We start from the raw sequence: 57,671 nt of genomic DNA on the forward strand, positions 1-57,671 counted from the left end.
TTGCCGCCCGAGAAGCTCAATCGAACTTCCAGGCTCTCGTGAACCAGAATCTCCCCCGACTGGGGGAAGTACTCCACGGGAGAAACTTCCAGAAGACCGAGATCCAGGGAACGAAGGCGACCCTGCTTGCGAACCCGTGCGCGCTCGTAGCTCACACGATCCAGCGAGTAGGAATCCCGCTCATGGGAAAAGGGCCAGTCTTCTGGGCTGACATTCTTCGGCAGGGAAGCCTGGGCAGGGAAAACCATCGGCTCGAGGCCAAGATCAGCGAGCGAAAAACGGCGGCTGGAGAGACTCTCCACTTCCACACGGACATCCGCGCCATAGGGAATCTCGAAGAGGCGGTTCATCGAAGGAAGCTCCGGATGACCGACCTCATGGGAGCGGGAAAAGCCGGGTACACTCAGACGCGTAAACAGGCCCCGGGGAGTGAGAACTTCCTCGGCCTGCAATTCTCCAAGGTCCACGCGAAAAAGCAGGGAGTGATCATTCTGGTCGACAAGCTCGACCCTTGTACCACTCGGGGTGAGTGAAATGACATTCGTTTCCGCAATCGCGCTTCCCAGGGAAAATGCAAGAAGAAGCGCACCCAACTTCAAACCCTTCAGGAGTCTCATTTCAGTCCTTTCGATGTGCAGGATTACGGGTCGGAAGCCCGAGCAGCCGACCAGACCGTACAATTATAGCAGATTCAGGATCGGGAGGGAATCCCACAAAAAAAAACCGCCCTGAGGCGGGAAAATGGGCGGGAGCGACGAGATTCGAACTCGCGACCTCCTGCTCGACAGGCAGGCGTTCTAACCAGGCTGAACTACGCCCCCATTTTGTGAAGGCGGAAAGTAACAAGGCACTGCGGGAAAGTCAAGAGAGCTCAAGGCCAGAAGCGGCGAAGCCCGGTTCCCGGATAATAGGCCTCCAGAATCTCGCGATAGGACTGCCCGGCCTTGCTCCGATTGATGGCTCCTACCTGGCAAAGGCCAATCCCATGGCCCCATCCAGCGCCAAAGGCGGTGACCCTCAGTAGTTGACCTTCCTGATTTCTCTCCTTCTTCAGGCGAAACATCGTACTGCGAAGAGGGGTCCCCCGGAGATTCCTTTTGAGAACCGAACGGATCCGGTCTCCTTTCACCGGAAATGAACCCCGGTCGGTGCTCACTTCGAGAAGGCGAATACGACCGTCCTGACTGTATTCGAGAATTCGCACATCCCGAAGATGGCCAATGTCGCTGCCTTCCCGCAGATCCGAATACCGGGGCAGGTAGGCTCGCAGAATCTCTCCCAGTTCCTTTGCACTCCAGCTGTGAGTCCAGCGAAAGTAGCGGCTGCTGCTGCACCAGCTTCGACCCTTTTCATCCTCATCGCGAACTGCGCCCAGATGGGGAACGGGCGCGTGATTCCAGGCATCATCAATGGCCACCGTGTGACCACCGCAGGTGGAAGAGTAGTAGATTTCGGCGGGATTGGATCCAAGGGCGAGCAACTCCCCGCGGGTCTGTCGAACCGCGCGGGTGGCAAGACGACTTCCTCCCCCCGCTCCGCGATAGACCTGATCGCTCACGGTGTCGACCATGTCCCAGTCCGCCTTCTTCCTCTCCTGCAACCTCTGCACCGCATAAGTCCGGCTGGCAACGGCCTGGGCCTTCATGGCCGCCATGCCTTTTCTGCCCAGATGTCCGATCTCATGGGGAACCACCCCTTCCAGATACTCCTCGACCGGAATGTAATTGATGCAGTGGAAGTGTTTCCCCCGACGCAGGAGAACAATCCTGCCACGATAACGCTTGCCATTGAGTTGCAATTCGCTGCCGGGGCGTGTCTCCAGAATCAGCTTGCTGCGAAAGGGGATCTCCAGAAGGGATTTGCGAAGCTTCTTCCTGCTGGGCTTTTCCTCATACACTCTCAACTTCCTGGGACTTTTCGGGTTCTGAAAGAAGTGGAAGGACTTGCGCCCTTTCAGGCGGCCCAGAATCTGCCCCTTCGCATTGCGAATCACCAGCCCCCGGCTTGCCCGAAGCTCCAGAGCATTCACGCTCTGCACGAGAAGGACTCTCATCTCCGGTTCACGATCCAGATTCTCCCTTGAGATCTCCCCCGGTGGAAGAGGCGGTTTCGAAGAACAGGCCAGAAGAAGCGGCAGGGCAATCAAAACAAGTCTGCGAATCATGAGCCTCCAGGAAAATCTCTTCCCCGCGGGCTTGAGAAACAGCCGGCAGGAGCAGATCGAAGAGCACCGGTTACCGATGAAAGCGAAACCGGGTAGTCAAGACGGGAACAATAGGCAAGCACGGCAAAGTCCATGGCCTCCTTGGCCGATGACGCTACGCCGAGAAGCTCCACTCCGTGTACCGGGAGCGGGGAAAGGCGTTCCCGCAATCTTCGGGCATAGTACGGGTTCTCTGCGCCGCCCCCACAGAGGTAGAGGGCATCAAGTCCTTCTGTTTCCAGGGCCCGGGACGAGGACTCCACACTCAGCTCGAGAAGGGTCGCAAGAAGGTCCTCCAGCCCGATGCGTTCAGCAAGAAGTTTCCGTTCTTCCCCCCCCAGGAAGTCCTCCCCGAAAAGTTCCCGCCCTGTGGACTTGGGCGGCTTGCGGGAGAAATAGGGATGGGAAAGCCACTCGTCCAGAAGCTCTTTGTGTACTATTCCAGACGCGGCCATCGCACCGTCCCGGTCGCAGGGGAGATTCTGTAACTGCCGGCAAGTCTGGTCCATGAGCGAATTGCCCGGGCCCGTGTCCCAGGCGCGAACTCCCTCGATTCCCCGGCCCGGGGGCAAGAGTGTCAGGTTGGCAATTCCCCCCAGATTCAGAATCCCACGAAATTCCGATTCGTCTCTTCGAAGAAGGGCATCGGCCAGCGGAACCAGCGGGGCGCCCTCTCCTCCGAGGGCAAGGTCGGGAGAGCGAAAGTCCCCCACGGTCTCGATCCCCGTAAGTGCGGCAAAGACCGAGGGGTTTCCCAGTTGAAGCCCGAAACCGGACTGGGGTTCATGATGGAGAGTCTGTCCGGGAAATGCGGCCAGTTCGGCGGCGGGATCCTCATCGGGGAAGGACTCCCGAACGAAACGGGCAAACTCGCGGGCGACCTCAAAATGCAGTCGGGCGAACTCGCTTGCGGGGAATGACACTCCCCGAGCCATGGAGTCCAGCGTCACGCGCAAATCTTCGGGCCAGGCGGTCTCCCGAAACTCCAGATCCGTGCAGCGAAGGTTCTCCAGATCGCCCTCGATGCGAAGGCGCAGGAGATCCATCCCGTCCAGACTGGTTCCACTCATCGTGCCGATGACCCGCAAAAGGACTCCTTTGCCGCTTCCCGGGAGTCTAGTTCCGGGAAGCTCCATCGTCACGGCTTTTCGATTGCAAAAGCAGGGTGAAGGAAAAACGGAACTCCGTGTCCAGGGCAAGAGCGGAGCGAAGCTGCCAGCGGCGAAGAGAGTGTTGGGTTTTCAGGCTCAGCCTTGCACCTCGTCCCCGAAGCATAATGGGGCGAGGAAGAAGGGGAGCCCCCTCCAGACTGCGAAAATCGGGAACTCCCTCCGCATTGCTATAGAAGATCAAACCATAGTCCAGTCCTGCGACAGACTCCTTTCCATCAAAAGACAAGAGAACCGAGGGACTTTCAAAGCCTCTCCGCCCTCGAAGGCGCAGACCCCGTGACTGAGTCCGACACTGGAACTCCCAGTCCAGTGATTCCAGAATCTCTACCCTGGGAAAAGCGGCCAGACCGCTCTGATCTTCCTCTTCCCTTTCCCGAAGAAGCCGCAATGAAAAACGGGTCGCCTGAATTCTGGTGCCGGCACAAGCTTCCAGACGCCGCTTCCCCAAACCGAGCCCGGCCCCCTCCCGATAGCGAAGAGCCAGAGTGCCCTTGATGAAGGCAGTCCGGATTCGCAGGTGAACCTTGCTCTCCAATCCGCTCCCCAGAGAAAGCAGACCCATCCCCGTGCTTTCTTCCGGCAGTGTCCCCCGAAGCAAGAGACTGGAGTAGGAAAGACGGGAATCGCCCAATGGCAGGATGCCCCGAATCTCCAGAGCCTCTGCCCATTCCTTCCGAAGCCCTGCTCGCACAAACTCGAGAGACAGCTCTCTGCCTTCTTCCTGAAATCGCTTTGACAGGGAGAAGAGCGGACAGTCCGGGCGTCCGGTTTTCCGATAATGCAACAAGGTGGATTTTGCCCCGAGATAGACCTCGGGGCTTCCCTCCACAAGAAGGAGAAGTGCCCGGGAATGCCCCAGTGCGAGACTGATCTCTCCGGCCCGGGACGCAGGAACAGGGAAAAGTCGAGGCAAGGAGGAAGCGGGACTCACGGAAGAATCCAGCGAGGGCCGCGAGCGGCGATTTTCCTCCAGAAGCCCTCCCCGTCGGGCCTCATATTGTCCCGCTGCGATCGTCCAGTCCCCGGGCTCCCAGATCCCTCCCCCTCTCAGTTCCCCCCGCTCGCCTCGCCAGTCCAGAAGGCCGGAGTACGACCCCCATGTGCCTGTCCATCGAATGCGGGATGCCGCCCCGGGGCTGCGAAAGGAAGTCTGAAACCGGGAAGTCGAGGAATGAATCTCCTCTGGGATCTCATCCCCGAGAGAAAGCAGTTCCGCGCTGGCGGAAAGACCGAGAAGCAGAAGCAGTGGAACACACCTCATCGTCTCCACTCCAGAGAGAGCCCCCTGCTGGCTCCCAGCCAGGGGTGAAGTCGAAGCAGGAAGGCAACACGCAATCGCCGGCCCCGCCAGGCAAGTTCCAGACCCTGCCAGGGAGCCTGCCCGAGGAGGATCCTGCTCTCGAGACCTTCGTACTGTGCCGACAGAGCCATCCAGAGCTTCAGGCCCTGACGCTTCTCCAGGAGAAGATCCAGTGTTCCGCTCTTCCCCTTCAGGGTCAGGAGAAAGAGATCAGGAGAAGAGCGGGCGGGCACATTCTCGTATAGACGAAAGCGAAGGCCCGGCGAGATCTTTCCCGCACTGCGCAGCAGGACCGAAAAGCTCCCGGCTTCCCGGTTCTCGTTTCGGTAATGAAGGCCACATTGCAGATTCCCCCCGGTTTTCACCAAAAGGCTGAGATCTACAGCGGGGATGCTCCAGTCTCCCCAGCGATGAAGCTCCAGGGATGATACGAAGACCAGGGAAGACCAGTGGCGCTCTCCCTTGATCTGCAAAACCGAGGCATCGGAGAGACCCCAGGGATTCCAGCTTCGGCTCTGCCAGTATTGCGAGCCGAAGCTCAACTCCTCGACAGGATCCTCGGCGGGAAAAAGGGAAAGCAGTTCTCCTTTTGCTCCCAGAGACAACAGCAGAATCAAGACGAAGGCCTTCATCGAACTGCACTCCGGATCAAGCAAAGACCTTTCTTCTCGGCACCTTCTCCGACGAGAAGCCAGGGGTAGGCTCCATCGGGCAGCACACGCCCCTCCCGGTCTTTCCCGTCCCAGAGCAGGCAGAGAAGGCCGCTGGACTGGCTGCCCCGGAGTTGTTGTACGGGTCGTCCGGCGGCATCAAAGAGGAGAAGTTGCCGGTCTCCAGCCACGCCGTGAAAGCGGAACTCCGCTCTTTCCACCAGAGGATTGAAAGCCAGGGGAGTGACTTCGTCGAAGTCCTGATCATCCAGCAGGGGAAAGGAAGGATCCAGTGGGCTGGCAAGCAGGGGCGAAGCGGCCCAGGCGGACAGCCCTGCCGGCGGATAGAGGTGCCTTCTCTCCAGACTCTGCCCCTTCTCGAGAATCCAGTCTCCCCGATACAGAAGGCCGTCAATCAGTCGGCCCCTTGCATCCCGGATCCTCAGACCTTCGGTCCAGGGAGGCATCTCCGGGCTTTCCCCCTCATTGCGAAGCGAAGGCCAGGGACGCACTTCCACGATCCTGGAAGCATCCAGTTCCGGTCTCTGCCAAAGAAGCGCCGTCCTGTCTTCACAAAGCAGGAAGCTCCCGTTTTCAAGAGGAAGCGGAATGTAAAACTCCGCTCCGCTTCCCGAGAGATCTTCCAGGCGATACTCCTCCAGCGGGTCGGCCTCTTCCAGAATCACGCACTCCAGCCACTCCCCCTCGTCACTATCGGGAGCAAAGAGAAGTTCACTCATCAGAAGCGGACCGACGCCCACCTTGTATGGGAGAAGCAAGCTGTCCTCCAGCTCTTCACCCGGCAACACTGCTCTGAGAAGAACTTCCCCATAGCCTTCCTCCATGGCGGGAAAGAGAAGACTGGCACTGAAGAGCGACCCCGAGGCAAGGGGGGGAAGCAGCGATTCCGTAAGATTCTCCGCAGAAAGCAGAAGCCCTTCTGTCCAGTCGAGGCGCCCGCTGTTCTCCACTTCCAGAGAAAGGGACCAGGGATGTCCCGGCTCCGGCACAATCCAGAGGGGATCCGGCTCTCCCAGACGAAACTGCAGATCAGGCCAGTTCGCTCTGCCCGGGCTTGCCTCGCAGGAGAACCAGTCGAGAATATTCTGATCCGTATCCACTCCATCCGGGCGACGACCCAGACTTTTTCCCGAAGAGGCTTCCTTCGCCGGCAGGGTTTCCGAAAGCCCGGAATCCAGACCGGTTCCATAGCCCAGAAGATCCAGGACTTCGCCATTGCGAGAAAGGCGAAGGGCATCGGGACCGTTTTGAAGAGAACAGAGGAGCCTCTCGCTGCGAATCAGGGCAAATCCGCTGAAGGGAATGCTGTCACCTTCTTCTCCCTGCCAGAGAGGCTGCCATTGGCCGGGAGTGCTTCCATTGCAGAACTCCAGCTGAAAGTCCTGAAGACCGAGTCCAGGCTCCCCGATGAGTTCGACGAACTCCTTCCCCGAGTCCGTGCCTTCCGGATCATAGAGGACTTCATTCAGGAGTGGCTCTGCAGAAACGGAGATTGCGTATGTCAGGATAAGAAACAGGTAACTTCGCATTGGACCTCGCCTGTCCCGGCGGGGTCGGGACTCAGATCATTCCGTGTCGCTTCCTCAGGCCCCATTCCAGCCCCAGAAGGCCGAGGAAAAGGAGGAAAAGTGAGGGATGCTTCCAGAGGGAGATCCGGGTCTGCTTCCGGGAGAAGGAAGGCTTCAGGGAAATCCTTTTCAGCAGGCTGTCCGCATCAAAAGTAGCCAGTAACTCTCCACCACTTCTGCGGGACAGATAGCGAAGCGTCGCGGGTGAGGATTCCGTGCGCTGCCACTCTGCAAGGTTGGGAAGAACTCTGAGAGACAGGGTGCGGTGGAACTTCCCTCCCTCTTTGTCGCTCGCCTCGAGGCGCAGTTCCAGAGGGCCTTCCGCCTGCCCGGGAATCGACGCTTCATAGTCCTGTCCCGCTCGCCCGGGCCTGCGGAACTCGCCCATCGACAGAAGGCTGTCCCCACGAAACAGGGACCAGCGAAGGCTCGCATCATGCAGCGCCCGATAGTCTTCATCATAGACTCTCGCCTGCACGGTTCTCAAAAGGCCTGCTTCCCAGGAACCCGCTGTCTCCGGAAAGTGAATCCTTTCCGGCGGGTTCTCCCGGGCCAGCCATCGGAGAACCCCCGACACCAACTGTCCCACGAGCTCGCGAGATTCCTTGTCCTGCAAGCTCCAGCGCCAGAGACCTTCCCCGGAGAGAAATGCCTGGCTCCGCCCGCTCCAGTTCCTTGCAATGAGCAGCCCCCCCGAGCCCTCGTGAAGCAGAATCCCGCGCTCATCCCCGGGGAAACGGTCGCGGCCCTCCAGGGGGGGTAGGGACACCTTCTCCAGCCCCAGGCGAGCGATCCCTGCCAGAGCGGGGTGCGCAAGCGAAGGGGAGTGCCAGCGAAGAGCGGGAGACTCCTCAAGTCTCTTCTCCCTTCGAGGCAGGGGGCCCCAGGAAGCAGGCCAGCTCAGAGAATGCCTGTCTTCCATTGCCGGAGCCATCATGAGAAAACCACCGCGAAGATCAATCTGCTCCAGTAAATCCCGTGGCCAGGAAGCGTTCAAGGAATGAAGAATCAGGGCATGCCAGTGCTGATCGCCGGCATCGAAAGGCTCCGCTCCAAGAGAACTTCGGATTCCTCCCGAAGCATCCGCCCTGATGACTTCCACTTTCAGACTTTCTTCCCCCCGAAGGGCGGCCAGAAGAAAGGGAAGATCCCAGTCCGGCTTCCCGGCCAGTACCAGAACTTTCAGTTCTTCCTCGATGACCTCCACTTTCAGAAGTCGAAGGTTGTTTTCCTTTCGGGCATCGGGTCCGGAGGCTTGGATTCGCAATTCGAGAAAACGGCTTCCCGTCTTCTCGAAAAGAAGGGGAATCTCCAGTGATGCCTGATCCTTGTCTGCACCAATTTGCCAGAACCCGGAATCCAGAACCTGTCCGTCCTCAAGAAGTTCATAGCGGCCGCTTCGGGCAGCTTCCCCCCGCCGAAGTATCTTTGCCTGCAGCCAGGCTCGCTGCCCCCTGTGAAGAACTCCCGGGGACTTTACTTCTTCCAGCCGAAGATCCGCAGGCGGGGTGCTGTCGCCAAAAGCCAGAGAGTAGATCGGACGACGCGGCGCATAGGACCACAGTTCCCCCGATGTCGTTTGCCCGTCCGAGAAGAGCAGCAAGGCTTCTTCTCCCCGGTTTCTTGGAAGGTCCTGCAGGGCGCGAAGCAGGTCGCTGTTATTCCCCTCCGGCTGCTCCGGGATCCCTCCTCTGAGAAGCCCCTCGGCAAAAGCAGAGACTTGCAGATCCAGATCCCCGGACTTTCTCTCCATCGCCGATACCAGTTCCCGGGCCACTTCATAGCGGCTCTTCCCCTCTTTCGAATCGGGAAGGGACATACTGGCGGAAGCATCAAGAAGAAGATGGAGGCGCGGAGGAAGTTCCTCCACCCTTGACCACTCCAGACTTAATCCCCCGAGCATCAGGCAAAGCAAGAGCAATGCCGAGGCCCGCAGAAGAAAAAGCAGCCGGAGTGATGAGACCGGCGGACGGGGACGACTCTCCCGATAGATCCACCAGGCCAGCCCCGACAGGAGAGTGCAGAGCAGAGCAAGGAAAAGAGGATGCTCAAGATAGAGACTCAGAAGACTCCTTCAGGGCGACGAAATGGTCAGTCGAAGACCCGGGTGGAAAGCAGGTTTACAGTGAATCCGTCGGGCGATCTCCGTGAAGATGAAGCGTCAGCATATTCCAGCCCAGAAGAAGCAACTGAAAGCTGACCAGAATCTGCAGCAGCGAAAGCGCCTGATGGATACGATCCGGAGAGAGTTGCCCGTCGCTCAAGAGATAGATAAACAGCAGGGAGTATTGAAGGAAGTAAAACATTCTCCCTGAGAAAGTGGCTCGAACGGGAAGTTCTCCGAGAGTGGCTCTTACAGCAATCGCCCCTGCCAGAAGAAGCCCATAGCGAATCCCCGCCAGAAAGAGAAGAAGCAGGGGAATCCGCCCCCCCATTCCCAGAGCGAGGAAGGTGGCCGAGCAGAAAACGGCATCGATGCTCGGGTCCACCATTCTCCCGAGCTGGGTTACCTCTCCCATTCTCCGGGCCAGAAAGCCATCCAGCCAGTCGGTCAGGGCTGCCAGAAGGAAAAGGATGCCTGCGACCTTCAGTCGCCCCTGATAAATCAGAAGGAAGATCAATGGCACAGATAGAACCCGGATCAAGGTAACCTGGGTTGCGAGATTCAGCTTTTCCAGCAGCGTTCCGTCTTCGGTATACAAAAGGTCGGCACGGTAGGCCAAAATGGCGGCAACCAGAAGAAGCCAGGGGAGCATCAGGGCCACATAAAGGGAGTAGGAGGTGACTTCAGGGAAGAAAAAGAAGCCGAGAAGCAGATAGGCCAAACCCGTTCTGGCAATGTAGTCCCAGACAGAACGGCGCACCGAAGCAAGCTCCGATGCGCTGCGCTGATCGTCCTTGCGGACTCTTGTCATGTTCCTCCGCTAGTTCTTCTCCAATGCAGCATGGGCTGCGGCCAAACGCGCAACGGGGACGCGATAAGGAGAACAACTCACATAATCTAGTCCGATGTCATGGCAGAAGCGGACACTCTCCGGATCTCCCCCGTGCTCTCCACAGATGCCAACCTTCAGACTGGAGCGTGTGCTGCGACCCTTCTCCACGCCCATAGCCACCAGTTGACCCACCCCGGACTGATCGAGTCCGGCAAAGGGGTCGCGGGAATAGATCCCCTGCTCCACATAGAAAGGCAGGAAGCGGCCTGAATCATCCCGACTCAATCCCAAAGCAGTCTGTGTCAGATCATTGGTGCCGAAGGAGAAGAAGTCCGCCTCTTCCGCGATTTCATCCGCAGTCAGAGCCGCACGGGGCAGTTCAATCATCGTACCCACAAGGTAGTCGACTTTCCTGCCCAAAGCTTCAAACACCTCTGCAGCCACATCCTCCACCACCTTGCGCTGCAGGGCAAGTTCTTTCACATGTCCCACCAGAGGGATCATGATCTCCGGGAAGACCTTCACACCCTCGGAGGCCACGGTTACCGCTGCTTGCAAAATGGCGCGAGCCTGCATGGCAGTCACCTCAGGATAACTGATTCCCAAGCGACATCCACGGTGACCCAGCATGGGGTTGGATTCCGTGAGAAGCTCCACCTTGCTCTTCAGAAGAGTGGCGTCCACTCCCATCTTGCCTGCGAGATCCTCGATATCCGCATCACTGTGGGGAAGGAACTCGTGAAGGGGCGGATCCAGGGCACGGATCGTAACCGGCAGGCCGTCCATCGCCCGAAAGATTCCCTCGAAGTCCGACTGCTGCATGGGAAGGATCTTGTCGAGTGCTTTTCTCCTGCCTTCCACATCTGCCGAAAGGATCATCTCCCGCACGGCATCAATGCGCTCTTCTTCGAAGAACATATGCTCAGTACGACAAAGCCCGATGCCACTGGCTCCAAAGTTCCTGGCCACTCCGGAATCCATCGGAGAATCTGCATTGGTGCGCACCTTCATCCGGGAGAACCCGTCGGCCAAAGCCAGAATCCGGTCGAAGTCCTGATAGAGCTTGCTATCCTCGGCAGGCATTTCCCGTTCGACTAGAACCTGAACGATTTCGCTCGGGCGCACCTCGATGCTTCCGGCGAAAACTTCTCCGGTCATGCCGTCGATGCTGATCGCATCGCCTTCACGAAGAGTCTGGCCCGCAACCATGACCTCTGCCTTTGCATAGTCGATGTCCAGAGCGCCGCAGCCGGCCACGCAACTCTTGCCCATTCCGCGAGCCACCACCGCTGCGTGGCTGGTCATGCCCCCGCGGCTGGTAAGAATCCCCTGGGAGACGAACATTCCCTGAATGTCCTCCGGGCTGGTCTCAATGCGAACCAAAACCACTTTCTCGCCCTTTTCGCTTCGGGCAACGGCCTCTTCGGCGGAAAGAACCAGCGCTCCGGTGGCCGCCCCGGGGCCTGCATTCAGCCCGCGAGCAAGGAAGTGACCTTCGGAAACTGCTCGCTCCTTGTCCTTGAGATCAAAAACTGGAAGAAGCAGTTGGGTCAACTGATCGGGATCGACACGAAGAACCGCCGTCTCCTCATCAATCAGGCCCTCCTCGAGCATTTCCGCCGCAATGCGAACTGCAGCGAAACCGGTTCGTTTGCCGGAACGGGTCTGCAGCATCCAGAGGCGATTGTCCTGCACGGTGAACTCAATGTCCTGCATATCCCGGTAATGATCCTCCAGCTTCTCGTAGATTTCTACCAACTGCTGATAGGCTTCGGGAAACTCCTCTTCCATGCTGGGAAGGGGGTTCTCGGGATCCTTGCCGACAATGTTGATGGGCTGCGGTGTCCGGATTCCGGCAACCACGTCCTCACCCTGGGCATTCACGAGGAACTCCCCGTAGAAACGTTTCTCGCCCGTGGAAGGATCCCGGGTAAAGGCCACTCCCGTGGCACAGGTTTCGCCCATGTTCCCAAAGACCATGGCCTGCACGTTCACCGCAGTTCCCCAATTATGAGGGATGCCATTGATTTTGCGATAGTGCATCGCCCGGGGGTTTCCCCAGCTCTGGAAGACTGCGTTGACACTGCCCCAGAGTTGTTCCCAGGGATCATCCGGGAAAGGCTCTCCCTTGCGTTCCTGCACAAGAGCCTTGTACTGGGCCACCAGCTCCTTCAGATCTTCCGTGCTAAGATCCGTATCGAGAGAAACATTCCGGGATTCCTTCATCGACTCGAGAAGCTGCTCGAAGGGATCGTGGTTTTCGCCCCGAATCTGAAGAACCACATCGCCATACATCTGGATGAAACGGCGATAGGAATCGTAGGCGAAACGCTCATTTCCGGAACGCTCAATGAGTCCCTTCAGGGTGTCCTCATTCAGGCCAAGGTTCAGGACGGTGTCCATCATCCCAGGCATACTGACTCTCGCACCACTGCGAACGGAGAGGAGCAGGGGATTGGAAGCATCCCCGAACTGGCCACCCATGATCTTCTCAACCGCGGCTACCGACTGCCTTACCTCGTCCTGGAGTCCCTCGGGGTGCTGCATTTTGTTTTCCACAACACGATTGCAGACCTCTGTAGTGATCGTAAAACCGGCGGGAACCGGAATCCCGAGCGAACTCATTTCCGCCAGGTTTGCACCCTTGCCCCCGAGGAGGTTCTTCATGCTCTGGTTTCCCTCGCTTGTATCGCCACCGAACACGTATGTCATCTTCTTCATTGCTGTACTCGCTTCCATCGGTCTTTCTTCCCTCATCACTGGGATCCCGCCATGGTTTCTGCGCCCCTGAATTCCAGTGTTGCTGTAAAATGCCGCAGGAAAGGAGGTTCGTGAAGTAATCTCATTCCCTTTAGGCTGTCTCTCTTCTCATGGAGCGAAATCAGGGAGTTCGCTACGTAGTTCATGTGCATGTTCGTGTAGACGCGGCGCGGGATTGCAAGCCGCACAAGCTCCAGCGGCGCTTGCCTCGTTTCTCCCGACTCCGGGTCCTTTCCACCAAACATGAAAGTTCCGATCTCCACTCCCCGGATTCCCGATTCAATGTAGAGATTCACCGCAAGGGACTGCCCCGGGAATTCCTCGGCCGGAATGTGGGGAAGAAACTCCCCTGCGTTGACATAGATTGCATGTCCCCCGGGCGGCTCCAGAAAAGGAACCCCGGCTTCCTGCAGTTGCTCGCCAAGGGAAGCAACCTGCCCGATCCTGAATTCCAGATAGCGTTCATCCATTACTTCCTGCAATCCTCGGGAGATGGCTTCAAGATCCCTCCCCGAAAGACCTCCATAAGTAGGAAATCCCTCGACCAGGATCAGCAGGTTCCGGATCTTCTCGGAAAGCACTCTGTCGTTGAGGGCAAGAAAGCCCCCCATGTTGACCAAGCCGTCCTTCTTTGCACTCATGGTGCAACCGTCAGCGTAGGAGAACATTTCCTGAACGATGGCCGGGATCGACTGCTCCCGATAGCCATCCTCACGCTGCTGGATGAACCAGGCGTTTTCGGCAAAGCGACAGGCGTCAAAGAGAAGGGGCAGTCCCTCCCTGCGGCAGATGGCACTCACCGTACGGATGTTCTCCATGGAAACCGGCTGTCCCCCGCCGCTGTTGTTCGTAATCGTAAGCATGACCAGAGGAATGTTCTCGACGCCACAGTCACGAATGGCCGTTTCCAGTTTCTCCGGATCCATGTTGCCCTTGAAGGGTGCGATGCGGTGGGGATCCTTTCCCTCTTCACAGAGAAGGTCGAGGGCGCGACCTCCGTTCTGTTCCACATTTGCACGCGTTGTATCAAAGTGGCTGTTATTGGGAACCACCATTCCCTTCTCCACCACTGTGGAGAAGAGCAGATTCTCGGCCACACGCCCCTGATGAACCGGAATCACATTCTGGAATCCGAAGATCTCGCGAACCGTGTTTTCAAAATTGAAATAGTTGCGGCTGCCCGCATAAGACTCATCCCCCTGCATGATGCCCGCCCACTGCCTGTCGCTCATGGCACTGGTACCGGAATCGGTCAGGAGATCGATGTAGATGTCGTCGGAGCGCAGTCGAAAGAGATTGAAACCCGCAGCCCGAATGGCCTCCGCACGTTCTTCCCGGCTGATCACCCGAATAGGTTCCACAACCTTGATCTTGAAGGGCTCCACGTATTTATCCATGAGTTGCTCCCTTCCTGAGATGCGAACAGGAGTTTCGTGGTTTGAACTCTATGAAATTACAAAGAGAACCCCGGCGGGTCAATCCACCGGGGGACAAGAAAGAAAGCCGACTTAGCGGATAATCGTGAGAAGCCCGTAGAACTCCTGCCCTGTCTCGGAATCTTCCGCCCGATAGACATAAACACCGGAGGCCACCAGTTCTCGAGAGAGATTCCGGGTATCCCAAACCAGGTTCCGAGTGTCAGAATTCCGGTTTTCCCCTTCAAAGAGAAGATCTCCTGCCTGAGTGTAGACTCTCAGTGTGGAAGTATCCGTCAGGCCCACAAAGCGCACCACATTTCCGGGGTAGTTATGGTAATTCGGATTCTCGGTAGCACTCTTTCCTGTGCGGAGAGGATTGGGAACCGCGTAAATGGCGGCCCAGCGATCCAGATCTTCGGCTGCAGGAAGATCGAATTCGATCCTGTTCAGGACTGTGGCAAGGTCTTCCTGGAGAGTGCTCTCGATCATGGTGTGATCGTGCTCCCCGGTCATGGGTCGAAATCCACGATCATAAGTCGTCAAGGCGTATTCGTAATAGAAACCGTTGTGCACATCGAAATCGAGGAAGAGACGCTCCTCAGTATCTCCAAAAACAGGGGTCAGGGTATCCCAGTCAAAGGTGATCAAAAAGCCATTGGAAGGATCCCGGTAATAGTCAATCCACCACCAGTAGAACTTGTCCGTTTCCGCAGTTTTCGAAAGACTCCAGGTGTTCCACCAACGGGGTCTTCCGTCCAGATGGGTCTCGCCATTGACGCGGCGCCAGACATGAAACCCTTCGAAGTCCTCCGTCACAAATTCGGAGGTGTAATTCGATGCAAGAATTCCCGGATTGAAACTGACCCAGAGACCCCGGGACAATTCATGAGCACAGGCGTGGTTGGATTCTGTCATTTCGATTTCGCCGCCGGTCTTGGTATAGGAGCTCCGGAGAAAGATCGTGCCGGTCAGCAGGGAATCCCCGGGAGCAAAATTGAACTCATGCTCGGCTCCCCACTGTCCTTCCACTCCGTCCGGCTCCCAGAAGGTGCCCCAGACCTCTGACCAGGCCACCTGAACCTCGGAGACCAAGGTGTCCCCTTCTGCGAGATTTGCAAGAAGCGTGTCGGGATCCCACTGGGGATAGAGGGGATCGTTCATGTAGTTGCTGACATCCCAGAGTACCCTCGACGAATCCACGGGACTGAGAACCTGATCCCCGATGAAATGCTCACCGGTGCGGTACTCAAAGCGGAAAACCTGATCCTTGTGACCCTGATAGCTGCCGCGGACATCCACCTGGACATTGACCAGGGACGAGTCCCCCTCAGCACCAGGGTCATAAGCATAGAGGTGGCCTCGCTCAATGGTGGGTTCCCTGACAATCTGCCAACCCTGGGGTTTCTGCCACTCGAGGGAGACCATCTCTTTGCTTTGCCAGCCATTGGGCAGGTAGTAGTGAGGTGGATCCATCTCAAACTGGTCAAAATCCGCAGCAAGACCGAAGTAGCTAAAATGGGTTTCCAGAGAGTAGAAGTAGTTCCCGATCTGATCAAGATGGGTGCCCTCCGAAGGATAGAAACTTCGGAGATCCCAGTCCACACCCGGCATCAGGACCGGAAGGATGAGGCTATCCTGGTAGCTGACAAGAGCAGGCATCTCCCCGGGCTCGCAGATCTCCCCAGAGGACGGAAACGGGAAAGCCAAAAGAAGTGTCAACAGGGCTACCGGAGGGAAGATCTTCCTTTGAATCATGGGCTAGCACTCATTTCTCGATGTCGAAAATGTCGACAAGGATGTGGTCAATCAGCTGTTTCGCGTGGTCGCGATCCAGGTACAGGGGATGAAAACCGAGAATGACATTGGGCGCTCCCGGGTTATCCAGGCCAATCAGGCCAATCGCCAGCCCATGCTCCGGTCCTGCGGCAGAACCGTAGAGGGTGTCCCCTTCATCCGTCACATGGGGAATCGAGTAGGCCAACTCGTCCATGTTCACAGTCTCGCTCTGATTCTCTTCCTCATGGGGATGTACCGCAACCGGTGCATGCCCGTAGCGGGTTGTCGAATCCGCAGGCACATAGTTGAGGAAGCGAATGTACTTGCTCTCCCGATAGAAAATGGGCGGCTCCAAATACTGGGCATACCATTCCCAGTTGTAGGCTTCCACATCGGACAGCCCGAAGAAACCGTCGTGATCGAAAACCCCGGCAGCATAGTCGAACCAGAGATGTACATCCTCGCTCATGAGAAGGCTGTCCGGCAGGGGATAGTTCAGGGAGAAGCTCTCCTCTTCCAGTCGCGTCGGTTCTGCTGCAACCATTCCCCAATAGGTCGGCACCGTCTTGTAGGGCTTCACGGCCACATTCAAAGGAGGACGGGGAAGAGGCTCAATCGTCTTGATCAGTACATCAATCCCGAACTGCTGATAGGGAAGGTAGCGCTTCACAGACTCTTCCACAGAACCAGTCTGGAAGTGGAAATTCCGCATATAGCTGAGCGGGGTCCAGTTCCGGTTCGGATTGAGGTTGTCATCCACATCGCCGGACTTCGGAATTGTCGCATATAGCGGGAGCGTTCCGCAGATCATCACCTGTCCGCCTCTTTTCATGAAGGCAGACACATAGTCAAAAGGCACATCGGAGGCAGCCCTCGGGTCCACGAAGCGGGTAATCCAGTACAGCCCGGAGGCCGTCTGGCTGGAAGCACTTTCCCAGACAATGTGCTTGTAGTTTGCGATCAGTTCGAAAGGAGGACGCGTAGTAAGGACATTCACGCGGAAGAAATCACTGTAGGGATTCCAGTTTGCATAGTCACTCAGCATGTCTTCCCAGAAACTCTTCATTCCATCGTCCGTCTTCACGAAATTCGAAGTCCAGGTGGGCGGGTAATATTCGCCGGGCTCGTACTCGTCCGGATTAAAACCAACCGAAAGGAAGGTGTTGTCATAGTCATCAATGAAGAGTAGTTCCTTTTCCATCGTGAAGGGGATGACCAGGAAGCGAAGCAGGATCGTGGAGATATTTCCCGAGTAATCCTTGCACTGAATGTAGAGCCAGTGGGTCGAGGAACTGAAACTGTTGCTCGTAGCGGGATCGTCGGGAAGACTCCAGTTTGTCCACTCATCATCATTGTCCGTATCGATAATATCCCAGCCATAGCGGTAGCCGGTAATCTTGCTTCCGTAGCTTTCTGCGGAAGCAAACCACTGGAAGTTCAGAGGCTGATCTTCCGCAATGGTGAAGTCATAGACAGACCATTCCTCGGACATCTTGAATCCAAGAGTAGGCTCGAAAACATAGAGAGTGGGAGAGAGAACACTGCTCGCCTTGATCTTCTTCATGTTCGTGCCGTCTTCGAAGTGACTGGTCACAGCACCGGCCTCGTCCTTTGCCTGGACGAGGAAGAGATACTCTCCGCTCTCCCCCGGACCAAAGGGAGTCAGTCCGGAAATCAGGGCTCCCTTACCGCTGAGTTGGGTAACAGAATCTTCTTCTTCATCCCACCCCTTCCAGGGCAACCAGGCTTCCTCGGGAAGCGCCAGGAGATCCCCCGTACTCACATTGTCCTCGATTCCGTACTCGCCCATTGCAAACCAGGTCACACGAGTGGAATCCGGGTCGATGACCACCGTGCCATTGCCCACGGAGTCCTTGCCCGTCCAGGACATGAAGATATCTTCCGGAAGAGTTTCCCAACCCCCCGGCTGACCGAGGTCAAGAGGGTGATTGATATCCACAATCGGTGCGATGGTGGTCGCCGTAAAACTGCGGTAGGCAGGAATAGGATCGGCCTTGCCGAATTCATCCACAGCGCGGATGAAGAAGGTGTGCTGGCCCATGAAGAGGAAATGACCATCCCCGTAGAAGTACTCATCATCATCGGGATTCTCGCCATCAGGGATGTGGGAAGCTTCCACGATGAAAAGGCTGTCATGCAATTCCGTGGATTGCCACTCGTAGATTCCACCTCCGAGTGTGTCAAGCACCGCACCGATATTCTCGTCAATCACCAGGGAGCCGGTGAGAAAGTCATCGGTAATGAGATACTCGAAATGGCCGACAGCTCCATCAGAATCGTAGCCGTTCCAGAAAAAGTGAACCATGTAGGAGGTATTGGAAGTTCCCTCCGGGGGGCCGCTGGAAAGGAAGGTCTCCGGTGCCAGATTCTCATATCGGTCTCCCTCAAAAGGAGACTTGCCACAGGAGACAAGGATCAACAGCCCGAGGAAAGTCACAAAAAGGAAGCGGGTGTTTTTAGTCATTCTTCCAATCTCCAACGATGAACCGGAAAACGGGCCATCCTAGTCCATGAGGTTTTCGTAGTCGATTCTGATTTCAAGACTCTCCACATCGCTGGCCCGGCCCATCTGATACAGGGATAGATTGCTCTGCTGCGCCGCCTCAATCAAGCCGGAAAACATGTCTGTGGACAGGGTGTTCCGGAAACGGAACTCAATGGTCTTCTCACCGAGCTCATCCGGTGTCTCTTCATCGAGGATGTTCCCGGACATGCCGCCCTCAGCGAGAACAAGAACCGTGTCTTCCACGGCAAAGGTCAGGTCAAAGTAGCCAAGATGGCTGACCCCGGAACTCGAAAGACTCTGCCAGGACTTCAGGAAGCCCCCCTCTTCAATCCGGAAAAGACCCGGGTCGGAGAACTGCTCGAAGTTGTCCGGGTCCAATGCATCTGTGAGATCCCAGAGGGCTCCTCCCAACTGCGCATTGCTTCCATTGCGCACATCGTCATGCCCATAGACCCGGAAAGTGATGAGGTACTCACCCACAATCGCCGGCATGGGACTGACAGACACCGGCTTGATCGTTGCCGTCTTGCTGGCCTCATCCCAGGAGAGCCATTCTGAACTCGCGGGGTTGCTCATGTAGACATTCGCACCAATAGCAATGCGAATCGGATCTCCGGGATCGAGATTCGTAAGGTTCACACTCTCCGTGGACTCGGTAACTTGCTCGTCTTCCACATGCTTGACCAGAAGGAGAATGCTATCGACCACGGAGGAAAAGCCGCCATTGAACTGAATAAGAGCCGGCGTTCCATCGACTCGACCGAAATGGTCGATCGCATAGCCGGCCACCTCATAGTTGAAAGGCCCGACATTCATGGAAAACCCGGCTTCGGTTTCTCCAAAACCATCCACTTCCGCGATTTCCCGAAGTTCCCCTTCACGCCCACCGGAGGGATAACGCCCCAGGGAGAGACCATAGACAATGGCTGTTGGCTCGTGCATAAGCCCCAGATTATGCGTCTCCCATTTGTAGCTCATCTGAAAACGGCTGTCGATTTCGGCTCCGCTGGCCATCAGGGGATCGTCGCGATCCCATCCCTCATAGTTGAAGCTCAACTCCACATCTTCCCCCCAGGGCAGGGGCTCGGCAATGCGGTAGAAGAAGCCCTTGAGGGTATCTCCTTCTGCTGTCAGGGAGTCGAACTTCTCCACCAAAGGATAGACCGTGGTGTCCGCACCGGCTCCGCCGAGAGAAAAGGGAGAGTAAACCAGCTTCATGGGGAATTCATCGGCAGCTTCATCCAGTGGACGAAGCCGGGTATCTGGATCCTCATTGAGGATCGGAATCAAAACCCCTATCGGATTGTCGGGGGATGGATCGATTTCCGACTCCACGCCCGCCAGATCGATGCAGCGTGCTTTCACACGGAATAGCCCGTAGCGGTAGTACTCTGCCATCTCCGGCTCAGTGCCCGCCACATCGTTCTCATAGTTAAGGAAAATCGAGTCGAGTCCGGCGTAGTCGGAATGGCTGTAGGACCAGAGGGCTTGCCCGTACTCATCCTGGGGATACCAGGCCGGAGAGCTTCCAAATGTCCATTGATATCCCCTGACATAACCATTCTCCGTACTGCCATAGAATGCGCAACCGAAGGGCGTGCCTGCAGGAAGAGTATCGCGCTCCGTGGTTACCCAGGCCACTCCTTCGGGGAGGTCGGCGGGAGCGTCCTCGATCCAGTGAATCTCGGGCCTGCGGTCAACCGAAGAGGTGAAATAGAGTCGGGCCGGGACCGGATCCCTGCGCCCCTTGTCGTCTACAGCCACAACACTGAAAGTAAGATCGCGGCTGGTCCCTCCCTCCTCATTGGCCTGAAGAACGAAGATCGAGTCGGTAGCAGTGGTCAGGTGCGTCGCATTGAAATCCCCCTCCTGGAGGATTCGATCAGCGGCACGGGTTTCCGGATTCCAGGCGGAGAACCAACTGTGACTGGAGTCTGTCCAGGCCCAGAGGAAATAGGACACTTCGCCATCAGTGTCGCGACCATGCCAGTGGACATGCACCTGCCAGGAATCGCTGAGAGAGTCAGCGGGCGCGGAAGTGATAAAGGTCTCCGGAGCCATGTTGCGATCAAAAAGCTCGGGCAATTCTCGACGGCAACCCAGGCCGGCAAGCAAGGCAAGAATGAGGAGAGGGAACAGAGTGGTCCCCCATCGCCGGAAACTTCCAGACACGAAATCGTCCTCCTTCATCCTGCGAAGGGAAGGTAAAAGCCAAGTATCAAAATGGAGCGAAGCGACTGCAATATAGGCAATTGGGTCATTTCCCGTCAAGGCGCAAACCGAATTCGTCTGCCCTGCGGGCATGAAAAAGCCCCCCTCAGGGAGGGGGGCTCAGACAATTACTAAGACTGAATTACTTCAGCATCACCATCTTGTCAGTGAAGGTATTGCCGTCAGCGGTCAACTTGTAGAAGTAGACACCACTGGCAGCGCGCTTCCCGTTATCCATCATACCGTCCCAAATGATCTCCTTATCGGCGCCGGCCGTCATCGGGCCGTCGACGAGAGTCTTCACAACGCGGCCGGTGATGTCATAGACCGCGAGGGTCACGTCACCGTCAGCAGCGAGGCTGAAGCGAATGGAGGTCTTCGGGTTGAAGGGGTTCGGGAAATTGCCATCGAGGCGAGTGTAAGCAATCGCATCGGGGGCATCATTCGGCGCAGAATCAGGCGAGTGGCTGAACAGGTTGAAGAGGACATCTCCCACGAACTTGTAGTGGTAGTCCACTCCATCGCTCAGACCGTAGCCCGAGTCGCGCACATGGTAGTAACTGAAGGGGTTGAACAGGGCCTTCGTCGTGAAGCCCAGGGAGTTGACGTCCGAACCGTTGCCATCGGGGTCGTTGTTGAGAACGCCCGCCTTGACACCGGAACCACCGTCTTCCTCCCACTCGTGACTAACCTGAGTGAGAGAACCCGTCGGGGTGATCACGTTGAAGTCCCAGGGAACCGGGCAGCCACCGTAGACCCAGAAGGTCGGGTCGCCACCGAGGTAGCTCAGCAGCGGATGCACGCCGAAGACCATCGGGACAAGAATGCCCGTGTAGTCATTGTAGTATGCATCGGGGCTGTCGAGCAGGGCACCCAGGACACCAGCCAGGAACATGTTGCCCTGACCGAGATGGCCTGCAACCTTGTCACCCAGAACCCAGAGATAGGCCGGCTGGGTAGCCTGGTCAATCCAGTTGGACAGGAGGGTCTCATCCGCTTCTTCAATCGTGAAGGCGGGGAGGTTACCGCTCTCCCAGATGATGACATCGTACTGGGCGATATCATCCAGAGAGGCCATGTAGCCCAGATCGTTGTTCAGGCCGGAGCTTGAACCGCGAACACGGAAACGATCAAAGTTCTCGTATCCGTTGTAGGCAAAGGCGATCCGCCAGTAGCCGTAGAAAGTACCCTCATCGTCTTCCGTGAAGAGAATCGTCGAGCCCGTATTTGGCAGGGCACGAATGTCGAAGAAGCCGCGAAGTGCGGGATCACTCGACATCGCCCATGTCGGGAAAGACTCTTCCGTTCCGTTAGCTGCCTGAGCGTGGAAGAAGTAGTGAATCACATCTCCTGGCTCATAGTAGTTATCGTTGAAGTCGAAGCAGTACTTGTTGGGCTGCGGCGGAGTTCCCGCCATGAAGACCGCGGAGTCACACTGCATGATGTTCCAGGGCTCGCCGTCGCCGGGTGTCAGCTCGGCAGTGCCGGTGAAGGGCGAGTAGGCCCCGTCGGCATTGTCCTGGTCAGCAGTGACCGCTCCGGTCGCACCAGCGTGAGGACCATCAACAATGCGGTAGTACATGTACAGGTTCGGACGATCTTCGCCCGCATCCGCATTGTAGCTGGTGCCGAGGCCACCAATGAGGTCCATGTTCATCTCGATACGGCAGGAGTCGCCGCGAACCGGCGTTCCCGAACCATCGTCGAGAATGTCGTTCGCGCCGTCCATGCGGACGATTCCACTGGGTTCCGGAAAGGCATCCTGGAAGATGTCGACGGAACGGTAGTTCCAGTCAATAGCAGAGCCGACTTGGAGGTGCATGCCGACATTGTCGAAGAAGGGTCCCGGGGGGTGATCGTTTCCGGAACCGTTGCTGTCGCACCAGTATCCGCACATATCCAGAACACCCAGACGGGCGGCAACACCAGTGATGTTTCCGCCGGCGGCAGAGGCCGCCACATTACCCGTGACGTCCCGGCTCGAGGGGAACCACTGCTTGTAGTCTCCGTAGTAGACATAGTTGTCATTGTTCCAGAGCTGCAGACAGGGAACACCATCGATCATCGCCGCAACATCCCAGGAGTAGAAAACCAGGGGATCCATGGGAAGATCGATGTAGAGCCAGTAGTCCAGCCAGATGGTCGTTTCCGGAGTGATCGTGATCGGATCTCCATACTGATCCACTTCGAGAAGCGGGGAGACGATCCAGTTCTCCACATAGGGAGGACCGTAAGCGACCACCGGGAGAGGGTACATCGGGTTGGACGTATTGAGATCGAAGAAGGCCCAGGCATTCGTGATGTTCAGGAGACAGATGTCCTCGCTGAACAGGTTAGAATACAGGGCAGCGTAGTCACCAGCGGAAATCGGAGTATCCAGGGTGACCCAGCCAGGAAGAGTTCCGCTTTCGAAGTCTTCCTCGCCGGCCAGGACGCCATCCGCATAAAGACGCAAGTTGTCAACCCAAACCGCACCAACGTTGGTGGGGAAGAGGCCGTCCTGGTCACTCCAGGCACCATCAGACAGGAAACGAATGATGACATCGCCCAAAGTGGTTCCACCAAAGTCGGCGGCGGCGATGCTGAAGGTCTCCTGTTGACAGGCGACCGTGCCGGAAGTCTGGTCCTTGTAGACCTCTTCCAGGACACCATCCACTTCAACGTAGACGCTCATGTAGTCCCAGACGTCGCCTTCATAGTCGGAGGCGCGGTAGAACTCAACATCCACGGTGGAGCTTCCAGCATTGGCCATCACCACATACTGGATCCAGTTGTTGCCGTAGCCGGTCGGATAGACCCAGCCACAGTTATTTTCAGAACCACACCAGACGGCATAGGCATTTGCGCCACCGCCGAAAGGAGTAGCGGCACTCATATCAGTTCCGGAACCGGCTGAAATGCCAGTGGAAGCGATGTGCCAGTAAGTATCTGCCTGCGCGGTAGCATCCACTCCGTAGAAACCACAATCGACCGCGGCACCGCCGTTGTCGAAGTTGTAGCCTCTCTCCGTAGTACCCGGCGCACCATAGGCACCGGCACCCGAAGCCGCAAAGAGGAACATAGTGTCCTCACGAGCGGAGACATTGGACGCGTCACTGGCGACATCCGGTTCGTGAAGCATCGGGAACATCCGTTCCCCAGTCACGTTCGGACGAGCCATCACCGCGGAGGAGAAGGCCAGGGTCAGAAGCGCGAGACCCAGAGCCAAAGAGAGAATCCTCTTCATGTTACCCCCCAAAAAACTAGGTTATGTTGAGACGATATGGATCCGAAGATCCACGGGGCAAATTTGCCCGAGTGAGTCCCCATCCTATGCTCAGAACCAAAGACAATTCATGGGCTGGCCAGAAACCCATTTGGGAGACAGCCATCCCACCACAGGAACCATGAATTGAATTGGGTTCCTTGCAGAACCTGCAAGAAGAAAACAGGACGGAATCCGCCCTCATCGCCACGCAGGCCGACGAGTACCCCACTCGCTTGCCGGAAATACTAGCATAGGGGACTTGAAAGTGTCAAGCATCGACCCGGAGGGAGGAAATCCGTCCGGAATCCCGGACAATCAGGAGGGAGAATCCTCTCTCTCTCCCTCCAGAACCACCTCGGAAAATCCCGCATAATACCGGAAGATATCCGCCAGACAGGACAGGAACTGCAGGCGGTTGGTCCTCAGGGCCTCCTCTTCGGACAAGACCATTACGCCGTCAAAAAAGGCATCAATCCGGGGTCCCAGAGCCGCCAGATGGCGATAGGCACCGGCATAGTCTCTATCCCGGCTGCAAATCAGCAGTTCGCCGGCCGTGCCTTGAAGCGAAGAATACAGGGCTTTCTCTGCCTCTTCCTTCAGCAGCTCTTCCCGGACTCCTGTATCCTTCCCCTCACTCCAGGCTTCCAGTTGGAGCCAGGCATCTGGGGAGGTGCTTTCGATCTTCTCGCGACTGAGAAGGTTGTTCACCCTTCGGGCCCCGATGACCAGTTGCTCAAAGGCTTCATCGCCCCGCAGTTCACTGAGAGCCAGGGCTCTTGCGCGAAGATCCAGAATTCGGGTCTCGCCGCTGAGAAGAGCCGCCCGGAAGATGTCGCCCGGCACGCCCTCTTCTTCCAGAAGCCCTTCAAGCCTTCCCTGGAAGAAGCCGAGAAGCTCCGGGTGGATTGCTTCCCGATCCAGATTCTCGTAGCCTGAAAGGGCAAGGTCGAGAAGATCCGAGAGACAAAGAGGAAGTTCCCTGCCCACCAGGATCCGAAGCAGGGCCAGAGCCTGCCTACGCAGGGCATAGGGATCCTTGGAGCCGGTCGGAGCATAGCCCGCGGCCCAGAAACCGCAGATCGAATCCAGCCTGTCGGCAAGGGAAAGAAGAATGCCCTCCCCCCCTTCGGGCAGACGGTCGGTTGCAAAACGGGGGAAATAGTGCTCGCGAATTGCCAAGGCGGCCGTCTCGGAGGCTCCCTCCCGAAGGGCGTAGTTCATGCCCATCGTCCCCTGCAGGCGGGTAAACTCCTTGCCGTCCCTGATCATTTCACTGCCAAGATCCGCCTTGCAGTAGCGAGCCGCCCAGTCGAGGGCCTCTTCATCCAGAGGGAAACCCGGAAGCAGTTTCATGATCTGTTTTGACAGAGTGCCGATACGGCTTGAGCGATCGGCCAGAGATCCGAAGCCCTCCATCCAGAGGACAGACTCCAGTCGTTCCTGAAGACCCTTCATCCCCAGTCGGAGATCCTCCTGCCAGTAAAAACGGGCGTCCTCCAGGCGGGCCTGCAAAACGCGCTCGTTTCCCTGGATCACCGAAGCAGGGTCCTTTACCTCACCGTTGGTCAGGAAAACAAAGCCTGGAAGGAGTTCGCCCTCTGCGTTCTCCACAGAGAAGTAGCGTTGATGGCTCTTCATGGCGATCACGATCACATCGCGGGGGAGGTCCAGAAAGTCATCACTGAACTTGCCGGCAAGGGCAAAGGGGGATTCCAGAAGAAAGCTGAGGGTCTTCAGGAGTTCCCTGTCCTCCAGCAGACGGCCACCCATGCCCTCGGCCGCCTGTTTCGCCATCCTCAGAATAGCGCTTTCCCGTTCTTCGGGATCGGCCATGATCCCGGCCCCAGCCAGTTTCTCCTTATAATGGGAGGCACTCTCGTGAGCGAACGGTTCCGGGGAAAGCCGGAAATGACCCGGAGACAGTCTCCCGGACTCCAGACTCCCCAGGCGGAAGGAAATCAGCTCTTCCCCCAGAAGTGCCAGAATCGCACGAATCGGACGGGCAAAACGAATCTCTCCTTCTCCCCAGATCATGGTCTTGGGAAAGCGAAGGGCGGGAATCAGGGCGGGAAGGGATTCTGCCAGCAGTTCACCGGCAGCACGACCCGGAACCTTGCGATGAAGGGCAAGGTACTCCCCCTTCGGAGTCTCCACCCGGAGGAGATCCTCCAGACTCACCCCCTGGCCGCGCGCAAAGCCTTCGGCCGCCGGAGTCGGATTTCCATCACGAAAGGCGGCCGCCACAGGAGGGCCGGTCAGCTCTTCTTCGAGATCCTCCTGCGCGAGTTCCAGATCCCGCACCAGAATCGCAAGACGGCGCGGGGTGGCAAAGGACTCGATCTCTCCATGATCCAGGCGTGCCTTTTTCGCCCACTTCCTGAAATCCGATGCGAGTTGGCCAAGAGCAGGCATGCAATAGGAAACCGGAAGTTCCTCGCAGGAGATCTCCAGCAAAAAGTCACTACGATCCATCGGAAGTCTCCTTGGCACAGAGAGGGAAGCCCAATTCCTCGCGCTGGGCAAAGAAGGCCTGAGCCGAGCGACGGGCCAGATTCCTGACCCGGGTGATGTAACCGGTTCGCTCCGAAACACTGATCGCGCCCCGGGCCTCCAGCACATTGAAGAGATGGGAGCACTTGATCACATAGTCATAGCCGGGAGCGACGAGACCCTTTTCCAGAAGCCTTTCGGCCTCTTTCTCAAAACGGCCAAAGAGATCGAAGTGCAGAGCCGTGTCCGCTTCCTCGAAATTGAAACGGGAGAAATCCACCTCGTAACTCCGGTTCACATCTCCCCAACTGAGGCCGCCCCCCCAGTCAAGATCCATTACATGATCCACGCCCTGAAGGTACATCGCAATGCGGAGGAGGCCGTAGGTCAATTCCACGGTGATCGGCTTCAGCTCATAACCGCCCACCTGCTGGAAGTAGGTGAACTGGGTGATCTCCATCCCGTCGAGCCAGACTTCCCAGCCCAGACCTGCGGCGCCCAGGGTCGGACTTTCCCAGTCATCTTCCACGAAGCGGAATTCGTGGCGATCCAGATCGACTCCAATATGCCGGAGGCTTTCGAGATAGAGCTCCTGCACATTCTCCGGCTCGGGCTTGAGAACGACCTGATACTGAAGAAACTGTTGAACCCGGTTCGGGTTCTCTCCGTAGCGACCATCCTTGGGGCGGCGGCTCGGCTCCACATAGGCCGCTCGCCAAGGCTCCGGGCCCAAAACCCTCAGGAAGGTTGCGGGATTGAAGGTTCCCGCCCCCACCTCCGAATTGTAGGGCTGTAACAAGACGCAGCCCCGCTCAGCCCAGAAGGAGGAAAGGCGAAGTATGATTTCCTGATAGGTCATGCGTCCTCTTTCTTTCCCGGGGCCTGTGAGCGGATCAGATCCAGAGAGCGGGGCAGGCGATAAGAGGGCAGATGCATTCCCAATGCATGATGAAGAAGGCGCCCCAGTTTCTTGCGAAGGGACGGCTCCACTTCCCTGCCCAATTGCGCCCCGGGGCCCTCCCGGAGAAGAGATACTAAGCAGTCCCCCTCGGCAGGCGCAAGGTCTATCCCGTCTCCGTGGCAGCTTCTGCAAACAAAGGAAGCCGAAGCAGTCATAAAGCGGAGAGAGCCCTCGCCGATCTCCTCTCCGCAGACTCCGCATAGCTCCAGAGAGGGAAGGAGACCGTGAAGCAGCAGCAGATGCGCCTCAAAGGAGAAAAAGGCAAGCCAGGGCGGAGGCCCCTCGGTTTCATAAACCCCGAGATAATCTTCCAGAAGTTCGTAAAGCCCCTCGAGAGCCCCCTCTTCCCTGCTGGTAATCAGAACCAGTTCCAGGGCTGCCATCCTCAGGGCCAGGGAAGAGAGATCCCGGGAAACCAGCGGCAGCCTTCCCCGGGCCGAGAGTTCCTTGACCAGATGGAGGCCGCTCTTTTTCAGGTACAACTGCACCGTCAGGGCCGTGCCGGGATCAAGCAGGGCACGAATCCTCTTCTTCGGATCCCGGGCACCCTTGACCACGGCTCGCAGAACTCCCTGCTCCCGGCTCAGCATGGCGACAATCATGCTGCTTTCCCCCATGGGCCAGGTGCGCAGAACTCTCGTATCGGCAGGAATCAGGTTCATAAGAGATGAAGGAAGCGCCAGGAAATCAGCAGGTAGAAAGTCAGGGCGACAATGTCATTGGTCGTGGTCACAAAGGGACCGGTGGCATAGGCGGGGTCCACTCCAAGGCGACGAAGAATCAGGGGGATCAGGGTTCCGGTCAGGGTGGCCCAGAGAACCACAAGAACCATGGTCAGCGAGACAAGGGCACCGAGAACAGGGCGGCCCAGCCACAGACTGACACTCAACCAGCTAACCAGACCGATGACCAGACCATTGAGAAGAGAGACCCCGGTTTCCCTAATGAGAAGTCGAAGAGTGTGTTGCCTCTCAAACTCCCCGGTTGCCATTCCTCTTACAATGATCGTGGAGGACTGGATCCCGATGTTTCCGGCCAGAGCCATGATCACGGGAACGAAAAAGGCAAGTTCCAGCACACGGCTCAGGGATCCCTCAAAACTCTGGAGGATTCGGGCCGAAAGAAGACCTCCGAGAAGCCCGAGGAGGAGCCAGGGCAGGCGGGCAAGGCTGAGGCGGAACAGGGTTCCCGCATGAAAGCCCGGCTCGCTGACTCCCGCAAATCGGGAGAGATCTTCCGTGGCCTCCTCTTCCATGACTTCCATGATGTCGTCCACCGTGATGCGCCCGACCAGAACATTCTCTTCATTTACCACAGGGAGCGATACGAGATCGTACTTCCGGAAGAGCCGGGCGACCTCCTCCTGATCCATACCGGGAGTCGCCGTGACATGAATCGGCTCCATGAGAGCCTTTAGCGGCATGCCGGGACGGGCAAGAACCATGTCCCGAAGGGCAAGACTGCCGACCAGCCTCTGGGAAGCATCCACCAGATAGACATTGAAAAGCTGGCGGATCTCGTCCTGATTCTCGCGGAGATGCTCAATGGCTTCAGCAAGGATCGCCGTTTCCGGAAGAGCCGCCAGTTCCACCATCATCAGGTCGCCGGCCGTGTCTTCCTCATGGCGTAGCAATTCGCGAAGCTCCCCTTCCGTTTCCTCCCCGAGAAGGTCGAGAACCCGCGCTCTTTCCCCCGGCTCCAGCAGCCTTACTACATCGGCTGCCTCGTCCGACTCCATCTCCTCGAGCAGTTCGGCAATCTCCTTTTCCGACAGGAGATCCGTCATCTCCTCCTGCACACGCTCCTCAAGGCCGCCAAAAACTTCCGCTGCCCGATCCGCTTCGAGAAGCGACAGCAGTATCTTCCTCTGCTCATTGTCGAGACTCTCCAGGCTTTCCCCGATTTCAGCAGGGAGAAGCTCCTTCAGGTAAGGGCGAAGGCTATCATGATCTGCGGAAGACAGCAGGGCGCGAAGACGAAGATCAATTTCTCCCTGGGGAGCCTGCATCAGTCTTTCCCTGCGGGGGATTGCGGGAGACTCTGGGGCAGGATGGCTCCCCCGGAGACGATCATGTTCAGGGCTTCCTCCACCGAGAGTTTCGGATAGACCACTTCATGGATGGGGACCATGAGGAAAACACCGGAGGTCGGGTTCGGGCTCGTGGGGAGAAAAACATGGTGCATCTTCACGGGATCTCCCGCCTTGTGAGAATTGCCGTGGCGGTCCTCGCCGTCTTCTTCCCAGTACTGCCCGTGAATCCGCTCAAGAGCCGGACTGGTCACAAAGCCCAGGGACCAGATGCCCTGTCGCGGGTATTCGAAACAGACCACCCCGCGGAATGAGTTTTTCTGCTGGAAGACCGCAAGAAGCCGGTCGACCGCATCGAAGAGTTTGCCGGCAAAGGGCAGGCGACTGACCAGACCTTTCCACAGGCCTGTCAGTTGTCGACCGAGGAAACTTCCAGCAAAGAAACCGGTGATGGTCAGAAGGGCGATCACCGTCAGGAAACCGAGGCCGGGAATCTGGAAACCGAGTAACTGTCGAATGACGGGATCCAGAAATCCATCGACAACGACAAAGGATTTCCAGAGGAACCAGACGGTGACCACAGTAGGCGCGAGGACGATCAGCCCCGCAAAAAAGGATCGTTTCAGGCTTCTCATTGGTCTTCCTCTCTTTCTTTCCCGGGATTCTTCTTCAGTCCCTCCGACAATCCTTCACGAATCAGGATCACCTTGGCAATGCGCTGCCGCTGCACGCTCTCCACCCGAAAGGCGAAGGGTTCGACGCGAACCTCGTCTCCCGGTTTCAGAAGGCGACCGGCATGAAAGAGCAGAAGTCCCCCCAGTGATTCATAGCTTTCGCTTTCCTCAAAATCGTGCGACAGGATTTCGCCCAGTTCATCCAGATCAATCTTCGCATCAACCCTTGCCCGGCCCTCATCGAGGAGTTCGAAGAGGCTCTCCTCCGGGTCATGTTCATCGCGAATCTCGCCCACGATTTCTTCCAGGAGGTCTTCCAGGGTCACGATCCCCTCGGTTCCTCCATACTCGTCGACCACCACGGCCATGTGCTGCCGCTTTTCCTGAAAGCGTCGAAGCAGGTCTCCGATCGGCTTGCTTTCCGGAACGAAATAGGCTTCCCGGAGCATCCCTTCAAGAGACTCCTCTTGCCCCTGCAGGGCGAGGAGGTCCTTCGAATAAAGGATCCCGACCACATTGTCGATGGACTCCCGATAGACCGGGATGCGGCTGTGTCCGCAGGAGGAGACAAAGTTGCGAAGCTCTTCATGAGAGGTTTCCAGATCGAGAGCCTTGATGTCAATTCTGGGAATCATGACCTCATGCACCTGAGTGTCATGGAAGTCGATCACCGAGGAAATCATTTCCCTCTCGTCTTCCTCCAGATAGTCGCTCCCTTCACCGGTCTCCACAAAGTCCTGAATCTCCCGGGTGGAAACCACGGGACCTGCAAGATCCAGCCCGCCGGCAAGCCCGAAACTGCTCATCAGCAGACTGAGCAGGGAACTGAGCGGATAGAGCAGGAAGAAAAAGAGGAGATAGATCCAGCCAAAGAAGCGAATCACGAAAAAGGAGTGCCTCTCGGCAAGGCTGCGAAAGAAGGTCACCAGGCTCAGGGCAAGAAGAGAGAGAATGATCCAGGGAAGCAGATTGCCGGCAAGGACAGAAAACAGGTTCCTCAGTGCCCCCGCACCGGAGACGAGCAGTGCTGTCAGGGAGAGGTAGGGCATGAGGGCCAGAGTTACCGCCCACTCCCGGGGCCATTGAGCGGCAAAGCGCTCGGCCCGTGTCTTCTTTCGATCCTCAAAGACCTCGGGATTCAGCTTGAGAAGCGCCGTGAAGGCCTCCGACAGGGACGAGCTGAATATCAATGCGAGAAGAGAGACCAGGAACCAGGCCTGTTCATTCATGAACGTGTTTCCTTTCGTGACCGGAAATACCGGGACAGACGATGGCGAAAAGGTTCCTCGGCCTCCGCCATCCGATTCGATTCCTCAGGAATCTCATGATCGTGCCCTGCAATATGGTGAAGCCCATGAACCAGAAGTACTGCGATTTCCTCCAGCGTTGAATGGCCTTCCTTCAAGGCCTGCTTCCTTGCGGTCTCCACGGAGAGAATCAACTCGCCTGCAAAATCTCCTGTGCCCTCCTCCAGCGAAGAACCGTAGCGGAAGCTGAGAACATCGGTCGGCGAATCCTTTTTCCGCCACTCCCGGTTCAACTTCCGAATCTCCTGGTCCGAGACAAAGCTGATCTCAATGATCTCTTCCGGGAGCCCGATTTCACCAGCCATGGAGGAGAAACAGTCCAGGTCTATCCCCTCTCCGCTTTCAGTTTCCGAAAAATCCTGGTTCCAGTGAAAACGGAGTTTCATCTCAGTCTGAACCCTCCCCGGCTCTTTCCTCCATCGGAACTTCCGGGTCGGATGGGTAGCGAATCCTCGGATGATAGATGCTGAGCAATGTCGTGATGAAACTCTCCCGGATCTTTGCAAGATCCTCGATGCTCAAGCCGCATTGTTCCAGTTGGCCGTCCTGCAGGCGGGTCTCGATGGCCAGTTTGACCTGGCTTCGGATCTTGGCCGCCGTCGGGTCATCAAGACTGCGGGCCATGGCTTCCACCGTGTCAGCCAGCATGAGAACTGCGGTTTCAGGGCTGGAAGGCTTCGGGCCGGGGTAGCGGAAATCATCCTCCTTCACCTGCCCATGGGGATCCTGTTCCCGGGCGCGGTGAAGGAAGAACTTCATGATCGTAGTCCCGTGGTGTTCGGGAATCCCGTTCTTCACCACGCTGGGCAAACTGATCTTGTCCGCCGTATCGAGACCCTCCTTGACATGAGCTCCGATAATGAGGGCACTCATGTTCGGACTGAGCTTGTCATGGGGGTTCTTCTGCCCCCCCTGATTCTCCGCGTAATATTCCGGCTTCTTCAGTTTCCCGATATCGTGGTAGTAGGCGCAGACCTTGGCGAGCAGGGCATTGGCTCCGATCTCGTCGGCTGCGGCCTCCGCCAGATTACTGACAACCATGCTGTGCTGAAAAGTACCGGGAGCCTCCACCTTCATGCGTTTGAGGATGGGCCGGTTCAGGTCGGTCAGTTCCAGCAGCTTGAAGTCCGTGGTCAGATCAAAGAAACGCTCCATCAGCGGCATAAGCGGAACTACCAGCCAGGCGCAAATGAGTCCATTCGCGACACCATAACCCCAGTGGGACAGCATTTGGGGGAAAGGAACCCTTCCCAGCTCCAGCGCGGAAATCGCAAGGACATAGGCAATGCCGACATAGAGAATGCTACGGTAGAACTGGAGCCGGTCGCGCATTCTCTGCATGGAGAAAATCGTGGCTCCTCCTGCGAGGAGACTCACCAGCAAAGCTCCCGGCGAGAAGGGCGCAAGGGCCACCAGAAGAACAAGGGAAAAGAGTGTCACCACCATTGCGAGGATGGAGTCATAGAGACCGGCCACCAGCATGGCAACAAAGACCACGGGGATCAGGAACTCACCACTCCCCTCCACCTGCAGGGCAAAGCGGCTGACGGTCATGAAGGCCAGAATCAGAGTCACAAAGAAAAAGACGCGGCGGCTCTGACCGAGAAACCCGGGCTGATAGATCAGCAAGAAACGGATTGCAAGAAAGGAGAGAAAGAGAATCATCGCAATCCGGGCAAGGATCAGCGAGAAACTCTGCCAGCGGCTTCTGGGCTGGAAGCCCAACTGCTCCTGCAGGGCATCTAGTTGATCGAGGTGCTCCTGGGTGACCTGCACATTGGGGCCGAGAATCCGAACCCCCTTTCGAATCAGGGAGTGATCCGGTACGCGGCTGCGGGCTTCCTCCTTCTTCAGTTCGGTGTCCATCTCCGCATAAAGAAGATTGGGACGAAGGTGGGAACGAGCCACGACACGGAAAACATCCCGCTGCTCCTCTTGCCAGGAACGAAAGGAGAGACACAGTTTTGCCAGATAGTCATCCAGTTGATCCTGATCCAGGATCCTTGAGGCATCCCGAAGCTTGTTCTCTCCCAAAAGGGCGAAGGCGCTCTTTCGCCCGAGGCCATCGTTCAGGGGACTCCTCGTGTTCAGGATTCCCTGTTGGTAGAGATTGTCACAAACCTCCGCCACTTCCTCAATGAGATCGACATGACTCCCACTATCAAGAAGAAAGAAGAGAGTCTGGGGAGGAAGGCTCGGATAATGAGCCTCCATCCCTGCCATGGCCCAGGCATCCTGAGAAATAGAGTCGGAAACCATGCTGGCCAGATTCAGGGAATCGGGATGGAGAAATTCCTCAATCCTTGCTTCCAGTTGCACCAGGGATTCCCGGGTCTGGATCGCCAGTTTATCATCCCTGCGGTACTCGGGAGCCACCTCCATCGATGCCTGCGCCCTCTGCTCGGCGAGCCTCTGGGCTTCGACAGGAAGCTGGAAATCAATCGGGGCAATGACCTCTTCCCCGGAACCGGTCACCTGATCGAGTTGATAGTCGTACCGAGGAACCGGGGCCACCGTCGGAAAGAGAAAGAGAAGCGCAAGCAGAAAGCCCAGACCAAGCGACACATTGCGGATCTTCAGAAGAAAGACCGGCGACAGCCAGCCATCCTTCTCCGCCTTATCCCGTTTGAAATGCTTCAGGGGCATCACTGTTCTCCCTTGTTGGCCAGATCCTCAAAGGCTTCAATGATCTTGCGAACCAGGTGATGGCGAACCACATCACCGGTATCGAGGGTGACGAAGGAGATGCCCTCAATTTCGGACAAAAGCTTTCTTGCCTGAACCAGTCCGGAGTCCCCGGGCAGGTCCAGATCGATCTGGGTGATGTCTCCCGTAATCACCGCCCGGCTTCCGCTTCCCAGACGAGTGAGGAACATCTTCATCTGCGTGGACGTCGTATTCTGTGCTTCATCCAGAATGACAAAGGCCGAGTTGAGGGTGCGCCCTCTCATGTAAGCAAGGGGGATGGCCTCAATTACACCCGACTCCATCAACTGCCGGGTCTTCCGGTTTCCCACCAGGTCGACCAATGCATCCTGAAGGGGCTGGATGTAAGGATTGATCTTTTCCTGAAGATCGCCCGGCAAAAAGCCGAGACTTTCCCCCGCTTCCACCGCCGGTCGCACAAGGATCAGTCGCTCCACCTCTCGTGAACGAAGAAGGTTCAGAGCGTAGGCAACGGCCAGGTAGGTCTTGCCGGTTCCGGCCGGGCCGATGGCAAAAACCATCTCGTGGGTCTGCATAGCTTCGGCATAGAGTTTCTGCCCATAGGTTTTCGGTTTGACATCCCCATTGCCACGGGACTCAAAGAGAGTGCTGTCGAGATTCTGCAGTCGTGTTTCCGCCTGTTCGCGGTGAAGGCCCAAAGCATAATGCACATCCTGATCACTGAGGGAGCGTCCGCTGCGGATCAGTTCCATCAGGTCCAGAATGACCTGTCGCATTTCTTCCACGGCCTGCCGCGACCCGGTCAAGGTCAACTTGTCCCCGCGCACGGTGATTCGACCTGGAAAATCGCCTTCGAGAATGCGCAGATTGCTGTCTCCCACGCCCAAGAGGTTCAGGGCATCGATATCAGCGATGGACACAATCTCCTGATGTTCTTTCGGCATATCCCCTCAAGAAGAAAACTCCCGGCAACCCGAAGGGCGCCAGGAGTTCTGAGTTTCCGTGCCCGCGCGAAGGCCCCTTGCGTTCACGCTAACGCGGGATATCAAAGACCTGCTTGGGGTAGATCAGATCAGGATCCTTGATCTGGTCCTTGTTGGCCTCGTAGATCTTCGTCCACTCGACCGCGTTGTCATAGACTTCCCAGTAGCCGGCGATTCTCCAGAGACACTCACCCTTGATCACTTCATGAGCTCCGGGCCAGTCCCGGGGGATCGAGAAAACCTGCTCGGGGTAGATCAGGTTCGGGTTTTTGATCTGGTCGCGGTTGGCACGATAGATCCTCGTCCACTTCACAGGATCGGCATAGATCTTTTCCTTGCCACTGATCTTCCAGAGGCAGTCACCGCGGACGACCTGATACTTGAGTGGCAGGGACTCGAAGTACTCGATTTCCTTTTCAATCACATCCTGCCTGGAGTCAATCCGGGTCTGCAGGGAAGCCAGTCTTGCGATGGCGGCGTCGAGATTCGCCTTGCCTGCATCACTACCCTTGTCTGCCGTTGCACTGCGGTCTTCAAGAGCCGACAGTTCCGTCGCGAGTTCATCGCAGTAGGCATCCCGCTGGTCCATCTGAAGGGACTGGAACTCTTCCTCGCTGTAGAAATCCCCGGTGGAGACATCTGCTGTGCGGGTGATCTTCTTCGCACAACCGGAGAGAAGAAGTCCCAGAACCAGGATTGATACGATCCAGAGTCGATTACGCATCATCGAATTCCTCCCGCCTGGCGGCCACTTCCCTTTTTCAGTTCCTCAAGTTTTGCTTTCAAGGCGTCGAGATCCTCTTCGCTCTTGATCTTCCCCTGCAACTCCGCCAGTTCAGCACGGATGTTCTTCAGTTCCGCCTGAACCTCTGCAAGAGCCTCCTCGGCAGCGAGAGCCGTCTCCCGTGCTTCCGTCACCTGGGAAACTTCCGTGTCGCAGGGAGGGGGAGGGCAGGCACAGCCGACAAGAATCATGGCCAGCAGGAGAAGAATCCCCGCCGAAATCGTCTTTTTGCCGCTCATTTTCAAGGCCCGTCTCCTTTGTGATGCCAAGTCCCGTATTGATAAAAGTTTAGCACACCTGTTCCTGCCTGCAAGCTAGAAGATCCCCCGGAGGCTGTCAAGAAAAACATCCGGGAAAGACTCTTGGCTATCTCCTTGACAGGCAATTACTTAGAGTCTTCCAGGGGGGAAATGTGCAATTCCTTCCACTGTTCCCCGGAAATCTCCGAAGGGGAGTCCACCATGAGGCTCTTCGCCTGCAGGGTCTTGGGAAAGGCAATGTAATCCCGGATGGAATCTCCCCCGTCGAGAACCATCAGAAGCCGGTCAAGCCCGGGGGCAATTCCCCCGTGGGGCGGAGCGCCGTAATCGAAGGCTCCGAGCAGGAAGCCGAAGCGTTTCTGGGCTTCCTCACGGTCGATTCCCACCACGCTCATGACCTTCTCCTGAAGATCCCGGCGATGGATACGAATACTTCCGCTCGCAAGTTCCACACCGTTGCACACCAGATCGTAAAGCTGGCCATGCACCCGTCCGGGATCGCTGTCCAGATACTCCATGTCCTCAGGTCTCGGCATGGTGAAGAGGTGATGCATGGCTCTCCACTCCCCTGAATCTTCCACCTGCTCGAACATGGGGAAGCGATGCACCCAGAGGAAGCGGAACTCGCCCCGGACAATCAAGTCCAGTTTGCGGGCAAGCTGGTTGCGTACGGCACCCATGGCCGAACAGCTGGTCTCCCAGCGGTCGGCCACCATGAGAAGAAGATCCCCGTCTTCCATTCCCGTTGCCGTCCGAAGCCTGTCGGCGATCTCACCCTCGAAAAACTTGGAGACGCCTCCCTTGAAGGCGCCCTCCTCCTGCTTCATCCAGGCCAGTCCCTTCGCACGGTAGGTCTTGGCAGCCTTTTCCAGTCCCTCAATTTCCTTTCGGGAGAAAGTGGCTCCTTGCGGAACACGGATTCCCCTCACCGCTCCCCCGGACTCCATCACGGAACGAAAAGCCTGAAACTCGCAATCAGCAGCGATCTCTCCAAGGTCCATCAGTTCGAGCCCAAAGCGAAGATCCGGCTTGTCGCTCCCATAGAGATCCATGACCTCATGAAAGCTCATGCGGGGAAAAGGGATCTCCAGATCACGATCCAGCACTTCCCGGAACACGGAGTGAAGCATTCCCTCAATTACCTCAAATACATCGTCCTCGGTGACGAAACTCATCTCCATGTCGATCTGCGTGTGCTCTGGCTGCCGGTCTCCGCGCAAATCCTCATCGCGGAAACAACGGGCCAACTGGAAGTACTTCTCGTAGCCGGCGACCATGAGCAACTGCTTGTAAAGCTGGGGGCTCTGGGGCAATGCGTAGAACTTGCCCGGGTGCACACGACTGGGAACCACGTAGTCACGCGCCCCCTCCGGAGTGCTTCGGATAAACATCGGGGTTTCGATCTCGCGGAAGCCCTGCTCCGAGAGATAGTTTCTTACCGCAAGAACCAGGCGGTGGCGGAAGCGGATTCTCTCCTGCATTTCCTTTCGCCGAAGATCGAGATAACGATACTGAAGGCGAAGATCCTCGGACACTTCTCCCTGATGGAAGTTCTCAATGGGAAAGGGAGGCGTCAGGCTTTCATTCAGCACCTTCAGTTCCGAGACCAGAACTTCCACATCCCCGCTCGGCATATCGGCATTGCGCATGCCCTCCGGGCGAAGACGAACCGTTCCTCGAACTGCAATGACCCACTCACTGCGAATCTCTGCGACCCGCAAGTCGCCCTCATCCTGAAACACCAACTGGCAGATTCCGCTCGAGTCCCGAAGATCCATGAAGGTCAAGCCCCCATGATCCCTGCTTCTTTGAACCCAGCCCATGAGCGTGAGTTCAGCGCCTTCGTCTCCGCTACGAAGTTCTCCGCATCCCTTTGTCTTCTTCCAGTCTCCGAGATTATCCTGTCTGCTCATTTCAATCCTGTTTCTGTTCTTCGTTCCTGCTGTCCACAACGGTACGAAGGAAGTCCATCAAATCCTCTTCAGCAAGCGTGACCTGCTCTCCGGAGTCCAGATCCTTGACCGTCAGCACCTTCTTCTCCAGTTCATCCTCTCCCAGAATCAAGGCGAAGCGAGCCTCCCGGGCATTGGCCGTCTTCAGTTGCGCCTTCATTCCTCTCGCAGTCCAGTCAATTTCCACGGGGAAGAGATCCCGCAGCATCCGGGCATAACGCTCCGCGGTGGCCTCTCCCCGGGGACAGAGTAGAACGAGATAGGCTCCGGATCGGGGAGCGGGAGGATTCTCCCTGTTCAATTCCTGCAGCAGCAACTCCAGTCGATCCATGCCGGAGGAAAAACCCACCGCGGGAGTCGGCGCGCCGCCGAGTTGCTCGACAAGTCGATCGTAGCGACCCCCACCGCCTAGAGCACTCTGCGCTCCCAGGCTGCTGTCATGTACTTCGAAAACTGTCCGGGTGTAGTAGTCCAGCCCTCGAACCAGGCTGTGATTGCGGTGGTAATCGATCCCCATCTTCTCCAGAAGAGACTCCAACTCTTCCTGATGGGAAGCACAGTCCCCGCAAAGAGAGTGAAGCGGTCTCGGCGCACTCTGCAGAGCCTCCTGACAGCTTGCGATCTTGCAGTCGAAAACCCTCATCGGATTCGACGCAGCACGATCACGGCAGGTAGCGCAGAGTTGATCTCCCAGATCCTGCAGGGCCGGACGGAGAACCTTCTCCAGGTAGTCCGGTCGACAGCAGTCGTCCCCGACACTTCCCAGTTCCACGACCGGCTTCTTCAATCCCAGTTCCCGGAGAGTGTCCACAAAGATCCCGATGACTTCGGCATCGAGAGCCGGAGCAGTAGAACCGAAGGCCTCCACTCCGAACTGGCTGAACTGGCGATAGCGACCTGCCTGCGGTCGATCGTAACGGAACATGGGACCAAGATAGGAGAGCCGCAGAATGCCCCCAGGGCCAAGAAGCCCGTTTTCCAGGACCATGCGAACCACCGGAGCCGTGCCCTCCGGGCGCAGGCTCAGTTCCCGGCCCTTCCGATCCAGGAAACTGTACATTTCCTTGCTGACCACATCGGTGTCCTCGCCCACGGATCGGCTGAAGAGTCCCGTTCTTTCAAAGACAGGAGTATCCACCTGCACATAGGCATAGCGGTCGCCCACACGCTCAAAGGTGGAGCGAAGGTGACGCCAGAGACTGCTTCTGTCGGGAGTCAGATCCCGGGTTCCCCGTGGTCGCTGAAAGTTCATCTCACTTCCTTCTCCAGAGGCCCCAGCGGAATGCCAGCCAGGCCCCCGCAAGTCCCCCCAGGCTGTCGGCCACCCAGTCGGCGGGATCGGAATCCCGGCCGGGGATCAGTTTCTGCCAGGACTCGTCCAGCATACCGACGAGGGATGCCACAGCGAGACCGAGAAGAAGAGACCGGGAAAGCCCCAGCCGCTTCCATCTTCCATCTCCCGCCAGAATCACAAATCCGAAGCCGCCGTACAGGACCAGGTGCAGCACCTTGTCGAGAGAAAGGGAACCCGGCTTCAGGGGAGTTCCGGGCAGGGAAGACAGTCCGAAAATCAGTATCAGGTATGGAATCCAGGCGCGCCCCATGGTCCCTTCTTTCAGGAGCAGACTACGCAGAGAAAGAGGGATTTACCAGAAGGAAATCGCAAGGAATCAGCTTTCCTCGTGAGAGCGGATCGCCGATAGAACTTCCGCGGGACTTCCTGCTTCCCGCAACTTCTTGCGCAGTGGCTCCCCGTGGATCAGACGGGAAATGCGAGCCAGGATTTTCACATGATCGCTGCCCTGTTCCTCGGGACCGAGAATCAGGAAGATCAGATCCACAGGGCGGCCATCCACCGCATCAAAGTCCAGGGGAGTCGAGGGACGGAGGAAGACCAGGTGCATCTGGAGAACACCCGAGGACTGGGCATGAGGGATGGCAACTCCCTCGCCGATTCCCGTACTCATGATTTCTTCCCGGAGTTCAAGATCACGAAGAACCTGTCCGGTGTCCCTGACCAGATCGCTTTCCTCAAGCTGCCCGAGTGCCTGTGCAAAAAGCGCATTCTTCTCCCCCGCCTCAAGGCCGAGGAAGATCCTGCTTTCATCCAGATAGTCGCACAATCGCATCCGGGGAACCTCCGTTTCCCAGTCTAGGTTGCAGGGAGGAAACAAGTCAAGGTGTGAAGGACTCATCTCCCTTTTCGATTCGAAGCCGCACTTTCACGGTCTCTTCGCTCAACTGAACGCCAGTAATATTCGGCGGGATGATCGCCACCTCCAGTTCCACATCCTCCCGATACTCCGTCAGATCCAGAGCTTCGGTGTAGAGATGTCCTCGGCGGAGAAGGTACTGAACCTCGTTGGCCGGCCCCCGGACACTCACCCTCGCGGGCCTGACCATGGGGATTCCCTCCAGGGCCCAGGGCTTCTGCGGCTCTCTTGCAATGTCCACATGGACGGGCAAGACCACTTCGCCGACCTTGAGAATCTTCACGGCCAGATGATCCGGAGAAATGCTGATCACATCTCCCGTGAACTGCCTTGATAACTGGAGTGCTTCCATGTTCAGGGGGACATAACGAGCCTCGGAATCCTCCTGGACCGCAAAATCGACTTCCAGGCGAGGGGGAATCTGCTTCAGCCAGAACAGTGCGGCGGCCTTTGCTCGAAACTGGACACTGACAAAGGGGTTCGGAGTGCTTTCATACATGAGAGAGTCCGGAAGTTCGGGGAGCTGAAGAGAGACCTGCAGGGTCCGGGTTTCCTCATCCTGAAAGTTGACAGCGGCCCAGAGAAGCAGGGCAAGCAGAACGCTTGTCAATTTCATGACGCGATTTCTGAAAAGCCGTGTTCCCATTTTATCCCTTGACCAGGATTTTCTGACCCACCCGAATCAGGTGAGGGCTCCTGATGCGGTTATCTCGCATGATTTTTCTCATGCTCACGCCGTACTGTCTTGCAATCCCCGAAAGGGTTTCCCCTTTCCTTACCTGGTGCAGGATCTTTCGTTCCTTGTCCCCAAGCACCACAAGTCTCTGTCCGGGAAAAATCCGGTTTGAGGAATTCAGCCCGTTGACCTCTTTCAGTTCCTTCAGGCTCACCCCGTTTCTTCTCGCAATGGAACTGAGATTGTCCCCTTTCCGAACACGATAGACCAGCTTTTTCCTCTTGGAAAAGAGCGGATCCTTGAGAGAACTGGCGTTCTTGCGGAAATAGCGGTCCACGGAATCGACAAGCCAGTTGGCCATCTTTTGCCGCCCCTGCTTGCTCCCCAGAAGTTCCCGATCCCTCGAATTGCTCAGAAAGCCGGTCTCCACAAGAATCGAGGGCATGTCAACTGTCTTGCAGATCGCAAGACCCGCCCTTTTCACTCCGCGGCTCTTCATGCCGGGGGTTTTGCGGGCAAGACGATGAGCCTCATTCGCCATGGAATAACTTCGTGCCAGAACCCTCTTCATCCTCTCATCGAGGACCAACTGCACGGACTGCCTTCCCTCGCTGATGACTCCCCCAGCAAGATCGGCCCTGTTTTCCCGATCCGCCAGAACCTGTGCCTTTCGACTGCTTGCCCCGCGAAGCGACAGGTAGAAGACTTCCTGCCCCCGCGCCCGGGAATTGGGGGCCGTGTTGCAGTGAATGCTCAGGAGAAGATCGCCGCCAGCACGACTGGCAATGCGGCGACGTTCTCCCAGGGAAAGGGTCTTGTCCTTTTCGCGGGTCAGGATCACCCGATAGCCGGACATCCCTGAGAACTCCTTCTTCATCCTTTTGGCAATATCGAGAACGATGCTCTTTTCCCGGAGCTTGCCGCGGATGGCTCCCGGGTCTTCCCCACCATGGCCGGGGTCCAGGACAATCACAATGTCCCGCTCTTTGAAGGGAGCTGGTTTTTGGGCGCGGACCGGGCCTCGAAGAGCGGGAAAGACATCCAGCACAATGCGATGGGGTTTCTTGCCGGGGACGGCGTTCAGAGAGAAAACCTTGTACTTCTGTGCCCCCTGAAGATCCAGAACCACCTGGGCTCCTCGCCTCAGCTTGTTGGAACGAATTGTCTTCACTTCTGCGCTCGACACCGTCCGGGGGCGAAGCGAGGTGGCAAAGCGAACCCCGGGCAGGTCAAGGACCAGGCGTTCCGGGTTCGATCTTGTACTCAGTTCGTAATGGGACGAGGAACTGAGGTCAATGACCACGCGGGTCTTGTCCTTCTGGCTGGAATGCCGGATGCCGGTGATCTCCGGACGAGCCAAGGCCAGAAGGGGAAGGAGACAGAGAAGAGCAATGACTCTAGTTTTCACCCAGCCTCCTCATCAGGTCATCTTCCTCGTCAGAGAAAAGTAGAATTCCCTCGCGATTGAGCAGAGCAGCCGTCACGCCCTGTTCATCCAGCACCTTCTCCTTTCGAGTGATCTGCCTCACTCCACAGGAAGGGCTTCTTTCCTTGAGTATGGCTGTGTCACAGGAATGAAAGCGGGCAAGTTCCAGACTGGCCTGCGCCCCTCGCCGGAAATTCTCACTAAGGTCATTTCCCGTGGAATCCAGCACCCGGCTTCTGCCTTCGAGAACATCCTGTCCATTGCCAGATTCAATTTCAGCGGGCGGTCGCGGGGTGGCCAGACCCCCCATCTGTTCCGGGCAGGCGGGAATCAGAAGGAAGCCCTCCCTGAGCGCGTCCAACTGGGGGTGCGCACGGCGCTTGCCATCATAGCGACAGTTCAGACCCAGCAGGCAGGTGCTGATCAGTACCGGTTTTTTCCTGGGATGTTCGGTATTCATGGACTCCCCGCACTATTGATGCACGAGGTTTATCTAGGCTTTGCAGGGAAGATCAGTCAACCACGAAATCTCTCGCCAGGATGAAATCGCGGGGATTCATGGCCTTGTCGTCCCGGATCACCTCGTAATGCAGATGCGGAGCAGTGGAATGCCCCGTACTTCCTACCCCTGCGATGACATCGCCGCGGGCCACCTTTTGCCCCTTGCTCACCTCAATCCGGTCACAGTGGGCATAGCGGGTGACGAAGCCATTGCCATGATCAACTTCGACGGTGTTTCCGAAGTGAACATTGGAGTAGCGCACTTTCCGCACCCGCCCGTCGGCCGTAGAAAAGATCGGGGTGCCCTTCGGGGCTCCGAGATCCAGTCCGCGGTGGAAGGAGGGTTTGCCGGTAAAGGGATCGATCCTGCGACCGTAGCGGCTGGTCGTCCGTCCCTTGAGCAGGGGCCAGATCGAGGGGATCCGGCTCAACTCTTCCCGGGAATCCAGCAACTCACCATAGACTTCCTCGGCAGACTGCTTGAGAACATGGGCGCGACCGAGTAGCCCTTCCAGCTTTCTGGCAAGAGTGGAGGCCACATCTTCAAAACCGGGTAGCCCCGGCCCACCGACACCACCTTCCAGTGCAGCGTCATCAAGAGGCGCAAGTTCTGCCAGATGGCGGGTCCAGATTTCAAAACGCTCGGTCTCTTCCAGAGAACCCTCCAGTTCCTGCATCCGGTTCTCGAGGGAGGCCAGTTCCCGGTGCAGGCGCTGGTTCTCCTCTTCCATGCCCAGAAGACGACTCTCCGACTGGATGCGGAACAGGGCGGGGAGGAGGAGAATGAGGAATAGCAGAAACAGGGCTCCCGGCAGGGTTCCCTGGAGGGATTCGCGCCTCGACCGCGCTTCGCCCTCTCCCGGAGTGTTTTCCGGGTGCGAAATATTCTGAATTGACTTTTTCATCAGCTTGTAAGGCTTTTAATTGTAAGCCCTTCCAGTGCCAATGTCAACAGGGCCGGCTATCGCTTCTCCGTGGAAATAAAGTCCCTCCCCAGAGGAGCCCCCGTGTAATGGAAACGCGGACGATAGATCCGGTTATCCTCCATCTGCTCGAAATGGTGGGCCAGCCAGCCCACTACTCTCGAAATCGCAAAGACCGGCGTGAAGAAATCCCTCGGCAAACCGAGAGCCTTGTAGAGAACTCCCGAGAAGAAGTCCACATTCGGCCAGAGATCCTTCTTGCCCTTCGCCTGGAATTGGGCTTCCGCGACCTCGTAGAAGTGGTTGGCCTTCTTCAGGCACTTGTTCATCTCCGGGTCATTGACCACCAGATCGGCAGCCAGAAGACGGAGGATTTTCGCACGAGGATCCATGACCTTGTAGACACGGTGCCCGAAGCCCATGATCTTTTCCTTGTTCGCAATCCTGTCCTCGATGAAGGGCTCGACCTCGTCGATTTCCTCAATGCTCTCGAGCATGTGGATGACCTTCTCGTTCGCTCCTCCGTGAAGTGGCCCGGAGAGGGAACCGAGAGCCGCGACCACGGAGGTGTAGATGTCTGCCTCCGTAGAAGTCACCACACGATTGGTAAAGGTGGAGTTGTTGCAACCGTGATCCATGTGGAGGGTCAGGGCCACATCGAAGACACGAGCCTCCTGTTCATTGGGCTCTTCCCCGCGAAGCATGTAGAGGTAGTTCGCAGCGTGGCTGAGATCCTCCCGGGGTTCCACCGTCCGGATTCCCCGGCGAAGGTTGTCGAAATAGGTCACGACAAGAGGGATCTTCGCAATAATGCGGATGGCCTTGCGGCGCTTTGCCTCTTCAGACTTGTCGGCGATCTCCGAATCATGCATGGCCAGCTGTGCGACGAGAGCCTGCAAGACGGCCATGGGATGCCCGTCCCTTGGCGTCAGGGTGATGATGCTCTTCAGGTGGGGATCCAGATAGCGCTCTGCCAGAAGCTCCTGCTCGAAAGCCTCCAACTGCCCGGCGTCGGGAAGCTCTCCATAGAGGAGGAGATAGGACGCTTCCTCAAAACTGCAGTGTTTGGCAAGATCCTCAATGTCGTAGCCGCAGTAATAGAGCTTGCCGTTTTGACCATCGACAAAGCTTAGCCCACTCGTATTGGCAATGACGCCCTCAAGACCGGGCGCGAATTCGACCGCCTTCTCCATCTTCCAGCCCCCCTATTTCAGTGGTAAACGTATGTGAACTAAATAGCAAGATCCCCGGAGAATAGCAAGGGGTTTGCCTAGCGATCAAGCTCGCCGGTCACCTTCTCCACCGCCTCGAGAATCCGGCATTCCGAGACCATTTTCTGCAGGCGATTGTGTTCGGGATAGAGGGGACGGTCTACATCGAGGAAATCCACCTCCTCGCGGATGGTATCTCTTGCGGCCCGGCTGCCCTGCCCGGGATCATAGTCCCGCAGATCGAGAGCCTGTGCGGCGGCAAAGAACTCGATCCCGAGAACCCCGGCTGCGATGTCGAGGATCTTGCGGGTCTTCAGGGCGGAGTTCATTCCCATGGAGACGAAATCCTCCTGGTCGGCCGCTGCGGGAATGCTCTGGAAGTAGGCCGGAGTAGCGAGGATCTTCTGCTCGACGATCTGCATGTCGGCCGTGTACTGGCTGAGCATCAGGCCGGAAAACATCCCCGCTCCCTTTGTCAGAAATGGAGGAAGTCCGGCGCTGAGTGCAGGATTGGTCAGACGGTTCATGCGCCGCTCGGAGAGGACACAGACCATGGTGATGGCACCACCGAGATGGTCCAGAGGCATGCTCATCGGCGTTCCCTGGAAATTGGCTCCCGTCAGAACGGTCTCGTCCTCCGGCAGGAATACCGGATTGTCGCCCACTCCATTGGCCTCGATCTCCAGTTGCTCGCGAGTCCAGCGCAACTGGTCTCGGGCCGCACCGATGACTTGCGGCGTGGAACGCATGGAATAGGCATCTTGCACGCGAGTCTTTTCCTTCCCGCTCTGCAGGTCACTGCCCTCGATCAGCTTCTTCAGGTTTTTCGCCGAAGTGACAGCACCCGGGAAGCCCCTCAATTCGTGAAGCCGCTCATCATAGGGCTTCAGGTTGGCCTTCAGGGCCTCGAGACTCATGGCGGCGGCGATTTCAGCCTGCAGGATCCAGCGCTCGGCATCGTAGACGGTCAGCATTCCGATGGCGGTAATCAGGTTTGAACCGTTGATCGTGGCCAGACCGTCGCGAGCCTCCAGACCCGGAGCCTCCAGGCCCGCCTTCTTCAGACCCTCTGCCGAGGGCAGCTTCTCACCTTCGAAAAAGACCTCCCCCTCTCCCATCAAGACCAGGGCAATCTGGCTCATCGGGGCCAGGTCGCCACAGGCTCCCACGGATCCCTTCTCGCAGACCACCGGGGTAACGCCGGTGTTGAGCATGTCGATCAGGGCCTGGGTAATCTCGGGTCTGCAGGCGGAGTGGCCATTGGCATGGACATTGGCCCGGAGCAACATGGCACCGCGAACATGTTCGATCGGCGCAGGCTCCCCGATGCCGGCCGAGTGGTTGTAGATGAGGTACTTCTGGAATTCCCGGACCTGATCGTCATCGAGCACGACCTCGGAAAACTCCCCGATCCCGGTATTGACTCCATACATGATCTCGCGAGCCTCGATGCGCTCTTCAATGAAGGCCCGGCATCGACGGATGCGCTCGAGAGCTTCCGGATGAAGTGCCACTTTTTCACCGAGACGAGCAACAGAAACCAGGGATTCGATGGTCAGATCCTGACCGCTTAGAACGACAGACATGGGACTCTCCCTCTCAGAATCGTCCGCACAGAAAAGGCGGGCGTTCACGCACAATGGGTGAATCGCTCCCGCCCTCCCCGCAGCAAGCGCAGAACGCTCCGCGTGACTCTATTATGAAACCCCGCCCGTGTTGCGTCAAGGGTTGTGCCTCTGAGAATGTACCTGGCCTTCTTCCTGCCCAAACGATACAATACCAATTTGGTACGGTTTCTCTCTTGCAATTCCGGCAAGCCTTTACTAGACTTGTGACAGAATCATGACCTGTCTGGTACGATTTAGGAGCGATTTGATCCGTCTCAGCAAACTGGCCGACTATGGCGTCGTTCTCATGATCTTCCTCGCCGACCACCGGGAACAGGAAAGCTGGTCCGCCCGGGAACTCTCCGACGAGGTGCGCCTCCCCCTGCCCACCGTCAGCAAGCTGCTTCGAAAGCTGGCCGCCGCCCGGATCCTCTCCAGTCGCCGTGGAGTGCGGGGCGGCTATCGCCTTGCACGCGGGGCAGAAGACATCTCTCTTGCGGACATCCTTCTTGCCATCGAAGGCCCCATGGCGGTGACCGACTGCACCGCCGATGACGGAAAGCGCTGCGAACATGAAGACGGCTGTAGCGCACGAAGCACCTGGGGACAGGTCAACCAGCGAATCCTGAACTCTCTCAGGGAAGTGAAGCTCGCGGAAATGGGCGGCAAGTTGCTGCTGGGGATGGCAAGAAGCAACCGCAACCATGGTGAAGAGGCCCGCAAATGAGTGAGAGAAAGCAGAACGAGAAGGATCTTCTTCGAGGAATTGCCGATCAGGAGTACCGCTACGGCTTCGTCACCGATATTGAGTCGGACACGATCCCGCCGGGTCTGAGCGAAGAGACCATTCGTCTGATTTCCGATAAGAAAGAGGAGCCGGACTGGCTTCTTGAGTATCGACTGAAGGCTTTCCGCCACTGGCAGACCCTGAGCGAACCGATGTGGGCCAAGGTGGACTATGAACCCATCGACTACCAGGCCATCAGCTATTACTCGGCTCCAAAGAAGAAGAAAGGCCTGAAGAGCCTGGAAGAAGTGGATCCAGAGCTTCGCGACACCTTTGACAAGTTGGGGATTCCCCTGGATGAACAGAAGCGGCTTTCCGGTGTCGCCGTGGATGCCGTTTTCGACAGCGTATCGGTCGCCACGACCTTCCGGGACAAGCTGGCCGAGCAGGACATCATCTTCTGCCCGTTTTCCGAAGCGGTTCGCGAACATCCCGATCTGGTCCGGAAGTATCTGGGCTCGGTGGTCCCCTACACCGACAACTTCTTTGCGGCACTCAATTCTGCCGTCTTTTCCGATGGTTCCTTTGTCTACATTCCCCCGGGTGTCAGCTGCCCCATGGAGCTTTCCACCTACTTCCGCATCAATGCGGCACAAACCGGGCAGTTCGAGCGAACCCTGATTGTCGCCGATGAGGGAAGTTCCGTCAGTTATCTGGAAGGCTGCACCGCTCCCATGCGCGACGAAAACCAGTTGCATGCCGCAATCGTGGAACTGGTCGCTCTCAAGGACGCGAAGATCAAGTACTCCACGGTGCAAAACTGGTATCCCGGGGACGAGGAAGGGCGAGGGGGCATCTACAACTTTGTCACCAAGCGCGGGCTTTGCGCAGGAGATCGTTCGAAGATATCCTGGACACAGGTGGAAACCGGCTCGGCCATTACCTGGAAGTATCCGGGCTGTGTGCTCAAGGGCGATGACTCGATCGGCGAGTTCTATTCCGTGGCTCTCTCGAACCGCCTTCAGCAGGCCGACACCGGGACGAAGATGGTTCACATCGGGAAAAACACGAAGAGCACGATCATCTCCAAGGGCATCTCGGCGGGACGCGGGCAGCAGACCTACCGGGGTCTTGTGCGCATCGGGAGCAAGGCGGAGAATGCGAGAAACTACACACAATGTGACTCCCTGCTCATCGGGGATCGCTGTGGCGCGCACACCTTCCCCGTGATCGAAACCCGAAACCCCGGTGCCAAGGTAGAGCATGAAGCCTCCGCCTCGAAAATCGGAGAAGACCAACTCTTCTACTGCCTTCAGAGGGGAATCGCAGCGGAAGATGCGGTCAGCATGATCGTCAACGGTTTCTGCAAAGAGGTCTTTGAGGAACTGCCGATGGAGTTTGCCGTGGAAGCACAGAAGCTCCTCGGTGTCAGTCTTGAAGGAAGCGTTGGATAGGAGAACGATGCTGGAGATTCGTGATTTAAGAGCTCGCGTGGGCGATAAAGAGATTCTCAAGGGAGTCAACCTGACCATCAAGCCGGGAGAGGTTCACGCCATCATGGGCCCGAACGGTTCGGGCAAAAGCACCCTCTCCCAGATCCTGGGAGGGAATGAAGCCTTTGAGGTAACCGGAGGCCAAGTGCTCTATGAGGGACGCAACCTGCTGGCGCTTCCTCCTGAAGAGCGAGCGCGGGAAGGTCTCTTTCTGGCCTTTCAGTACCCCGTAGAAATCCCGGGTGTCAGCAACCTCTATTTCCTTCGCACCGCGATCAATGCCCAAAGGAAACACCGGGGCGAGAAGGAACTGGACGCCATGGACTTTCTGGATCTTGCCCAGGAAAAGATGGACCTCTTCGGACTCGACCGGAAGCTCATGATTCGCTCCCTGAATGTCGGTTTCTCCGGCGGGGAAAAGAAGCGCAATGAAGGTTTCCAGATGGCCATGCTGGAACCGAAACTCGCGGTTCTTGATGAGACTGACTCCGGTCTCGACATCGATGCCCTGAAGGTCGTGGCACAAGGAGTGAATTCCCTTCGAAGCCCGGAACGCTCCCAACTGGTGATCACGCACTACCAGCGCCTTCTTGACTACATCATACCGGATGTCGTGCATGTTCTCAGCGGCGGGCGCATCCTGATGACCGGCGGCAAGGAACTCGCTCTGGAGCTGGAGAAGAACGGCTACGGATGGATCAGCGAAAAGGTAAAGAGGGCATGAGAGAACCGGGATATTTCGAAGGGCACTTCGAAGCCTTTCTCAAGACCCGAAACCGGGAAGCCTCCTGGATTCGTGAAATCCGTGCTGCGGGAATGGCCCATTTCCGGGAACTTGGCTTCCCGAAAGGGGCGGAGCCGAATGAAGACTGCCACACTCTCCCCTCCGCTCCCGCGGAACTGGATCCTGCCCGGCTCGATGCCTGGAAATTCGGGGATTCCCATTTGCTTGTTTTCCTTGACGGAAGCTACCGGGAAGAACTGTCCAGTCCGGGAGAACTTCCGCCCGGAGTCAAGGTGGGAAGTCTCCGTCGCGCCCTGAGTGAGGGAAATCTGGCACCCTGGTTCGGAGAGCGTTGCCGCCCCGAGAGGGAGGCTCTGGTGGCCCTCAACACGGCCTTCTTCGACGATGGTGCCTATCTTCATCTTCCCCGAAATCTCTCTCTCGAAAAACCCGTGCATCTTCTCTTCCTCGGCTCTCCGGGAAAGGCATCGTTCCCGAGAACGCTGGTCCGGCTGGAGAAGGGAGCTTCCCTGCAACTGGTAGAATGCAGCGGAAGCCTGAACGGGGAGTCTCACTTCAGCAATGCCGTGACCGAGATTTCCTGCGCCTCGGGAAGCCGTCTCGATCACTACCGGATCCGCCGGGAGAATCTACAGGCAGAACACTATTCCTGGACAGGCGTCGGGCAATCCCATGGCAGTCGCTATCGCAGTTACGAGGTATCCCTCGGCGGAGCCAAACTCCACAGTGAAACCTTCGCACAACTGGAAGACACCCGTGCCGAATGCCAGCTCGACGGGCTCTATCTAGCCAGCGGCAAACAGAGGATGAAGCACCGAAGCCGCGTTGAGCACCTGAGCCCCGACTGCAAGACCCGTGAACACTATCGGGGCATTCTCAACGACAAGGCCAACGCAGCCTTCCAGGGACTAATCCTCGTGGAACAGGGCGCCCAGCACACCGTGGCCGAACAGAAGAACCGCAACCTGCTTCTGTCCGAAAACGCAATCGTGGAAAGTCGCCCCGAGTTGGAAATCCACGCAGACGATGTGCAGTGTTCCCATGGTTCGACCACGGGGCAACTCGATCCCGCGCAGATCTTCTTCCTCAGAAGTCGTGGCATCGGGGAAGAAACCGCCCGGGCCCTTTTGACCTATGCCTTTGCCAGTGAAGTTCTCGACCGAATGGAACTGGAGCCATTACGACAGACCCTCAGTGCGGAACTTCGTCGACGGCTTCCCCGGGGGGAAACCATCGAGGCCAGCCTCTAGGAGATGCCATGAACTCTCCCGCAGAATCCCTTTCCTGCAAGCAGGACTTCCCCCTGCTCGCCGACCCTGATCGCAGGCTCCACTACCTCGACAGTGCCGCCAGCACCCAGAAGCCCGAAACCGTGATCGAAGCGCTGACGCGCTTCTATTCAAGGGACTATGCGAACATCCATCGCGGTGTCTATGATCTCAGTGCCCAAGCCACCGAGTCCTATGAAAATGCAAGGGAGAAGGTGCGGGTATTTCTCTCGGCAGGGGAAAGCCGCGAGATCATTTTCACCCGCGGCACGACAGAAAGCATCAATCTTCTGGCTCGCGCATTTCTGCGCCCGAGGCTCCGCGAAGGCGACGAGATTCTACTTTCCGCCCTCGAACACCATTCCAATATTGTTCCCTGGCAAATTGTCGCCGCCGAGGCAGGAGCCAGAATCCGGGTGATCCCGATGAGTTCCCGGGGCGAACTCCTTCTCGACAGTCTTGACGAGCTCATGGGTCCGAAAACCAGATTGCTGGCTCTCGCCCATGTGTCCAATGCTCTCGGCAGCGTCAATCCGGTAAAGGACATCATTGCCAGGGCCCACGAGAAGGGGATCCCCGTCCTTCTTGACGGCGCCCAGTCCGCCCCCCACATGCCGGTCAATGTTCAGGATCTTGACTGCGACTTCTTCGCCTTTTCGGGGCACAAGTGCTACGGACCCACAGGAATCGGAGTGCTCTACGGACGAGCGGAACTGCTCGAGAAGATGGAACCCTGGCAGGGCGGCGGAGACATGATCCTCTCGGTCAGCTTTGAGAAGAGCCAGTATGCGGAAATCCCCGCGAAGTTTGAAGCGGGCACGCCACCCATTGCCCAGGCCATCGGTCTCGGCGCAGCTCTCGACTACCTGCAAGGCATCGGCATGGACAGAGTCTATCAGCATGGGCTCAGGCTTCAGGAAGAAGCCCTGCTTCGTCTTCGTGAAGTCCCGGGGCTTTCGATTCTCGGGGAAGCCCGGGAGCGCATCGCGTCGATTTCCTTTCTTATGGATGGCATTCATCCCCACGATCTGGGCACCTTCCTCGATCAGCATGGCATTGCCATCCGCACCGGACATCACTGCGCCCAACCGGTGATGGACTTTTTCGGGGTCCCCGGAACTACACGCGCCAGCTTCGGACTTTACAATGACAGTGAGGATGTCGATGCTCTCGTCGACGCACTTCACAAGGCAAGGGAGTTTTTCCGCGTATGAGTGAACTCAGGGATCTCTATCAGGATATCATCCTCGACCATGGGCGAAAACCGCGGAACTTCCGCATCATGGATGCGGCCAGCCACCGTGCAGAAGGACACAATCCCCTCTGCGGAGACCGGCTCTCTCTCTTTCTCAAAATCAAAGACGGCGTGGTAGAAGATCTTTCCTTTGAAGGAAGTGGATGTGCGATTTCCACGGCCTCGGCCTCCTTGCTGACCGAAGCCCTGCAGGGTAAGAGTGAGGAAGAGGCCCGGGAACTGATTGCCGAGTTTGTGCAGATGGCAACCACCCCGAAAGACGAGGAAGTCGAGAAGGGAAATCTCGGAAAGCTCTCGGTCTTTGCGGGAGTGCGGGAGTTTCCCATGCGTGTCAAGTGCGCCACCCTCTCCTGGCACACGCTGGAAAACGCCCTTGACGGTCAAGAGGAAGCGGCCAAAACCGAGTAATCAGGCCCGCGGCTCTTCCTTCCAAAAATCCCAGCCCAGGCGACTTGCAAGATCCGCCAGGACTCCCGCCGCATAGAGAAAGAGAATGGCATCGAGGGGAAGCCGGAAGCGGAACTTGGCGATGAAAAAGGCGTGCAGGGCCGTGTAGGAAAGGAAAAAGAGCAGGGCCAGGCGCGCCGCCGATGAACTCCGCAAGGCACGAAAGACTCCGAATAATCCGAAGGGCAAGAGAAGTCCGTAACTCAGGACACTGATCACTTTCTCCAGATCCAGACCCGGCCGATCCTCTGTCATGGGCGCGGGCCAGAGTCGCCAGAGATTCACAGCCTTCGACAGGGACAGCTTCACAAACCCTGCTGGATCTTTGGCGACATACTCCTTGCCACGCTCGTAGAGAGCGGCATCCAGCGCTGCTTCGCCTGGATTCGCAAGGGAGATTTCAGCGAACTCCTCCTGCATTTCTTCGGTCCAGCGATTCCCTGTCGTCGCTTTTACGCCGGGGGAATTACCCAGCCAGAAGTTATAGCCCCCATTGAGAGAGACCGGAACGGGACGCCCGAAGTGATGATGGTTGCGGAGAGTCCAGGCTCCCACAGACAAGAGAATGGGAAGAATGAAAACCAGAGCCAGACGGAAGCCCCGGCGCAGGGAACCCCTACGCCAGCGTTCGGTCTTCAGCCAGGCGGCGGCAAGCAAGAGAGCCGGAAGAGCCGAGGCAGAAGTCAGGGCCGCCCAGGCTCCGAAGATCCCCGCAAGAAGAGCCGAGCTTTGACGATCCTTCTCCAGAGCCCGATGGCAGAGGGCAAAGACCGACAGCATCAGCAGGGTCTGCAGTGAAATCGCATAAAACGAACCCGCCGCGTAAATGTAGAGCGGGTAAATCGTGACAAAAAACGCCGCCAAAAGTGCCGGGCGCGTACCGAAGATTCTGCGTGCTGCAAGAAAGGCCAGGGGAACCGTCAGGGCTCCCAGAAGAGCCTGCATCAAGCGTACACCGAGGATCTTCGCCCCGGAGACAGCCACGAAGAAGGGATAGCCGGGAGGCCAGTAGGCCGTGGGATCGCCATTGGCATCCCGATAGCCGGCTCCCGAAAGGATGGAATGCGCCAGACGCAGGTACTCCTGACCGTCATACCAGAAGATCCGCGATTCCAGAGTGAGGATCCAGATCAGGCGCAGCAAAAAGGCCAGCAAGGTCATGACACCCAGCCATTGATCCCATCTCCAGCGTTTCATTCTTTCTCCTTTCGTCCCTGAAGGAAGCGAATCTCGATGCCGGGAACCCGGAAAACTTCGGACAGGGACCAACTCTGTTCAAAGGTCTTCGGAATCTCTCCTGCGGGGTCCATGTACCAGGCCCGGTAGTCCACAAGCCAGACGCGTTCATAGTTCTTTTCGAATTCTGCGAAGCGTTCCCGGAAGGTGTCCGTTGAAGGCATGGCCCAGTCGAGTCCCCTCAGGTCCCCGGGCCCCCGGTAATAGTGTTCGAGAGGTTCCGTAATGGAATAGACCAGCACCAGGTCACCCTCGCGGCTCTTCTCATGGAGCAGGCTGGCGGCCTCCCTTGCGTCCGGTTTCCAATAGCGAGAGTTGCCGTAGAGATTGGTAAGGGGGAAAAAACTGAGGACGCTGATCGCAATCAGAAAGGCCCATCGCCAGCGAGCCGGCCCGGAGGCGATGGCCGAAGCGAGAAGAATCAGGTAGGCGGGCATTCCCAGCCATGCATAGCGGACATTGTAGGCCTTCACATTGAGGAAGGCGAGAAGAGCCACCAGCAGCATGGGAACCAAGAGCCAGAGGAGGAAGAACATCGCTCCTTCCGGCTTCTTCCATCGCTCCCGGAGGCCGAGTAAAAAGAGAGAGACAAACACCAGACCCGCCGCGGCAAAGTAGTAAAGGAAGGGCCGAAAGAGATCGGCAGAAAGTGCCCGGTTCATTTCATTGCGGCTCGGCCCGATCGTATCCCCCACGCTGTACACGACCAGAGTGTAGGGAATTGCCAGAGGGTGGAAGTTCACATTTCTCACGACCCCGGCCTTCCCCACCATGTCGGGACGCCATCCGATTTCCAGTTGGGAAAACCAGGGAAGAAGCAGGATCAAAAGAAGAGCAAGGGCGAGAAGCAGTTTTTTCGCAAGACGGGGTTTCTGGATCAAGAGCCATAGAGCCTGGAAGGCGATGAGAAAGGCCATCGCAAGATTGCTGAAAAAGCCCGCCAGTGAAAGCAGAAGGAAGAGCAGCCAGTTCTTCCATCCTCCGCGATCCAGAATGCGAAGGAAGAAGATCATCGAGAGCAGAGCAAATAGAAAGAGCTGCGAGTAGTTCCGCACTTCTTGCGAGTACCAGACATGGAGGGGAGAGATCGCAAGAAGGAAGAGGGAGTACAGCGCCACGCGGGAACCCGCCAGGCGGCGGGCGAGAAGGTAGATGGCCCAAAGAGCGAGAAGACCGGTAATGGCTGACAGACTGCGGCTCCAGACCTCTCCAAAGCCCCCGATTTTCGACCAGAGGCTCAGGACAAGAAAGTGAAGAGGTCCGTGAAAGGTCTCCGACAGTCCTTCCGCAAGAGAGGCTCCCCGGGAGCCGGCCGCCCAGAGAGAAGTGACCTCATCGGCCCAGAAGCTCTGCTGTCCGATCCTGAAGAATCGGAGAAAGGCCCCGAGAGCCATCAGAAGCAGAAAAGTGCGACCCTGCCCGGGCTCGGGAATCCAGTCTGATTTCCTGTTTGACATCTCCCTCCTCATTTCACGCTATCTTGACTCCGGAGGACTGTCAATCCGAAGCTCGAATTGAAACACTGGAATTCGAATGGGAAATCTGCTCTACTCTTCCGCAATCAGGAGGAAACATGTCCCACTGGCTCGATCTCTATCGCATGGACGACCTTCTCAGCGAAGAAGAGCGGATCATCCAGCGCACCGTACGCGACTTCGTTGAAAAGGAAGCCCTTCCCCATCTTCCCGAACTCTGGGAAAAGGGCGAGTTTCCCAGGGAACTTGCCAGTCGCATGGGAGAGATCGGTCTCTTCGGCCCCACGCTCAGCGGCTATGGGCTTCCCGGCCTCGGAAGCCGCGCCTATGGACTGATGATGCTGGAACTCGAACGGGGCGACAGTGGACTTCGCAGTTTTGCATCCGTCCAGGGAAGCCTCTGCATGTACCCGATCCATCGCTTCGGGAGTGAGGAACAGAAAACCCGCTGGCTTCCGGAACTGGCAAGCGGCAAGAAGATCGCCTGCTTCGGACTGACCGAACCGGACTCGGGATCAGATCCCGGCGGCATGAAGACCCGTGCCACGAAAGACGGAGACGACTGGCTGCTTCAGGGAAGCAAGATGTGGATCACGAATGGAACACTGGCGGACCTTGCCCTCGTCTGGGCCATGACCGAAGACGGGATTCGCGGCTTTCTGGTCGAAAAGGGAACCCCGGGTTTCACCGCCGACTCCATCAAGGGAAAAATGAGCCTGCGGGCCTCGGACACGGCCAGCCTCGCCTTCGATGAAGTGCGCCTGGGACCCGAGGCACTTCTGCCGGAGACCCGGAATCTGGGGAGCGCTCTTTCCTGCCTGAATCAGGCCCGCTACTCCATCGCCTGGGGAACTCTGGGAGCCGCCATGGCTTGTCTGGAGGAGGCCGCTGACTTCAGCCGGGATCGGGTGAGCTTCGGGAAGAGCCTTGATGAAAACCAGCTCATCCAGAAGGAACTGGCCGACATGCTTGCTTCTCTCATCCAGGGACGGCTCCTCGTGGAGAGACTTGCGGAACTGAAGGATGCAGGAGAGGTCACGGCAGTTCAGATCAGTCTGGCGAAAAGGGAAAACTCCGCACGGGCACTGGAGATCGCCCGCCGATGTCGTCAGGTTCTCGGTGCCAATGGAATCAGTCTGGAGTACCAGGCCGGTCGCCACGCCTGCAATCTGGAGTCCATCATCACTTACGAGGGAACCCACGAGATCCACACCCTCATTCTGGGCAAGGAGATTACGGGGAAGGCCGCCTTCTGATTCTCCCGGACAAGAGTTGATGCCTTGAGTTGAAGAGCTTGCGAAAGGCGAGCAGTGCCATGAAAGTCGCCCCCAGTCCGGTGGCCGACGCAATCATGAACATGACGACGATCTGGTACTTCACGGCCTGAAGCGGATCGGCTCCGGCGAGAATCTGCCCGGTCATCATTCCCGGCAGTGCCACAATCCCGACAATGCTCATGGCATTGATGACCGGAACCATTCCCCGACGAACCGCCTCTCTCAGGGGACGAAGAGCGGCTTCCCAACGGCTGGCACCATGGGCTAGTTCCATCTCCACTTCTTCTCGACCCTCATCCAGCCGGCTGAGAAACTCGTCGAGGCAGAGAGAAATCCCGTTCATGCCATTGCCAAGCACCATTCCCAGAAGCGGGATGAAGTACCTCGGCTGATACCAGGGTTCAATTCCGATTACCGCTCCACTGACGGCCAATGTGCTGATCATTGCACTGGCGGTGAGAGCCAGAAAACTGAGACTGAGGGCGCCCGAGAACTTGCGGCTACTGCGGCGCAGGGCTGCATGGCTGGCAATGGCAATCATGAAGAGAGCGAGAATCAGTACCGCCGAGGCCCGGTTGATTTGAAACAGGGACTCAAGGACATAGCCGACAAGAAGCAACTGCACGACGCTTCGAAAGGCCGCCCAGGCCAGGCGTTTTTCCAGCCTGAGTTTGAGAGAGAAGCTGAGAAGACCCGCCAGGAGAACCAGGGTCGAAGCGATCGCCAGGTCGCCGACTCCGAGAGGAATGACTTCCCTCATGAGTCCCCTCCTTCCCGGCCAAGGAACCCGGCGAAGGAATCGCAAAGACCAGACAGGCGTTCCCGCAGACCCTGATCATGGCTGGCCAGGAGAATCATCATTCCCCTTTGATTCATCTCATCTTCGATCAGGGTGGCCAGGCGGTTTCGGGAGGCCAGGTCGAGGGAGGCGCTGGGTTCGTCAAGAAGGAGAAGATCCGGCTTCAGCAGGAGTGAACGCAGAAAGGCAATCCGCTGTTGCTGCCCGATGGAGAGTTCCCGGATTTGACGACGAAGGAAGGCAAGCAGGCCCAGCCGGTCAAGGAGTTCCTTCGCCCGATCCGATGAGAACTCCTCATCACAGGAGCTGTAGGCGAAAGGACGACGAAGAGCGTCCTCCACGATGGAATCCACGAAAACAGGCTTCTGCCCCAGCAGGAGGACCCGGCGTCGCCAGGCAGGCCATCCCCAGTCATCGGGGCCCCGTCCGTCCAGCAGGACTTCCCCCGCGAAGGGGTCGTCCAGACCTGCAACACAACGCAGAAGGCTGCTCTTTC

46 protein-coding genes and 1 tRNA gene (1 of these 47 running past the window's edge) are annotated in these 57,671 nt (G+C 57.4%); 7 read left to right on the forward strand and 40 right to left on the reverse strand.

Features of this window, described 5'->3' with window-relative positions; all coding sequences use genetic code 11:
* From QGH30_06070 to QGH30_06245, 36 genes are all read right to left on the reverse strand, one after another.
* A partial coding sequence (locus tag QGH30_06070) for a C25 family peptidase propeptide domain-containing protein (GenBank protein ID MDP7021903.1) occupies positions 1–617 on the reverse strand: 617 nt, incomplete at its 3' end.
* A 129-nt stretch (positions 618–746) separates the two neighbouring features.
* Positions 747–821: transfer RNA gene (locus tag QGH30_06075), tRNA-Asp, on the reverse strand.
* Between the two features lie 50 nt (positions 822–871).
* Entirely contained in the window at positions 872–2,164 is a 1,293-nt protein-coding gene (locus QGH30_06080; protein MDP7021904.1) for a SpoIID/LytB domain-containing protein, read from the reverse strand.
* Positions 2,161–3,291 (reverse strand): anhydro-N-acetylmuramic acid kinase, encoded by a 1,131-nt coding sequence (locus QGH30_06085; GenBank protein ID MDP7021905.1) that lies wholly within the window; start codon positions 3,289–3,291, stop codon positions 2,161–2,163. Before QGH30_06085 ends, QGH30_06080 begins: the two co-directional genes overlap by 4 nt.
* Before the next feature lie 28 nt (positions 3,292–3,319).
* Complete coding sequence (locus tag QGH30_06090; GenBank protein MDP7021906.1) at positions 3,320–4,636, reverse strand: hypothetical protein; 1,317 nt, start codon at positions 4,634–4,636, stop codon at positions 3,320–3,322.
* Positions 4,633–5,292, reverse strand: coding sequence for a hypothetical protein (locus QGH30_06095; GenBank protein ID MDP7021907.1), 660 nt, complete (start codon positions 5,290–5,292; stop codon positions 4,633–4,635). The genes QGH30_06090 and QGH30_06095 overlap by 4 nt, the downstream gene beginning before the upstream one ends.
* A gap of 11 nt (positions 5,293–5,303) precedes the next feature.
* Positions 5,304–6,875, reverse strand: a complete 1,572-nt coding sequence (locus QGH30_06100) for a hypothetical protein (GenBank protein MDP7021908.1) — start codon at positions 6,873–6,875, stop codon at positions 5,304–5,306.
* 31 nt (positions 6,876–6,906) lie between these two features.
* The gene (locus QGH30_06105) at positions 6,907–8,817 is read right to left on the reverse strand and encodes a hypothetical protein (GenBank protein MDP7021909.1); all 1,911 of its coding nucleotides are present in this window, start codon (positions 8,815–8,817) and stop codon (positions 6,907–6,909) included.
* A gap of 217 nt (positions 8,818–9,034) precedes the next feature.
* Positions 9,035–9,829 carry a CDP-alcohol phosphatidyltransferase family protein gene (locus tag QGH30_06110; GenBank protein ID MDP7021910.1) on the reverse strand — a complete coding sequence of 265 codons (795 nt, stop codon included), beginning with the start codon at positions 9,827–9,829 and terminating at the stop codon, positions 9,035–9,037.
* A 9-nt stretch (positions 9,830–9,838) separates the two neighbouring features.
* Positions 9,839–12,571 carry a pyruvate, phosphate dikinase gene (gene ppdK / locus QGH30_06115; protein MDP7021911.1) on the reverse strand — a complete coding sequence of 911 codons (2,733 nt, stop codon included), beginning with the start codon at positions 12,569–12,571 and terminating at the stop codon, positions 9,839–9,841.
* 35 nt (positions 12,572–12,606) lie between these two features.
* Positions 12,607–14,007 carry a tryptophanase gene (locus QGH30_06120; GenBank protein MDP7021912.1) on the reverse strand — a complete coding sequence of 467 codons (1,401 nt, stop codon included), beginning with the start codon at positions 14,005–14,007 and terminating at the stop codon, positions 12,607–12,609.
* Positions 14,008–14,118: 111 nt separating this feature from the next.
* A complete protein-coding gene (locus QGH30_06125; GenBank protein ID MDP7021913.1) occupies positions 14,119–15,783 on the reverse strand; it encodes a hypothetical protein in 1,665 nt (554 codons plus the stop codon).
* A gap of 10 nt (positions 15,784–15,793) precedes the next feature.
* Positions 15,794–18,289, reverse strand: a complete 2,496-nt coding sequence (locus QGH30_06130) for a hypothetical protein (protein ID MDP7021914.1) — start codon at positions 18,287–18,289, stop codon at positions 15,794–15,796.
* A gap of 39 nt (positions 18,290–18,328) precedes the next feature.
* Positions 18,329–20,503, reverse strand: coding sequence for a hypothetical protein (locus tag QGH30_06135; protein MDP7021915.1), 2,175 nt, complete (start codon positions 20,501–20,503; stop codon positions 18,329–18,331).
* Between the two features lie 181 nt (positions 20,504–20,684).
* Positions 20,685–23,768, reverse strand: coding sequence for a FlgD immunoglobulin-like domain containing protein (locus tag QGH30_06140; GenBank protein ID MDP7021916.1), 3,084 nt, complete (start codon positions 23,766–23,768; stop codon positions 20,685–20,687).
* 336 nt (positions 23,769–24,104) lie between these two features.
* Complete coding sequence (glyS, locus tag QGH30_06145) at positions 24,105–26,261, reverse strand: glycine--tRNA ligase subunit beta (GenBank protein MDP7021917.1); 2,157 nt, start codon at positions 26,259–26,261, stop codon at positions 24,105–24,107.
* Entirely contained in the window at positions 26,251–27,138 is an 888-nt protein-coding gene (glyQ, locus tag QGH30_06150) for a glycine--tRNA ligase subunit alpha (protein MDP7021918.1), read from the reverse strand. The genes glyS and glyQ overlap by 11 nt, the downstream gene beginning before the upstream one ends.
* A complete protein-coding gene (gene recO, locus QGH30_06155; GenBank protein MDP7021919.1) occupies positions 27,135–27,902 on the reverse strand; it encodes a DNA repair protein RecO in 768 nt (255 codons plus the stop codon). The genes glyQ and recO overlap by 4 nt, the downstream gene beginning before the upstream one ends.
* Positions 27,899–29,248, reverse strand: coding sequence for a magnesium transporter (mgtE, locus tag QGH30_06160; GenBank protein ID MDP7021920.1), 1,350 nt, complete (start codon positions 29,246–29,248; stop codon positions 27,899–27,901). The genes recO and mgtE overlap by 4 nt, the downstream gene beginning before the upstream one ends.
* Positions 29,248–29,904, reverse strand: coding sequence for a DUF502 domain-containing protein (locus QGH30_06165; GenBank protein ID MDP7021921.1), 657 nt, complete (start codon positions 29,902–29,904; stop codon positions 29,248–29,250). The genes mgtE and QGH30_06165 overlap by 1 nt, the downstream gene beginning before the upstream one ends.
* Entirely contained in the window at positions 29,901–31,172 is a 1,272-nt protein-coding gene (locus QGH30_06170) for a hemolysin family protein (protein ID MDP7021922.1), read from the reverse strand. Before QGH30_06170 ends, QGH30_06165 begins: the two co-directional genes overlap by 4 nt.
* Positions 31,169–31,636: an rRNA maturation RNase YbeY gene (gene ybeY / locus QGH30_06175; protein MDP7021923.1), complete on the reverse strand. Its 468-nt coding sequence runs from the start codon at positions 31,634–31,636 to the stop codon at positions 31,169–31,171. Before ybeY ends, QGH30_06170 begins: the two co-directional genes overlap by 4 nt.
* A gap of 1 nt (position 31,637) precedes the next feature.
* Positions 31,638–33,896, reverse strand: a complete 2,259-nt coding sequence (locus tag QGH30_06180) for an HDIG domain-containing protein (protein ID MDP7021924.1) — start codon at positions 33,894–33,896, stop codon at positions 31,638–31,640.
* Positions 33,896–34,861, reverse strand: a complete 966-nt coding sequence (locus QGH30_06185) for a PhoH family protein (GenBank protein MDP7021925.1) — start codon at positions 34,859–34,861, stop codon at positions 33,896–33,898. The genes QGH30_06180 and QGH30_06185 overlap by 1 nt, the downstream gene beginning before the upstream one ends.
* Positions 34,862–34,949: 88 nt before the next feature.
* Entirely contained in the window at positions 34,950–35,627 is a 678-nt protein-coding gene (locus QGH30_06190; GenBank protein MDP7021926.1) for a LysM peptidoglycan-binding domain-containing protein, read from the reverse strand.
* Complete coding sequence (locus QGH30_06195; protein ID MDP7021927.1) at positions 35,624–35,923, reverse strand: hypothetical protein; 300 nt, start codon at positions 35,921–35,923, stop codon at positions 35,624–35,626. Before QGH30_06195 ends, QGH30_06190 begins: the two co-directional genes overlap by 4 nt.
* Positions 35,924–36,069: 146 nt before the next feature.
* On the reverse strand, positions 36,070–37,857 hold the full coding sequence (gene aspS, locus QGH30_06200) for an aspartate--tRNA ligase (protein MDP7021928.1): 1,788 nt from the start codon (positions 37,855–37,857) through the stop codon (positions 36,070–36,072).
* Between the two features lies 1 nt (position 37,858).
* A complete protein-coding gene (gene hisS, locus QGH30_06205; GenBank protein MDP7021929.1) occupies positions 37,859–39,148 on the reverse strand; it encodes a histidine--tRNA ligase in 1,290 nt (429 codons plus the stop codon).
* Position 39,149: 1 nt separating this feature from the next.
* A complete protein-coding gene (locus QGH30_06210) occupies positions 39,150–39,500 on the reverse strand; it encodes a VanZ family protein (protein ID MDP7021930.1) in 351 nt (116 codons plus the stop codon).
* A 66-nt stretch (positions 39,501–39,566) separates the two neighbouring features.
* Positions 39,567–40,025 carry a PTS sugar transporter subunit IIA gene (locus QGH30_06215; protein ID MDP7021931.1) on the reverse strand — a complete coding sequence of 153 codons (459 nt, stop codon included), beginning with the start codon at positions 40,023–40,025 and terminating at the stop codon, positions 39,567–39,569.
* A 46-nt stretch (positions 40,026–40,071) separates the two neighbouring features.
* Positions 40,072–40,725 carry a YbbR-like domain-containing protein gene (locus QGH30_06220; GenBank protein MDP7021932.1) on the reverse strand — a complete coding sequence of 218 codons (654 nt, stop codon included), beginning with the start codon at positions 40,723–40,725 and terminating at the stop codon, positions 40,072–40,074.
* 31 nt (positions 40,726–40,756) lie between these two features.
* A complete protein-coding gene (locus QGH30_06225; protein MDP7021933.1) occupies positions 40,757–42,193 on the reverse strand; it encodes an N-acetylmuramoyl-L-alanine amidase in 1,437 nt (478 codons plus the stop codon).
* Positions 42,183–42,671 (reverse strand): DUF523 domain-containing protein, encoded by a 489-nt coding sequence (locus QGH30_06230; GenBank protein ID MDP7021934.1) that lies wholly within the window; start codon positions 42,669–42,671, stop codon positions 42,183–42,185. The genes QGH30_06225 and QGH30_06230 overlap by 11 nt, the downstream gene beginning before the upstream one ends.
* 52 nt (positions 42,672–42,723) lie before the next feature.
* Positions 42,724–43,617, reverse strand: coding sequence for a M23 family metallopeptidase (locus QGH30_06235; GenBank protein MDP7021935.1), 894 nt, complete (start codon positions 43,615–43,617; stop codon positions 42,724–42,726).
* Between the two features lie 56 nt (positions 43,618–43,673).
* Positions 43,674–44,828 carry a citrate/2-methylcitrate synthase gene (locus QGH30_06240; GenBank protein MDP7021936.1) on the reverse strand — a complete coding sequence of 385 codons (1,155 nt, stop codon included), beginning with the start codon at positions 44,826–44,828 and terminating at the stop codon, positions 43,674–43,676.
* Between the two features lie 77 nt (positions 44,829–44,905).
* The gene (locus QGH30_06245; GenBank protein MDP7021937.1) at positions 44,906–46,432 is read right to left on the reverse strand and encodes an aromatic amino acid ammonia-lyase; all 1,527 of its coding nucleotides are present in this window, start codon (positions 46,430–46,432) and stop codon (positions 44,906–44,908) included.
* A gap of 286 nt (positions 46,433–46,718) precedes the next feature.
* Here QGH30_06245 and QGH30_06250 point away from each other — a divergent pair, with 286 nt between their 5' ends.
* Genes QGH30_06250 through QGH30_06275 form a run of 6 tightly spaced genes read left to right on the forward strand, consistent with a single transcriptional unit; the run spans position 46,719 to position 52,349 of the window.
* Positions 46,719–47,180, forward strand: coding sequence for an SUF system Fe-S cluster assembly regulator (locus QGH30_06250; GenBank protein ID MDP7021938.1), 462 nt, complete (start codon positions 46,719–46,721; stop codon positions 47,178–47,180).
* On the forward strand, positions 47,177–48,634 hold the full coding sequence (gene sufB, locus QGH30_06255; protein MDP7021939.1) for a Fe-S cluster assembly protein SufB: 1,458 nt from the start codon (positions 47,177–47,179) through the stop codon (positions 48,632–48,634). The genes QGH30_06250 and sufB overlap by 4 nt, the downstream gene beginning before the upstream one ends.
* Before the next feature lie 7 nt (positions 48,635–48,641).
* Positions 48,642–49,397: a Fe-S cluster assembly ATPase SufC gene (gene sufC, locus QGH30_06260; protein ID MDP7021940.1), complete on the forward strand. Its 756-nt coding sequence runs from the start codon at positions 48,642–48,644 to the stop codon at positions 49,395–49,397.
* Positions 49,394–50,668 (forward strand): Fe-S cluster assembly protein SufD, encoded by a 1,275-nt coding sequence (gene sufD / locus QGH30_06265; protein ID MDP7021941.1) that lies wholly within the window; start codon positions 49,394–49,396, stop codon positions 50,666–50,668. The genes sufC and sufD overlap by 4 nt, the downstream gene beginning before the upstream one ends.
* An 8-nt stretch (positions 50,669–50,676) precedes the next feature.
* Entirely contained in the window at positions 50,677–51,900 is a 1,224-nt protein-coding gene (locus QGH30_06270; GenBank protein ID MDP7021942.1) for a cysteine desulfurase, read from the forward strand.
* The gene (locus QGH30_06275) at positions 51,897–52,349 is read left to right on the forward strand and encodes an SUF system NifU family Fe-S cluster assembly protein (protein ID MDP7021943.1); all 453 of its coding nucleotides are present in this window, start codon (positions 51,897–51,899) and stop codon (positions 52,347–52,349) included. Before QGH30_06270 ends, QGH30_06275 begins: the two co-directional genes overlap by 4 nt.
* On the opposite strand, the gene QGH30_06280 is transcribed toward QGH30_06275, so the two are convergent.
* Together QGH30_06280 and QGH30_06285 are read right to left on the reverse strand one after the other, a co-directional pair.
* Positions 52,350–53,585, reverse strand: coding sequence for a glycosyltransferase family 39 protein (locus QGH30_06280; protein MDP7021944.1), 1,236 nt, complete (start codon positions 53,583–53,585; stop codon positions 52,350–52,352).
* Positions 53,582–55,081 carry a glycosyltransferase family 39 protein gene (locus QGH30_06285; GenBank protein ID MDP7021945.1) on the reverse strand — a complete coding sequence of 500 codons (1,500 nt, stop codon included), beginning with the start codon at positions 55,079–55,081 and terminating at the stop codon, positions 53,582–53,584. The genes QGH30_06280 and QGH30_06285 overlap by 4 nt, the downstream gene beginning before the upstream one ends.
* 116 nt (positions 55,082–55,197) lie before the next feature.
* Here QGH30_06285 and QGH30_06290 point away from each other — a divergent pair, with 116 nt between their 5' ends.
* On the forward strand, positions 55,198–56,355 hold the full coding sequence (locus tag QGH30_06290) for an acyl-CoA dehydrogenase family protein (GenBank protein MDP7021946.1): 1,158 nt from the start codon (positions 55,198–55,200) through the stop codon (positions 56,353–56,355).
* Here the strand turns inward: QGH30_06290 and fetB are convergent.
* Together fetB and QGH30_06300 are read right to left on the reverse strand one after the other, a co-directional pair.
* Entirely contained in the window at positions 56,333–57,136 is an 804-nt protein-coding gene (gene fetB / locus QGH30_06295; GenBank protein MDP7021947.1) for an iron export ABC transporter permease subunit FetB, read from the reverse strand. The two genes, QGH30_06290 and fetB, sit on opposite strands and share 23 nt — an antisense overlap.
* Positions 57,133–57,671, reverse strand: partial view of an ATP-binding cassette domain-containing protein gene (locus tag QGH30_06300; GenBank protein ID MDP7021948.1) — the 3' portion only. Its footprint extends 124 nt past the window's final position; the window shows 539 of its 663 coding nt (coding positions 125–663); the start codon falls outside the window, past its right edge; the stop codon is at positions 57,133–57,135. Before QGH30_06300 ends, fetB begins: the two co-directional genes overlap by 4 nt.

The organism is Candidatus Krumholzibacteriia bacterium (assembly GCA_030748535.1).
Classification (GTDB): domain Bacteria; phylum Krumholzibacteriota; class Krumholzibacteriia; order JACNKJ01; family JACNKJ01; genus JASMLU01.

Coding starts and splice junctions, on each gene's coding strand:
- QGH30_06080 (MDP7021904.1), bottom strand. CDS start 2,164: ATGATTCGCAGACTTGTTTTGATTGCCCTGCCGCTTCTTCTGGCCTGT.
- QGH30_06090 (MDP7021906.1), bottom strand. CDS start 4,636: ATGAGGTGTGTTCCACTGCTTCTGCTTCTCGGTCTTTCCGCCAGCGCG.
- QGH30_06100 (MDP7021908.1), bottom strand. CDS start 6,875: ATGCGAAGTTACCTGTTTCTTATCCTGACATACGCAATCTCCGTTTCT.
- QGH30_06105 (MDP7021909.1), bottom strand. CDS start 8,817: ATGCTCGGGGGATTAAGTCTGGAGTGGTCAAGGGTGGAGGAACTTCCT.
- QGH30_06110 (MDP7021910.1), bottom strand. CDS start 9,829: ATGACAAGAGTCCGCAAGGACGATCAGCGCAGCGCATCGGAGCTTGCT.
- ppdK (MDP7021911.1), bottom strand. CDS start 12,571: ATGAAGAAGATGACATACGTGTTCGGTGGCGATACAAGCGAGGGAAAC.
- QGH30_06120 (MDP7021912.1), bottom strand. CDS start 14,007: ATGGATAAATACGTGGAGCCCTTCAAGATCAAGGTTGTGGAACCTATT.
- QGH30_06125 (MDP7021913.1), bottom strand. CDS start 15,783: ATGATTCAAAGGAAGATCTTCCCTCCGGTAGCCCTGTTGACACTTCTT.
- QGH30_06130 (MDP7021914.1), bottom strand. CDS start 18,289: ATGACTAAAAACACCCGCTTCCTTTTTGTGACTTTCCTCGGGCTGTTG.
- QGH30_06140 (MDP7021916.1), bottom strand. CDS start 23,768: ATGAAGAGGATTCTCTCTTTGGCTCTGGGTCTCGCGCTTCTGACCCTG.
- glyS (MDP7021917.1), bottom strand. CDS start 26,261: ATGGATCGTAGTGACTTTTTGCTGGAGATCTCCTGCGAGGAACTTCCG.
- glyQ (MDP7021918.1), bottom strand. CDS start 27,138: ATGACCTATCAGGAAATCATACTTCGCCTTTCCTCCTTCTGGGCTGAG.
- recO (MDP7021919.1), bottom strand. CDS start 27,902: ATGAACCTGATTCCTGCCGATACGAGAGTTCTGCGCACCTGGCCCATG.
- mgtE (MDP7021920.1), bottom strand. CDS start 29,248: ATGCAGGCTCCCCAGGGAGAAATTGATCTTCGTCTTCGCGCCCTGCTG.
- QGH30_06165 (MDP7021921.1), bottom strand. CDS start 29,904: ATGAGAAGCCTGAAACGATCCTTTTTTGCGGGGCTGATCGTCCTCGCG.
- QGH30_06170 (MDP7021922.1), bottom strand. CDS start 31,172: ATGAATGAACAGGCCTGGTTCCTGGTCTCTCTTCTCGCATTGATATTC.
- ybeY (MDP7021923.1), bottom strand. CDS start 31,636: ATGAAACTCCGTTTTCACTGGAACCAGGATTTTTCGGAAACTGAAAGC.
- QGH30_06180 (MDP7021924.1), bottom strand. CDS start 33,896: ATGCCCCTGAAGCATTTCAAACGGGATAAGGCGGAGAAGGATGGCTGG.
- QGH30_06185 (MDP7021925.1), bottom strand. CDS start 34,861: ATGCCGAAAGAACATCAGGAGATTGTGTCCATCGCTGATATCGATGCC.
- QGH30_06190 (MDP7021926.1), bottom strand. CDS start 35,627: ATGATGCGTAATCGACTCTGGATCGTATCAATCCTGGTTCTGGGACTT.
- QGH30_06195 (MDP7021927.1), bottom strand. CDS start 35,923: ATGAGCGGCAAAAAGACGATTTCGGCGGGGATTCTTCTCCTGCTGGCC.
- aspS (MDP7021928.1), bottom strand. CDS start 37,857: ATGAGCAGACAGGATAATCTCGGAGACTGGAAGAAGACAAAGGGATGC.
- hisS (MDP7021929.1), bottom strand. CDS start 39,148: ATGAACTTTCAGCGACCACGGGGAACCCGGGATCTGACTCCCGACAGA.
- QGH30_06210 (MDP7021930.1), bottom strand. CDS start 39,500: ATGGGGCGCGCCTGGATTCCATACCTGATACTGATTTTCGGACTGTCT.
- QGH30_06215 (MDP7021931.1), bottom strand. CDS start 40,025: ATGCGATTGTGCGACTATCTGGATGAAAGCAGGATCTTCCTCGGCCTT.
- QGH30_06220 (MDP7021932.1), bottom strand. CDS start 40,725: ATGAAATTGACAAGCGTTCTGCTTGCCCTGCTTCTCTGGGCCGCTGTC.
- QGH30_06230 (MDP7021934.1), bottom strand. CDS start 42,671: ATGAATACCGAACATCCCAGGAAAAAACCGGTACTGATCAGCACCTGC.
- QGH30_06235 (MDP7021935.1), bottom strand. CDS start 43,617: ATGAAAAAGTCAATTCAGAATATTTCGCACCCGGAAAACACTCCGGGA.
- QGH30_06240 (MDP7021936.1), bottom strand. CDS start 44,828: ATGGAGAAGGCGGTCGAATTCGCGCCCGGTCTTGAGGGCGTCATTGCC.
- QGH30_06245 (MDP7021937.1), bottom strand. CDS start 46,432: ATGTCTGTCGTTCTAAGCGGTCAGGATCTGACCATCGAATCCCTGGTT.
- sufB (MDP7021939.1), top strand. CDS start 47,177: ATGAGTGAGAGAAAGCAGAACGAGAAGGATCTTCTTCGAGGAATTGCC.
- sufC (MDP7021940.1), top strand. CDS start 48,642: ATGCTGGAGATTCGTGATTTAAGAGCTCGCGTGGGCGATAAAGAGATT.
- sufD (MDP7021941.1), top strand. CDS start 49,394: ATGAGAGAACCGGGATATTTCGAAGGGCACTTCGAAGCCTTTCTCAAG.
- QGH30_06270 (MDP7021942.1), top strand. CDS start 50,677: ATGAACTCTCCCGCAGAATCCCTTTCCTGCAAGCAGGACTTCCCCCTG.
- QGH30_06275 (MDP7021943.1), top strand. CDS start 51,897: ATGAGTGAACTCAGGGATCTCTATCAGGATATCATCCTCGACCATGGG.
- QGH30_06280 (MDP7021944.1), bottom strand. CDS start 53,585: ATGAAACGCTGGAGATGGGATCAATGGCTGGGTGTCATGACCTTGCTG.
- QGH30_06285 (MDP7021945.1), bottom strand. CDS start 55,081: ATGTCAAACAGGAAATCAGACTGGATTCCCGAGCCCGGGCAGGGTCGC.
- QGH30_06290 (MDP7021946.1), top strand. CDS start 55,198: ATGTCCCACTGGCTCGATCTCTATCGCATGGACGACCTTCTCAGCGAA.
- fetB (MDP7021947.1), bottom strand. CDS start 57,136: ATGAGGGAAGTCATTCCTCTCGGAGTCGGCGACCTGGCGATCGCTTCG.